At 54.0% G+C, this 55167-nt stretch carries 60 protein-coding genes and 1 pseudogene (1 of these 61 cut by a window edge); 30 read left to right on the top strand and 31 right to left on the bottom strand.

Annotated elements, in window-relative coordinates; genetic code table 11:
- The 7 genes from M0644_RS09090 to M0644_RS09060 form a co-directional block, all read right to left on the bottom strand.
- Window positions 1-541, bottom strand: the 5' portion of a protein-coding gene (locus M0644_RS09090) for a cation diffusion facilitator family transporter (protein ID WP_286625428.1). It extends 350 nt beyond the left edge of the window; only the first 541 of its 891 coding nucleotides appear in the window; it begins with the start codon at window positions 539-541; the stop codon falls past the left edge of the window.
- A 23-nt stretch (window positions 542-564) separates the two neighbouring features.
- A complete protein-coding gene (gene ctpC, locus M0644_RS09085; protein WP_286625427.1) occupies window positions 565-1866 on the bottom strand; it encodes a carboxyl-terminal processing protease CtpC in 1302 nt (433 codons plus the stop codon).
- A 117-nt stretch (window positions 1867-1983) separates the two neighbouring features.
- Window positions 1984-2322, bottom strand: a complete 339-nt coding sequence (locus tag M0644_RS09080; RefSeq protein WP_190278045.1) for a hypothetical protein — start codon at window positions 2320-2322, stop codon at window positions 1984-1986.
- A gap of 68 nt (window positions 2323-2390) precedes the next feature.
- Window positions 2391-3278, bottom strand: a complete 888-nt coding sequence (gene argB, locus M0644_RS09075; RefSeq protein WP_149820119.1) for an acetylglutamate kinase — start codon at window positions 3276-3278, stop codon at window positions 2391-2393.
- Between the two features lie 19 nt (window positions 3279-3297).
- Window positions 3298-3768, bottom strand: a complete 471-nt coding sequence (locus tag M0644_RS09070) for an SRPBCC family protein (protein ID WP_190278334.1) — start codon at window positions 3766-3768, stop codon at window positions 3298-3300.
- A gap of 179 nt (window positions 3769-3947) precedes the next feature.
- The gene (locus M0644_RS09065) at window positions 3948-4193 is read right to left on the bottom strand and encodes a chlororespiratory reduction protein 7 (RefSeq protein WP_149820114.1); all 246 of its coding nucleotides are present in this window, start codon (window positions 4191-4193) and stop codon (window positions 3948-3950) included.
- 63 nt (window positions 4194-4256) lie between these two features.
- Complete coding sequence (locus M0644_RS09060; RefSeq protein ID WP_286625425.1) at window positions 4257-4856, bottom strand: CAP domain-containing protein; 600 nt, start codon at window positions 4854-4856, stop codon at window positions 4257-4259.
- A 184-nt stretch (window positions 4857-5040) separates the two neighbouring features.
- Between M0644_RS09060 and groL (M0644_RS09055) the strand changes: the two genes are divergently transcribed.
- Window positions 5041-6672 carry a chaperonin GroEL gene (gene groL, locus M0644_RS09055; RefSeq protein ID WP_286625424.1) on the top strand — a complete coding sequence of 544 codons (1632 nt, stop codon included), beginning with the start codon at window positions 5041-5043 and terminating at the stop codon, window positions 6670-6672.
- A 67-nt stretch (window positions 6673-6739) separates the two neighbouring features.
- Here groL (M0644_RS09055) and bchD read toward each other — a convergent pair whose 3' ends face one another.
- On the bottom strand, window positions 6740-8752 hold the full coding sequence (gene bchD / locus M0644_RS09050; protein ID WP_286625423.1) for a magnesium chelatase ATPase subunit D: 2013 nt from the start codon (window positions 8750-8752) through the stop codon (window positions 6740-6742).
- A gap of 114 nt (window positions 8753-8866) precedes the next feature.
- On the opposite strand from bchD, the gene M0644_RS09045 reads away from it, so the two are divergent.
- Both M0644_RS09045 and petM read left to right on the top strand, forming a co-directional pair.
- Window positions 8867-9229 carry a hypothetical protein gene (locus M0644_RS09045; protein ID WP_149820106.1) on the top strand — a complete coding sequence of 121 codons (363 nt, stop codon included), beginning with the start codon at window positions 8867-8869 and terminating at the stop codon, window positions 9227-9229.
- Between the two features lie 51 nt (window positions 9230-9280).
- Window positions 9281-9382 (top strand): cytochrome b6-f complex subunit PetM, encoded by a 102-nt coding sequence (gene petM, locus M0644_RS13140; RefSeq protein ID WP_011057256.1) that lies wholly within the window; start codon window positions 9281-9283, stop codon window positions 9380-9382.
- 14 nt (window positions 9383-9396) lie between these two features.
- On the opposite strand, the gene M0644_RS09040 is transcribed toward petM, so the two are convergent.
- From M0644_RS09040 to M0644_RS09025, 4 genes are read right to left on the bottom strand one after another with little or no spacing between them, the layout of a single operon-like run.
- A complete protein-coding gene (locus M0644_RS09040) occupies window positions 9397-10326 on the bottom strand; it encodes an AEC family transporter (RefSeq protein WP_286625421.1) in 930 nt (309 codons plus the stop codon).
- Window positions 10289-11020 (bottom strand): cobalt transporter CbiM, encoded by a 732-nt coding sequence (cbiM, locus tag M0644_RS09035; RefSeq protein WP_226971935.1) that lies wholly within the window; start codon window positions 11018-11020, stop codon window positions 10289-10291. Before cbiM ends, M0644_RS09040 begins: the two co-directional genes overlap by 38 nt.
- Window positions 10978-11460, bottom strand: coding sequence for a carboxypeptidase-like regulatory domain-containing protein (locus M0644_RS09030; protein WP_286625419.1), 483 nt, complete (start codon window positions 11458-11460; stop codon window positions 10978-10980). The genes cbiM and M0644_RS09030 overlap by 43 nt, the downstream gene beginning before the upstream one ends.
- Window positions 11457-12218 (bottom strand): DUF4382 domain-containing protein, encoded by a 762-nt coding sequence (locus tag M0644_RS09025; RefSeq protein ID WP_286625418.1) that lies wholly within the window; start codon window positions 12216-12218, stop codon window positions 11457-11459. The genes M0644_RS09030 and M0644_RS09025 overlap by 4 nt, the downstream gene beginning before the upstream one ends.
- 168 nt (window positions 12219-12386) lie before the next feature.
- On the opposite strand from M0644_RS09025, the gene M0644_RS09020 reads away from it, so the two are divergent.
- From M0644_RS09020 to M0644_RS08990, 7 genes are all read left to right on the top strand, one after another.
- Complete coding sequence (locus tag M0644_RS09020; RefSeq protein WP_226971934.1) at window positions 12387-12971, top strand: thylakoid membrane photosystem I accumulation factor; 585 nt, start codon at window positions 12387-12389, stop codon at window positions 12969-12971.
- A 26-nt stretch (window positions 12972-12997) separates the two neighbouring features.
- Window positions 12998-13183 (top strand): hypothetical protein, encoded by a 186-nt coding sequence (locus M0644_RS09015; protein WP_149820101.1) that lies wholly within the window; start codon window positions 12998-13000, stop codon window positions 13181-13183.
- Between the two features lie 10 nt (window positions 13184-13193).
- Window positions 13194-13937, top strand: a complete 744-nt coding sequence (locus tag M0644_RS09010; RefSeq protein WP_149820099.1) for a dienelactone hydrolase family protein — start codon at window positions 13194-13196, stop codon at window positions 13935-13937.
- A 172-nt stretch (window positions 13938-14109) separates the two neighbouring features.
- Window positions 14110-14784 carry a hypothetical protein gene (locus M0644_RS09005; RefSeq protein WP_286625417.1) on the top strand — a complete coding sequence of 225 codons (675 nt, stop codon included), beginning with the start codon at window positions 14110-14112 and terminating at the stop codon, window positions 14782-14784.
- 11 nt (window positions 14785-14795) lie between these two features.
- Window positions 14796-15164 (top strand): Npun_F0494 family protein, encoded by a 369-nt coding sequence (locus M0644_RS09000; RefSeq protein WP_286625416.1) that lies wholly within the window; start codon window positions 14796-14798, stop codon window positions 15162-15164.
- 86 nt (window positions 15165-15250) lie between these two features.
- Window positions 15251-16393, top strand: a complete 1143-nt coding sequence (acsF, locus tag M0644_RS08995) for a magnesium-protoporphyrin IX monomethyl ester (oxidative) cyclase (protein WP_286625415.1) — start codon at window positions 15251-15253, stop codon at window positions 16391-16393.
- Window positions 16394-16665: 272 nt separating this feature from the next.
- Window positions 16666-16914, top strand: a complete 249-nt coding sequence (locus M0644_RS08990; RefSeq protein WP_190278043.1) for a hypothetical protein — start codon at window positions 16666-16668, stop codon at window positions 16912-16914.
- On the opposite strand, the gene M0644_RS08985 is transcribed toward M0644_RS08990, so the two are convergent.
- Window positions 16856-17845, bottom strand: a complete 990-nt coding sequence (locus M0644_RS08985; protein WP_286625413.1) for a carbohydrate kinase — start codon at window positions 17843-17845, stop codon at window positions 16856-16858. The genes M0644_RS08990 and M0644_RS08985 overlap by 59 nt on opposite strands.
- A 114-nt stretch (window positions 17846-17959) precedes the next feature.
- Here M0644_RS08985 and ndhC point away from each other — a divergent pair, with 114 nt between their 5' ends.
- The 4 genes from ndhC to M0644_RS08965 are packed head-to-tail and all read left to right on the top strand — an operon-like array spanning window position 17960 to window position 20308.
- The gene (gene ndhC, locus M0644_RS08980; protein WP_149820086.1) at window positions 17960-18322 is read left to right on the top strand and encodes a photosynthetic/respiratory NAD(P)H-quinone oxidoreductase subunit C; all 363 of its coding nucleotides are present in this window, start codon (window positions 17960-17962) and stop codon (window positions 18320-18322) included.
- A 34-nt stretch (window positions 18323-18356) separates the two neighbouring features.
- Entirely contained in the window at window positions 18357-18863 is a 507-nt protein-coding gene (locus tag M0644_RS08975) for an NAD(P)H-quinone oxidoreductase subunit J (RefSeq protein ID WP_286625412.1), read from the top strand.
- Window positions 18864-18869: 6 nt separating this feature from the next.
- Window positions 18870-19994, top strand: coding sequence for a DNA-processing protein DprA (gene dprA, locus M0644_RS08970; RefSeq protein WP_286625411.1), 1125 nt, complete (start codon window positions 18870-18872; stop codon window positions 19992-19994).
- 29 nt (window positions 19995-20023) lie between these two features.
- Window positions 20024-20308, top strand: coding sequence for a DUF3288 family protein (locus M0644_RS08965; protein WP_149820082.1), 285 nt, complete (start codon window positions 20024-20026; stop codon window positions 20306-20308).
- Here the strand turns inward: M0644_RS08965 and M0644_RS08960 are convergent.
- Window positions 20305-20871 (bottom strand): J domain-containing protein, encoded by a 567-nt coding sequence (locus M0644_RS08960; RefSeq protein ID WP_286625410.1) that lies wholly within the window; start codon window positions 20869-20871, stop codon window positions 20305-20307. The two genes, M0644_RS08965 and M0644_RS08960, sit on opposite strands and share 4 nt — an antisense overlap.
- A gap of 108 nt (window positions 20872-20979) precedes the next feature.
- Here M0644_RS08960 and M0644_RS08955 point away from each other — a divergent pair, with 108 nt between their 5' ends.
- Window positions 20980-21753 carry a WecB/TagA/CpsF family glycosyltransferase gene (locus M0644_RS08955; RefSeq protein ID WP_286625409.1) on the top strand — a complete coding sequence of 258 codons (774 nt, stop codon included), beginning with the start codon at window positions 20980-20982 and terminating at the stop codon, window positions 21751-21753.
- Here the strand turns inward: M0644_RS08955 and M0644_RS08950 are convergent.
- On the bottom strand, window positions 21721-22968 hold the full coding sequence (locus tag M0644_RS08950; protein ID WP_286625408.1) for a YcjF family protein: 1248 nt from the start codon (window positions 22966-22968) through the stop codon (window positions 21721-21723). The two genes, M0644_RS08955 and M0644_RS08950, sit on opposite strands and share 33 nt — an antisense overlap.
- Window positions 22969-23327: 359 nt before the next feature.
- On the opposite strand from M0644_RS08950, the gene hisA reads away from it, so the two are divergent.
- Window positions 23328-24101 carry a 1-(5-phosphoribosyl)-5-[(5-phosphoribosylamino)methylideneamino]imidazole-4-carboxamide isomerase gene (gene hisA / locus M0644_RS08945; RefSeq protein WP_286625407.1) on the top strand — a complete coding sequence of 258 codons (774 nt, stop codon included), beginning with the start codon at window positions 23328-23330 and terminating at the stop codon, window positions 24099-24101.
- A 38-nt stretch (window positions 24102-24139) separates the two neighbouring features.
- A complete protein-coding gene (locus tag M0644_RS08940; RefSeq protein ID WP_286625406.1) occupies window positions 24140-25951 on the top strand; it encodes an ABC transporter ATP-binding protein in 1812 nt (603 codons plus the stop codon).
- Here the strand turns inward: M0644_RS08940 and ppk1 are convergent.
- A complete protein-coding gene (gene ppk1 / locus M0644_RS08935; RefSeq protein ID WP_286627179.1) occupies window positions 25948-28146 on the bottom strand; it encodes a polyphosphate kinase 1 in 2199 nt (732 codons plus the stop codon). The two genes, M0644_RS08940 and ppk1, sit on opposite strands and share 4 nt — an antisense overlap.
- 132 nt (window positions 28147-28278) lie before the next feature.
- On the opposite strand from ppk1, the gene lysS reads away from it, so the two are divergent.
- From lysS to M0644_RS08920, 3 genes are all read left to right on the top strand, one after another.
- Entirely contained in the window at window positions 28279-29799 is a 1521-nt protein-coding gene (gene lysS / locus M0644_RS08930) for a lysine--tRNA ligase (protein ID WP_286625405.1), read from the top strand.
- Window positions 29800-29875: 76 nt separating this feature from the next.
- Complete coding sequence (clpS, locus tag M0644_RS08925) at window positions 29876-30157, top strand: ATP-dependent Clp protease adapter ClpS (RefSeq protein WP_149820068.1); 282 nt, start codon at window positions 29876-29878, stop codon at window positions 30155-30157.
- A 28-nt stretch (window positions 30158-30185) separates the two neighbouring features.
- Window positions 30186-30992 (top strand): CPBP family intramembrane glutamic endopeptidase, encoded by an 807-nt coding sequence (locus M0644_RS08920; protein WP_149820066.1) that lies wholly within the window; start codon window positions 30186-30188, stop codon window positions 30990-30992.
- On the opposite strand, the gene M0644_RS08915 is transcribed toward M0644_RS08920, so the two are convergent.
- The 5 genes from M0644_RS08915 to M0644_RS08895 all read right to left on the bottom strand — a co-directional run bounded on the left by M0644_RS08915 (window position 30964) and on the right by M0644_RS08895 (window position 34790).
- The gene (locus M0644_RS08915; protein ID WP_286625404.1) at window positions 30964-32292 is read right to left on the bottom strand and encodes a 16S rRNA (cytosine(967)-C(5))-methyltransferase; all 1329 of its coding nucleotides are present in this window, start codon (window positions 32290-32292) and stop codon (window positions 30964-30966) included. The genes M0644_RS08920 and M0644_RS08915 overlap by 29 nt on opposite strands.
- A complete protein-coding gene (locus tag M0644_RS08910; RefSeq protein ID WP_286625402.1) occupies window positions 32283-32741 on the bottom strand; it encodes a DUF3531 family protein in 459 nt (152 codons plus the stop codon). Before M0644_RS08910 ends, M0644_RS08915 begins: the two co-directional genes overlap by 10 nt.
- The gene (locus M0644_RS08905) at window positions 32738-33298 is read right to left on the bottom strand and encodes a glutathione S-transferase family protein (RefSeq protein WP_286625400.1); all 561 of its coding nucleotides are present in this window, start codon (window positions 33296-33298) and stop codon (window positions 32738-32740) included. Before M0644_RS08905 ends, M0644_RS08910 begins: the two co-directional genes overlap by 4 nt.
- A 93-nt stretch (window positions 33299-33391) precedes the next feature.
- Complete coding sequence (bioD, locus tag M0644_RS08900; RefSeq protein ID WP_286625399.1) at window positions 33392-34027, bottom strand: dethiobiotin synthase; 636 nt, start codon at window positions 34025-34027, stop codon at window positions 33392-33394.
- A gap of 100 nt (window positions 34028-34127) precedes the next feature.
- Entirely contained in the window at window positions 34128-34790 is a 663-nt protein-coding gene (locus M0644_RS08895) for an L-threonylcarbamoyladenylate synthase (protein WP_286625398.1), read from the bottom strand.
- A 162-nt stretch (window positions 34791-34952) separates the two neighbouring features.
- Here M0644_RS08895 and M0644_RS08890 point away from each other — a divergent pair, with 162 nt between their 5' ends.
- From M0644_RS08890 to M0644_RS08865, 6 genes are read left to right on the top strand one after another with little or no spacing between them, the layout of a single operon-like run.
- Window positions 34953-35936 (top strand): alpha-ketoacid dehydrogenase subunit beta, encoded by a 984-nt coding sequence (locus M0644_RS08890; RefSeq protein WP_149821777.1) that lies wholly within the window; start codon window positions 34953-34955, stop codon window positions 35934-35936.
- Between the two features lie 2 nt (window positions 35937-35938).
- Window positions 35939-37369 carry a protein translocase subunit SecD gene (gene secD / locus M0644_RS08885; protein WP_149820054.1) on the top strand — a complete coding sequence of 477 codons (1431 nt, stop codon included), beginning with the start codon at window positions 35939-35941 and terminating at the stop codon, window positions 37367-37369.
- Window positions 37366-38319, top strand: a complete 954-nt coding sequence (gene secF / locus M0644_RS08880; RefSeq protein ID WP_149820052.1) for a protein translocase subunit SecF — start codon at window positions 37366-37368, stop codon at window positions 38317-38319. Before secD ends, secF begins: the two co-directional genes overlap by 4 nt.
- 6 nt (window positions 38320-38325) lie before the next feature.
- Entirely contained in the window at window positions 38326-39012 is a 687-nt protein-coding gene (locus M0644_RS08875) for a phosphate ABC transporter permease (RefSeq protein WP_286625396.1), read from the top strand.
- A 45-nt stretch (window positions 39013-39057) separates the two neighbouring features.
- Window positions 39058-39780 carry a DUF3120 domain-containing protein gene (locus M0644_RS08870; RefSeq protein WP_286625395.1) on the top strand — a complete coding sequence of 241 codons (723 nt, stop codon included), beginning with the start codon at window positions 39058-39060 and terminating at the stop codon, window positions 39778-39780.
- A gap of 44 nt (window positions 39781-39824) precedes the next feature.
- Entirely contained in the window at window positions 39825-40592 is a 768-nt protein-coding gene (locus M0644_RS08865; RefSeq protein WP_149820048.1) for an E3 ubiquitin ligase family protein, read from the top strand.
- A 7-nt stretch (window positions 40593-40599) separates the two neighbouring features.
- Here M0644_RS08865 and M0644_RS08860 read toward each other — a convergent pair whose 3' ends face one another.
- The 10 genes and pseudogenes from M0644_RS08860 to M0644_RS08815 form a co-directional block, all read right to left on the bottom strand.
- Window positions 40600-40926 carry a hypothetical protein gene (locus M0644_RS08860; RefSeq protein ID WP_149820046.1) on the bottom strand — a complete coding sequence of 109 codons (327 nt, stop codon included), beginning with the start codon at window positions 40924-40926 and terminating at the stop codon, window positions 40600-40602.
- A 144-nt stretch (window positions 40927-41070) separates the two neighbouring features.
- Window positions 41071-41166 (bottom strand): photosystem I reaction center subunit XII, encoded by a 96-nt coding sequence (gene psaM, locus M0644_RS08855; RefSeq protein ID WP_011056052.1) that lies wholly within the window; start codon window positions 41164-41166, stop codon window positions 41071-41073.
- Window positions 41167-41271: 105 nt separating this feature from the next.
- Window positions 41272-41862 carry a PepSY domain-containing protein gene (locus M0644_RS08850; protein WP_149820044.1) on the bottom strand — a complete coding sequence of 197 codons (591 nt, stop codon included), beginning with the start codon at window positions 41860-41862 and terminating at the stop codon, window positions 41272-41274.
- A complete protein-coding gene (locus M0644_RS08845; protein WP_149820042.1) occupies window positions 41859-43016 on the bottom strand; it encodes a HAMP domain-containing sensor histidine kinase in 1158 nt (385 codons plus the stop codon). Before M0644_RS08845 ends, M0644_RS08850 begins: the two co-directional genes overlap by 4 nt.
- Window positions 43017-43466 (bottom strand): hypothetical protein, encoded by a 450-nt coding sequence (locus tag M0644_RS08840; protein WP_149820040.1) that lies wholly within the window; start codon window positions 43464-43466, stop codon window positions 43017-43019.
- Window positions 43467-43583: 117 nt separating this feature from the next.
- Window positions 43584-45941 (bottom strand): GH116 family glycosyl hydrolase, encoded by a 2358-nt coding sequence (locus M0644_RS08835; protein WP_286625391.1) that lies wholly within the window; start codon window positions 45939-45941, stop codon window positions 43584-43586.
- Between the two features lie 38 nt (window positions 45942-45979).
- Complete coding sequence (locus M0644_RS08830) at window positions 45980-46372, bottom strand: Fur family transcriptional regulator (protein WP_149820036.1); 393 nt, start codon at window positions 46370-46372, stop codon at window positions 45980-45982.
- Between the two features lie 43 nt (window positions 46373-46415).
- Window positions 46416-46646: pseudogene (locus M0644_RS08825) on the bottom strand (SAM-dependent methyltransferase); the annotation flags it as partial.
- 124 nt (window positions 46647-46770) lie between these two features.
- Entirely contained in the window at window positions 46771-48081 is a 1311-nt protein-coding gene (locus M0644_RS08820) for a folylpolyglutamate synthase/dihydrofolate synthase family protein (RefSeq protein WP_149820034.1), read from the bottom strand.
- Window positions 48051-48683: an MORN repeat-containing protein gene (locus tag M0644_RS08815; RefSeq protein WP_206201218.1), complete on the bottom strand. Its 633-nt coding sequence runs from the start codon at window positions 48681-48683 to the stop codon at window positions 48051-48053. The genes M0644_RS08820 and M0644_RS08815 overlap by 31 nt, the downstream gene beginning before the upstream one ends.
- Before the next feature lie 418 nt (window positions 48684-49101).
- Here M0644_RS08815 and M0644_RS08810 point away from each other — a divergent pair, with 418 nt between their 5' ends.
- From M0644_RS08810 to uvrA, 4 genes are all read left to right on the top strand, one after another.
- Window positions 49102-49926 (top strand): carbohydrate ABC transporter permease, encoded by an 825-nt coding sequence (locus M0644_RS08810; RefSeq protein ID WP_226972052.1) that lies wholly within the window; start codon window positions 49102-49104, stop codon window positions 49924-49926.
- A gap of 187 nt (window positions 49927-50113) precedes the next feature.
- Entirely contained in the window at window positions 50114-50425 is a 312-nt protein-coding gene (gene groES, locus M0644_RS08805; RefSeq protein ID WP_149820030.1) for a co-chaperone GroES, read from the top strand.
- Between the two features lie 68 nt (window positions 50426-50493).
- On the top strand, window positions 50494-52131 hold the full coding sequence (gene groL, locus M0644_RS08800) for a chaperonin GroEL (protein WP_206201221.1): 1638 nt from the start codon (window positions 50494-50496) through the stop codon (window positions 52129-52131).
- A gap of 173 nt (window positions 52132-52304) precedes the next feature.
- Entirely contained in the window at window positions 52305-55166 is a 2862-nt protein-coding gene (gene uvrA / locus M0644_RS08795) for an excinuclease ABC subunit UvrA (RefSeq protein ID WP_286625387.1), read from the top strand.
- Window position 55167 lies beyond the last annotated feature (1 nt).

The following is a 55167-nucleotide window of genomic DNA, read 5'->3' as shown; positions in this document are numbered from 1 at the left end:
CATCCAACCAGGCCCAGTTGAAGGTCCACACCCCAATCAGCCCCAAAAGAACAATAATCGTTGTCCAGACATCGCTCAGGGTATGCTTGGCATCAGCAATGAGCACGGAATTATTCAGCTTGCGCCCCATGTGGTGTTCATAGAGAGTAAGGCCGATATTCATGCCAAGGACAAGGATCACAATCCACAGTTCTGCCCCTGTGATCGTCACGGCACTGCTTTTATGCAGCAGGCGCTCAACCGCACTTTGTAAAATCTCAAAGCACACCATGCCCAGAAAGGCGGCAATCCCCAATGCACCGAGGGCTTCAAACTTTTGGTGACCGTAGGGATGGTCGCGATCGGGATGGGGGTTAGCCCACTGCATGGCCACTAAGCCCAAGATGCTACTCCCGGCATCGGTCAAACTATGCAGGGCATCGGCCTGTAAACTCAATGAGTGACTGAGAACACCAACAATGGCTTTAATGGCCGTCAGGGCAACATTGATCCCTAGCGCCAAGAACAATACCCGCTGGGCTTGTCGGCGGTGGTCGGCCACGGTGCTCACCTAACTGAGTGAACTTAAGGATTGGCTGTCTGGGGAGGACGCGCTGATTGGGTGTTGCGTCGCTCCACTAGGATGCGTTCATTGAGAACCGCTAGCGCCCGTGTAAATTGAGGATCACGATCGGTGGCAATGTCATCGCGCGTCAGTTGTTCCCGCTGCTGCTCCGTGAGGGTGACTTCAATATCGGGTTCAATGCCCTTCTTGTTAATATCGCGACCACTGGGGGTAAAGTATTTGGCGATCGTTACCGCAATCCCTGCCCCTTCCCCCACGGGCTGGACGGACTGCACCAAGCCTTTCCCAAAGGTGCGTGTTCCCACCAACACGGCACGGCCATTATCCTGTAGGGCACCTGCGAGGATTTCGCTGGCGCTGGCCGAGCCGCCATCAATGAGAACCACAAGGGGCTTATTGGTCAAGAAGCCGCGACCGGCGCGTAAGCGTTCTGCTTCCCCTTGGCGATTGACCGTAGAGACAATATCGCCCTGCGGTAGAAACATGCGGGCAATTTCAGCACTGGCAAAGAGTAGGCCACCCGGATTGGAGCGTAAATCCAAAACATAGCCTTCAACGCCTTGCTTCTCTAACTCCCGAATGGCGGCGCGCATTTCTGCTGCTGCATTGGAGCTAAAGGTGACAAGGCGAATATAGCCGACAGGGCCTTGGGGAGTTTGGCGTAGGCTGAAGCGAACAGGATGAATTTCAATGCGGGCACGGGTGATCTCATAATTCAAGATTTGATCGCCCCGCTGGATCGTCAGGCGCACTTTTGTATTCACAGGGCCACGGATCATGCTGACAGCTTGGTTGAGATCCATGCCCTTGGTGGATTTGCCATCAATTTTCAGGATCACATCCTTGGCCATTAAACCCATCTCAGCGGCGGGACTCCCTTCAATGGGGGAAACCACGGTGATTTCTTTGGTCTTTTCGTCCTGGGTAATGGTGATACCTACCCCTGTGAGTTCACCAGAGGTTTCAATTTGCATAGAGCGAAACTGCTCCGGATCCATAAAGCGGGTGTAGGGATCATTGAGCTTCTCGAGCATTTCCCGTGCTGCCTTGTAAGCATCCTCGGGTTTGGTGTAGTTTCGAGAGAGAAATTCCCGCCGCACGGCACGCCAGTCATTGCCATTGAAGGTGGCATCAACGTATTCGCGGTCAATGACCTGCCACACTTCATCCACCAGTTCCTTAGGACTTTGGCGAAAACCTGCTAGGCTACGGGACCAGTGCAGACCCGCACCCGTGACAGCAACTAATGCCGTCATAACCACTGTCGTACTGACAACGAGCGTGCGGTGTGTGATGCCCATATGATTCGTCCTAAATTGTCGATCCTTTAGCCTACGCCCAATCTAGCACAAAGACTTGCCTTGGCCGTTGGCGATCGCAGGCTAAATTTTCCGACGCTCAGCAGGCTCCAAAAGTGCCTAGACCCCCAGTTGCTGGCGAATGCAGTAGTTCACACTTTCATCGAGAACCCGCTGTGCCCGCTGTTGGCGAGGAGATTGCGGTTGACCGCCGTTGGGATCAAGGGTTTGAAAATCAGTGTAGCTCAATCGCTGTTGAATGTAGTTGATGGAGCACTGACAAATATTACCCATCATTGAACGGGGCACAAGGGGAGCCGATCGGCGGCCACGCTCGATGCAGGTATCCATAAAACTATTCACCGCCACTGGGGGGTAGGGTTGGGAAATGGCCCCTGCTGGCAGCGTCAGGCTAGTGGCTAAGCTGCTACTAATTAGGATTAAAGAGAATAATTTCATAAGTAATAGGCGCTTACACTAAAACATCCTCGTCATACCCTAGGACGCCCTTTTTCATGCAAAAAGTTTCAATCAATAAAGGCGCGATCGTAGGCTGCATTGGAACCCACGAGCATTGAGCCAATCCCCGAATCGGTAAAAATTTCCAGTAATAGGGCGTGGGGCACCCGGCCATCAATAATGTGCGCTGCTTTCACCCCTTGAGCGAGCGATCGCACGCAACAGGTGACTTTCGGAATCATCCCCCCAGAGACAACCCCCTCTTTAATGAGTTGCCGCGCTTCGGCAATATCAAGGCGATAAATGAGAGTACTAGGGTCGCGATAATCCCGTAAAATACCTGCGGTATCCGTCAGTAAAATCAGCTTCTCAGCCCCCAAAGCCGCCGCAATCTCGCCAGCAACAGTATCAGCATTGATGTTGTAGGCTTGCCCAGTATCATCGGCAGCCACACTGGAGATGACGGGAATATACCCCTTCTCCACTAGTGCCGTAATCACGCGGGTATCCACCCCCTGTACTTCACCGACAAAGCCGATGCTATCTTCCCCTTGGGCGCGGGCACGAATCAGGTTGCCATCTTTGCCGCACAGCCCCACTGCTTTACCACCCGCCTGATTGATCAGGGTGACAATTTCCTTGTTGACCCGACCCACCAAGACCATCTCCACCACATCCATCGTTGCGGCATCGGTGACGCGCAGCCCATTTTTGAATTGGGGTTCAATGTTGAGTTTGCCAAGCCAAGTATTGATTTCTGGGCCACCGCCATGAACCACCACAGGGCGAATCCCCACATAGGAGAGAAAGACAATATCGCGAATCACGGAATCCTTGAGCTGTTCTTCCTTCATGGCGGCACCGCCGTATTTGACCACAAAGGTGCGCCCGGCAAAGGCTTGGAGATAGGGCAGGGCTTCACTGAGAACACGAACGCGATCGCTATCGCTGAGCATAGAGTTTTCTTTTGTCCGTCTAAAAACCTAAGCAGGGATCAATGGGGGGCTGAGCAGAGGGGGGATCTTTCTCAGCAGCAACTGCTAAGCGGGCAGCCAACCCTGCCGCAGAATCGCGAATCAGCGACCAAATCAATGGCGCCAGCCACCCCCGCAACATCACTGAGCAAGAAATCTGACTCCCACAGACCGTTGATTCTAAACGATAGGTTACCCGTTCCTCTACCCCCGGCAAGACCAAAATGCGAATACTCAACAGTTTTCCCGGTGATACCCGTTCGACAAAAATCTGAATCGGCCACGGAATCCAACGGGTCATGGCTTGGAAAATAAACCCCGGCTTGGGTACGAGTCCGTAGGGCACATTCGTGCGCAAAATCAAGGGATGCCACGACACATCGGCCAAATTCACCACTTTGCGCCAGATCAAATCCACCGATGCAGAGCTAAGGGCTTGATAGGTGCCTGCCAACGGCCAGCTGTAGGTCATTTGCTGTTTTTTCTTTTGTTGACGACGGCGATCGGCCACAGTCTCGTTACCCTGCTATTCCTGACGATTTGGACACCACGAAAGAATAAATAATCGTCTGAACCCTTGATTGATCCAAGAGCCTTATCTATATTAGAACGGAATTTTCCGAGCAGGAGTTTCGTAACTCTGTGTAACGATTATTTTTCTAAACGCACGGCATACCACTGAAGGTAGCCACCATTGGGTAATTGCAGTTCACAACCCGTTGTCAGGAGGTAGTGGGCACGACTTTCCACATCGGGCAAAGCAAGCAGATCCGGCGTTAGGGCAACCTCGGTTCCTGTTAGATACTCCACCAGCTTGGCCTGTAGCTCCATCGGCGTGAGAAAGACTTCATTGCTGGCACTGGATTCGAGGACAACGTACATTTCTTCAGTGAACATAGCGAATGCGGTTAAGTTGACATTGATTACATTGGAAATTATCCGCGCAGCAACGCTCGGCCTTTACTGGGCTGGCAGTGCAAACATCTGTACAGCATAGACTTCTCCGCGTGCTGTATTCAAAGCAATGCCAAAGCCAAAGCGGGTAAATTCAGGCCGCAGGATATTTTGGCGGTGCCCCTCACTATACATCCAGCCTTTTTGGAAGCGCTCAATCAGCTTATAGTTGAGCACCAAGCCGGGGGTGCCCTTCTGCTCCATGATATTTTCACCGACGCCACCGCGTCCCCCCAAGGCGATAAAGCGATCCATTGGGGATTGCCCATCGGGATTGGTATGGCTAAAGTATTGGCGTTTGAGCATATCTTCGGCGTGGCGTTGTGCTGCCTCTGTGAGTAATTCATCGGCAACAAGGGGCGGCAGTCCATTGAGCTGGCGATCGCGATTCACCAATTGCAGGGCAAAGGCTCGTATTTCCGCAAGGGAGCGTTTTGGCTGAGCAGCAATGACATCCACCTGTGGAGCACCAATTTGCCAATCTTGCCCCCCTTGGCCATTGTTCAAGTAAAAATACTCCTTGGCCGCTGCAAGGGCAATGCCGAGCATTAAGGTGACGTACAAGAAGACCTGTAGGCGTTGTTGATTGAGGTGGCGGCCAGCCATGGCTGCGAAGCTTGTTAATCTATTGTCAGTCTATTGCCAGTGTACGCGAGCAAGTGCGGAATCCCCTACATTTTCTGCCATTGCCCTCAGCTGGTTTTCCACAGTACTGTAAACAATGGCTTGAAGCCTGCTAAGTTTGCAGTCCCTCAATCATGACCTCCAAGTTACTAAAGGATAGCCACCCATGGCAAAATTAGTCGCATTTCATGAAGAGTCCCGGCGATCGCTCGAACGCGGAATTAATGCCCTTGCCGATGCCGTGAAAATTACCCTTGGCCCCAAAGGGCGCAACGTGGTGCTTGAGAAAAAGTATGGCGCACCGCAAATTGTTAACGATGGCGTGACGATCGCCAAGGAAATCGAACTGGAAGATGCCTACGAAAATACTGGTGCCCAACTGATTCGGGAAGTGGCCGCCAAAACCAATGATGTCGTCGGCGATGGCACAACAACAGCGACCCTCCTTGCCCAAGCCCTGATCCGTGAAGGCCTGAAAAACGTGGCTGCCGGTGCTAACCCCATTGCCCTCAAGCGCGGTATGGAAAAAGCGATCAAAACCATTGTCGAGGGCATTGCCGAAGTGGCCAAACCTGTTGAAGGGGACATGATTGCCCAAGTGGCCACCGTCTCTGCCGGTAATGACCCCGAAGTGGGAGCCATGATTGGTGAAGCCATGGCCAAAGTCGGCAAAGATGGCGTGATCACCATTGAAGAATCGAAATCCCTGAATACAGAAATGGAAATTGTTGAGGGGATGCAGTTTGATCGCGGCTACATTTCGCCCTACTTTGTCACCGATCCAGAGCGGATGATTGTTCAACTCAACAATGCCTATCTGCTGTTGACGGACAAAAAAATTACCAGCATCCAAGACCTGATTCCCACCCTAGAAAGAGTGGCTCGCAGTGGTCGTCCCCTCGTGATCATTGCTGAAGATGTAGAAGGCGAAGCCCTCGCCACATTGGTGGTGAATAAACTGCGGGGCGTCCTCAATGTGGTTGCCGTGAAAGCCCCAGCCTTTGGCGAACGGCGCAAAGCGATGCTCCAAGACATTGCCATTCTCACGGGCGGTCAAGTCATTTCTGAGGAAGTGGGACTGACCCTAGATGATGTGGAAATCACCATGCTGGGAGAAGCCGCCTCCGTCACTGTGACCAAAGACACGACCACCCTGGTGTCGGAGAAGGGCAATAAAGCCGATATTGAAAAGCGGGTCGAGCAGCTCAAGAAGCAGTTGGCCGAAACCGACTCCGAATACGACAAAGAAAAGCTGCAAGAGCGCATTGCCAAGCTCGTGGGCGGCGTAGCGGTGATCAAAGTAGGAGCTGCCACCGAAACGGAATTGAAGGATCGCAAACTCCGCCTCGAAGATGCCCTCAATGCCACCAAAGCGGCAGTGGCTGAAGGGATTGTGCCCGGCGGTGGTGTGACCTTGCTTCACTTGGCCAGTCGCATTGATGCCCTGCTGCCTAGCCTCAGTCCCGAGGAACAAACAGGGGCACGCATTGTTGCCAGTGCCTTGGCAGCGCCAGTGGCTCAAATTGCTGACAATGCTGGTGTCGAAGGAGCCGTAGTCGTCGAGAATGTCCGTGCCGGTGACTTTAACTATGGCTTTAATGCTGCAACGGGCACCTATGAAGATCTCGTGAGTGCGGGCATTATTGACCCTGCCAAAGTCGTACGCTCTGCCCTGCAAAATGCTGGTTCGATCGCCGGCATGGTACTGACGACAGAAGCCCTTGTGGTCGAAAAACCGGAACCGAAACCGGCAGCTCCTGCGGATGGCGGTATGGGGGGCATGGGCGGCATGATGTAGGCTTACTGCCCCAATAGTTTGCTAGGTTCTCTCCTCTCTAACTGGGGGGAGAGTTTTTTATTGGTGGCTAAAATTGCAGGGCATTCTGTGTCACTTGGGCGATCGCCTGATCGGTGGCCTTGGGCAAATGGTAGTACTTACCCCCCGCTTGCCGTGCCAATTCTTTGCCCATACCCGTGGAAACAAACTTATTCTCGGTGTCAATCACCAAGAGCTTCAGACCCAAGGCTTGAATTTTAGCGGCAATTTCCAGTACTTCCGCTTTGACATCGGGCTTGGTCTCCGGCGGAATGGTTTCGCCAAGGGAACGGCTCAGGGGGATATTGCCTCGACCATCGGTAATGGCCACAATCATCACTTGACCAATTTCACCGCTTTGTTTGGCATTCAAACCCACTCGCACCGCTTGGGTCAGACCGTGGGCAAGGGGAGAGCCACCCCCACAGGGCAGGGTTTCAAGGCGTCGCCGTGCCGCTTCAATGGATCGGGTGGGGGGTAGGAGCACCTCTGCTTGCTCGCCACGAAAGGGAATCAGCGCCACCATATCGCGGTTTTGATAGGCTTGGGTCAATAGGCGTAAAACAGCGCCCTTGGCAGAATTCATGCGGTTCAGTGCCATTGAGCCAGAGGCATCCACGACAAAAATAATCAAGGCACCCGCTTTGCGTACCAAACGTTTAATTCGCAGATCACTGTTTTCAACAATGACGCGGCGTTGGGGTTGGCGTAGGCGACGGGATTTTTGGTAGGGAGCGGCGCTGCGCAGGGTGGCATCCACCGCAATTCGACCCCCTCGGCCACGGGGCAAAATGGGGCGGATATAGCGACCGCGATCTTGGGAATAAATCAGGCTACGGCTCCCCGATTTCCCTTGGCGCTGGGTCAGTTGGGCAAAGTAGAGCACCGACTCATCCAAGACCGTGCCATCGGGCTCAAAGACAAATTCCTCAGGAATGGGTGGCGTTTCCTGCTGCTCTTCGGGTGGCGTCTCTGGCTCATCGGGTTCTTCTTCGGGGTCAGACTGCTGATTCTCCGGCGGGGGCGGTGGTGGAGGTGGGGGCGGTGGTTGCTCCGGCGGCGGTTCCAGTTGCGTGGCTCGCGACACAATCACTAGTTCAACAGCGCGGCGTAGATCTTCGGCATTCACTTCACTACGGCCATTCAGGGCAGCATGGGCTTTGGCCACCCGCACCGCAAAGAGTTCTGCTCGATGGCCTTGAACACCGCCCCGTAGGGCTTCGGTGACCAGATAGGCAATTTGCTGCCGTTGAATTTTCACTTCCTTGAGCCATTCCCGCGCCAGAATAATTTGGGTGCGCAGATCCTCTAGCTCAGCATCGTACTGCTGCAAAAAGGCTTGGGGCGAATCAGCAAATTGGGTGGCATGATCCACCGCTGCAACCCGCTCATCTAAGCCCAGAACCGTATCCGCCGATAGGGCGATCGCAAACCGATCCAGCAGATGGGGTGGTACTTCTCCCTCATCGGGATTAAAGGTGGCAATCAACAGGGGACGACAGGGGTGATCCAGACTAATCCCCTCCCGTTCAATTTGGTTGCGCCCAGCACTCAGCACGGCCATCAGGACATTGGCTAGCTGCTCATCCAAGAGATTGATTTCATCCACATAGAGCACGCCGCGGTGGGCTGCCGCCAATAGGCCAGGCTGAAAGACCGCTTCGCCCCGCTGCACCGATTGACTCACATCCACGGCTCCCAAGAGGCGATCTTCGGTGACCCCTAGGGGAATTTGCACAAAGGGGGCTGGAATCACTTTGGTGGTCAAAGCGACATCGGGATGACTTTGGCGCCAAGCCTGCAAGCGGCTATCCCAGTCTTGAGGACGTTCGGGATCGGGGTTGGCAATGATCGGTACTGGGATCTCCCCTTGATCAATGACTTCAATGGGGGGCAATAGGGCATGAATACCCCGCGCAAGGACGGATTTGGCAGTCCCCCGCCGCCCCGCAATGATCACCCCCCCCAAACCGGGATCAACGGCGGCCAACAGCAGCGCCAATTTAATAGCCTCTTGACCAATGATGGCGGTGATGGGAAAGGGGGCGATCGCGAGCGTCATTGCATCCCTGTTGAAGGTAAACAGCAGTCGTCATCATCTATCTTACCGAGGGTGGAAACCCTTTCCCGCCTCCTTGGCTAGACTGGAGTTAGAAACCCATGGAGAACTCTCTTAATGAAATACTTTGGGCAGACAGTTGCTGCTGTAACCTTGTTAATCCTGACACCTCTGTCGGCACTGGCACGCCCCCTCTCCTGTCGCTCCTATGAAAGTACCTTTGTGGCCACGGAGACCCGTAGCTATTGGGTGAATATCTGTGGGGGCGATCGCCCCGCCTACTATATGGCACGACACAAGCAGGATCCGCGCCTATCAATTCGGCTGCCCCTGCGGGATTGGAGTCCTCAAGGGTACTATTTTGAAGCCGTCAATGGTGAGTACACGTATCTATTGACCAAAACACCCCGCGGGATGTTCTTGACCGTGAATCGTGGTACCCATGAGCTGCTGCGGGAACCTGTTTTGGAGCCGTGGTAAGCAAAGGAGCCAAATTGGTTAAAATGAGTTCTTGTTAGCTGAGGCCGCCCTATGGCAGAAGAGATTTTCAATACTGCGGTAATTACGTTTACGCTGGTTCTAGTTGGGTTAGGCGCAGGGTACCTGCTGTTGCGTTTGACCCCAGACGATTAAGCAACCCAATGCCCCTAGCCGGCAAAGAGCACCAGCCACAGGGGCAAGAAAAGAATTAAGGCAAAAAGACTAGTCAAAATTAAGCTGGCGGCAAAGGCGCGGTCTAAGTGATAAACATCCGCCAAGATCAGCGTCATAAAAGCGGGGGGCATGCCTGCTTGCAGCACCATTCCGAGGCGCGGCAGCCCGGTGACCCCAATCAGAGTTAACCCTACCCCCAGCAGCAGCGGCACCAGTAGCATCTTAATCGCCAGACAGGGAATGATGCGTTCCCAGCGGAGTTTGAGGGGAGCCTCACCGAGGCAAATACCCATGTAGATCAATCCAACAATCACCATTAACCATGCCAAGGTTAAGAGTCCCTGTTGAGCGATCGTCGGTAGAGGGTACTGTCGCAACAGCAGCCCCAAGCCCACACACCAGAGGGTTGGATTGCGGCCAATGTGCCACAGCAGTTTTGCGATGGAAATGGCGCGATCGCCAAAACTCGCCGCCACGCCAATGCCAGCACTATAGGAAATGAGGAGCGTCCCCATCAGATCAAAAAACAACGCCCAACTGAAGTGCTCTTGCCCCAGCAGTCGCCAAGTAATGGGAAAGCCAATAAAACCCGTGTTGCCCACCATGGTCGCCAAGAGAAAGCTGCCCTGCTCCTGCCGCGTGTGAGCGGGATATTGCTGCAACCACAGCCACGCCAAGCTGACGCCGATCCCCATTCCTAGCCACGCCAATAGCGGAGCCAACGTACTGTGACCCGTAATCGGGGTGGTGACAATAAAACTAAATGCCGTTAGGGGCGTCCCCACCCAGAACAACCCTTGCGCCAGCCAAGCCCCCGTCGTTGGTGGCAAAAAACGGCTACTGCCATAGCCAATGCCCATGCACAGAAAGATTAATCCGTAGAGTTCAGCGAGGGTCGGCAGTAGGGTAAGGAGAATTTTCACGGGAAAAGCATACGCCTTGGGACAGGAATTCTGGCTTGACTTTGGCCAAAAAGACCAGCAGTGAAGCCGTGACCACTCCCTCCAACATAGCAAGGGGCAAATGGGCAATCCCAATCGCAGCGATCGCTAGCCATTCCCGCTGTTGATCCAAGGGTGCTGGCAGGCTCAGGAGAATCACTGCGCCAAATAAGAGAACAGCCAACAGCACAGCCCCCGCCCCAAGGATAAACCCGAGGAGCGATCGCCCCTTTGACGGACAGCGATGCCACAGCCCCCGAAAAACAGCAGCGGCAAGGAGCGCTGGAATTCCCATGATCAGCGCATTGAGACCCAAGGTCGTCAGCCCGCCATGACCAAACATCACCGCCTGTAGAAATAATCCCACCACCACGGCTATCATTGCCCCTTCCCCCAAAAGAATCCCCAGACTGCCAAGGAACATGAGATGGACACTGGCGGGGGGCAGCGGGATATAAACCGCAGAGGCGGTAAAAAAGGCAGCGGATAATAGAGCCAAACGAGGGACGATCGCTAGCGGATCTACCGTTGCCCGCTGCAAACGGCGGCAAGACCACCACAGGAGACCACCGCTACCGGCATAACCCAGTCCACACCACAGGGGCGGCACTAAACCATCGGGGATGTGCATGACTACGACTCCACTGGCAGCCGCCGCCGCGACCAAGCAAAACAAGCCGTGCCAATGGCACCCCAGAGCACTGCCAAGATCATGACCGTGATTTGTGCGGGAGTGTATTGACTCAGGGAAACCGTTCTTGGCGGTTCGGGAACGGCGGTAAGAGCAACTTCAGCCGTTGCTTGGGCATGGGTCGCTACCGGAATCGTGAGTAGGCCGCCATGTCCCCCTTGGCGTACCTGCACCTGCCACTGACCGCGGCGATCGGGGACAAACTGAAATTCCCCTTGGGCATTGGTGGTACCACTGATGACGGCCTGTTGGGGGCGATCGGGGGCAAAGACTTGTACTGTGGCCCCAGCCATTGGTTGACCACTCTCGTATTGCGCCGTAACACGAATGACCTGCTGTGGCTGGTAGCGCAACTCAACCCCATGGGCAAGGGCTTGGGGAACTATCAGTCCTAAGGTAGCCACACTCGCTAAAACAGTTTTCATGAGGAAACCTCCCGACAGTGACCTTCGCCGACATGACCCAAACTCCGCAAAGCTGTCAGCAGTGTTTGAAATTCTTGGGGGCTGAGTTTTTGCTGTAATCCTGTCCAGTCAACCGTGACTCTCTCAGGGGTAGCGATCGCGGCAAAGGGGTCAAAGCCCAACGCGTCTCGATTGATCTCGGCGGTTGCCGGTTCAGCCCCATCACCGAAAAGATGATCAAAGTGGAGCGTAATCTCTAGCTCAGCGGAACTGTTCGCTGTGACTATTCCCTTGCGTTCATCGCCAATGTAGTCACCACAAACAAAGGCCAAGGGCTGATCCAACGTAATGTCAAAGGGCACCTTGAGATCGCGCCGCTGCGCCGTGCCCACCAGTTGTAAACTGGGTGCGAGGGTCTGCCACTGCAGGGCATTGAAGTGACCCACCGCCGCCGCAGCACTGCCTACAAGGGGACGCTGATCACTCACCAAATCCACCGTCATAGGATCGCTAAACACAACCGTCACTTCACTTGCGGGGCGATCGCCCGCCTCAGGATCGAAGGGAGGATGGGTTTGGTAGGCAGTCACCGTGCCCAACGTCAAATAGACATGGTCAAACTCGAGCTTCCAGCCATCTTTGCTTGTCCATCCCGTTTGCAAGCGCTCTTCACCATTGGCATAGAGTAGGAGAGTGCCCTTTTGCGAGGCGGGCGCACAACTCGCCAGTAGCGCTGTACTTAAAATCGTGACTATCCCTAAACGTTGGTACAGATTCATTCCTTTGATCACGTCGAAAAAAGCCCCAGAAAGAGCACCCCTGTAGCCAGTGGCAAAAGCAACAAAGAGACTTTTCCTACCTTAGAAGGTGTAGCATCGGTTCTACAATCCACAGGAGGGGGATGGCCTAGCGGTATAGTGTCTTTACAGAGCGTGATGGAGCGAAAAATGAAACGGGTTTGGGGCTGGTTAGGACTTGTCCTCCTGCTGTGGGGACTGTGGACAGTGCCGAGTTGGGCGGGGTTACAAGACGATCGCTACGATGGGAATATCTTTGCCCTCTACGCCGGCAATGGCTCTTTGGTACCGCCGAAAGTCACCCTAGAGAAATCGCGTCAGAGCGATCGCGCCACATTGCTGCTGTTTTATGTGAACGATAGCCGCGACTGCAAGCAGTTTGCCTCAACCATCTCCCAATTGCAGGGGTACTATGGTCGCGTCACCGATTTCATCGCCATTGATGTCGATGCCCTACCCTTTGGGGCGCAGTTCTCCGCCAATGAAGCGGGCTACTACTACAAAGGCCGGGTGCCGCAAACCCTGATTTTCGATCGCCAAGGCCAATTGCGGCAGGAATTTATCGGTGTGGTGCCCTTTGAAATCCTCGATGACACGTTTCGGGAAGTGTTTGATTTGCTGCCGCGATCGCAATCTCTGGAACTGCGGCCGCGCCCTGTGAATGAAATCAATGTGGAACTGGTGCCCCCGACACCTGTCAAAGGGAAGAAGCTGGCCAACGAAACGGTAGAGTAATAGTGAGCTTTGCAACGAGGTACAAGATGGAGTTACCCACCCTACAGGAACGTCTAGCAGTTGTTTTGGCGAAACGGGAGAGCCTTAAAAAGCTCTTGGAACTCCCCGGTCATGGCACCCTTACCATTGACATTGAATCCGCCCTCGCCGAACTCGATGAATTGATTAGCGACTTCAAGCGCACGTTTCCAGACCTCGACATTCCTGCCTAGGAGGTTCACGATGGTGGAGATTACCAGTCGTTGGGTCAAGGTGGTCAATGGCGATCTGCTGATTGATGCCTACTTAGCCGAGCCTGTTGCCCCCGGCCGCTATCCGGCAGTGATTGTCTTTCAGGAAATTTTTGGCGTCAATGCCCATATCCGCGATGTGACCGAACGTATTGCCCGCGAAGGCTATGTGGCGATCGCCCCCGCCATTTACCAACGCTTTGCCCCCGGCTTTGAAACGGGCTACACCGCCGCTGATATTGATTTGGGGCGGCAGTACAAAAACCAAACCAAAGCCGCGGAACTCCTTAGTGACACCCAAGCCACCATTGCCTATCTGCGCGGCCTTGAAAATGTGGATGGGGATGCCATTGGTACGATTGGCTTTTGCTTTGGCGGTCATGTGGCCTATCTGGTGGCTCAGTTACCGGACATTAAAGCCACGGCCTCATTCTATGGCGCCGGGATGACAACCATGACCCCCGGCGGTGGCCTACCCACCATTGAAATCACACCGAAAATTCGCGGCACGCTCTATGCCTTCTTTGGCGATCGCGACCAAAGTATTCCCATGGAACAGGTGAAGCAAATTGAAACGGCGCTGCGCCACCACGGCATTCGCCACCACATCTTCATCTATCCAGCGGATCATGGCTTCTTCTGCGATCAACGGGATAGCTACGATGCAGCAGCAGCACGGGATGCGTGGGAACAAGTCAAAGAACTCTTCAACACCGTCCTACGGCAGCAACAGTAATCCTATCTTTACAGAACCTTTACTTTGACGCAGCTGCAGCGGAATGGGTTCAATACAAAGGGCTATAGTAAAAGTAGATTGCGTGTTCCCCATCGCCTAAACAATGCCAAAGGCAGTTGCCAAGCTTTAATATTCTTTTAAGTCATCTTCTTTATCCCCGCTGTTGCTGTCTATGACTACTCCTACCCACAAAGTCCTGCTGAAGCAGGGATCCCTTGTTCTCAAGCAGTGCAAAAAAGCCCTTCTTGAACGAGATATGGCTGTCCTTCAGCAGCAGGCACGCATTTTACAAGTTGCAGCAGTGGCATCCCGGCAAACGCTGATTGAGGCAGAAGCGCGGCTCTTGGAGCAGGCAGCCCAGCAAAATCAACCCCGGCGAGCAGCGGAAATTCTGATGAAAATCAAAGAATGCTTGGTTGCCCTAGCGGGGGATCAGCGTGACTTTGACAGCCTGCCAGGCGTGGCAGCAGAGACTGAGGCACCCGCGAAAAAGCCCCCCTTTATCCAGCGTCCCCATGATGACAGCTACACGAAACGCTTGGGGAACTATCTGGTTGAAGCAGAATTGGTGACACCCGCACAAATTGAGGTTGCCTTAGCCGATCAGCGAGCCACAGGGGCAAGACTCGGCGATATTTTGGTAGCACGGGGATGGCTGCGCAAGGGCACGATTGAGTTCATTATGGAGCGCGTGGTCTTACCCGATCGCCGTCGTCAGGAGGCAGAAACTCCCTCTTCGCCATCAACCTCTGCCGCAGCTCAATCGCCCCGCACACCCCCCGCCCTTGGTACGTCAGTGAATGACCGGGCAACCTTCATTGATACCAGCCACTTAAATTCTCTGTAGGTTTGGTGGCAGTGGCGATCGCGTATTCTCCGAAGGTTTTGGAACGGGGCGATCGCGCCCTGCGCTGTAGTCCCTTTTTGCCCCTCTTGTTTCAGACAATGCAGCAGCGGAGTGTGGCACTCCTAGAAATTGTGGGCGAAGCGGGTCTTCAATCGGGATTCACGCGATCGCCCTTGCCTGTGCTCCTAGCAGAAGCAGAGTTGGACTGGTTGATCCGCGTCGGTTTACTGCGCCGCGAAGTGGATGGCCAAGGCCTTACCGATCGCTATCGCCTCACTCCCTTGGGGCAACAGTTGATTCAACGTTATAGCCAACCCACATGGGGGGCCTCGTGGGGCGATCGCTGGCGCAATCAACTCAGCCGCTGGTGGGGAATGTAACGGTTCTGTAACGACCTGTAACGCATCGGTGATTTTCGCTACCATGCTTTATGAGTGCCGTTAGCAAGAGCGAGACGCAGCTTTTTATGGTTAATACCGTCGCCAAACCAGAGTTTGAAGAACTGCGGCCGGGCATTAAAGCCCCCGCCAAGGAAACCATCCTCACGCCCCGCTTCTACACCACTGACTTTGAAGCGATGGCCAATATGGACATTACTGAAAACAAAGCAGAACTTCAGGCCATCCTTGAGGAATTCCGCTGCGACTACAACCGCCACCACTTTGTGCGGGATGCAGAATTTGAACAGTCTTGGGATCACATTGATGGCGAAACCCGCCAGTTATTTATTGAATTTTTGGAGCGCTCCTGCACAGCGGAATTTTCTGGCTTTCTCCTCTACAAAGAACTCAGCCGCAAGCTCAAGGATCGCAACCCCCTATTGGCGGAATGCTTTGCCCTCATGTCTCGCGATGAAGCCCGCCACGCTGGCTTCTTGAATAAAGCGATGGCCGACTTTAACCTATCGTTGGATCTCGGCTTTTTGACGCAGCACCGCAGCTACACCTACTTTGAACCAGAATTCATCTTCTACGCCACCTACCTCTCCGAGAAAATTGGTTACTGGCGCTACATTACGATCTATCGCCATCTGGAGAAGCACCCCGAACATCGCATCTACCCCATCTTTCGCTTCTTTGAGAACTGGTGCCAAGACGAAAACCGCCACGGTGACTTCTTTGACGCTGTCATGCGTGCCCAGCCGCAAATGCTGGATCGGCCGCGCACCTTCTGGCAAAAGATTAAGGAAATTCCCCTGTCCTTCTCTGGTAAGAAATGGGCACGCTACTTCATGGTCTGCTGGTTACCACCGAAACTGTGGTGCCGCTTCTTCCTGCTCTCGGTCTTTGCCACAATGTACCTCAACGATTTGCAACGGGCGAAGTTCTATGCTGCGATTGGCTTGGATGCCCGCGAGTATGATCGTGAGGTGATTGCCAAAACCAATGAAACCGCAGGCCGTGTTTTTCCGGTGATTCTCGATGTCGATCATCCAGAATTTTATCAGCGGTTAGAGCGGTGTGTCGAAAACAATGCCAAGCTGACAGAAATTAGCAAGCAAAATGGCGGTTTTCTGAAGAAACTTCCCCTCTATCTCTCGAATGTGTGGCAAATGATCAAGTTGTTCTTGATCCCGGCCAAGGCACCCACGACGGCGGCGGTGCGTTAATTTCCTCTGCGGCTTAAAAATATACTGATCTCCATGGGTTGCGTCTGCGGACGTAACCTTTTTTTCACTTTTCCTACAATTGATGTCCGTATTATTACGGAGTGTTGCGGGAGTATGAAAAGAATCTAAAAGCACTTTTGACCACTGGGGATCGCTAAAACCTGCTTCCTAAGCCTCTTTGACCCTGTGATCGCTGCAAAAGTCGCTGAGGGCAATTTCATAGGATGGAAGGTAGAGAGCCTAAAGATTTTACTTCGGAGTTGATCCCCGCGATGGACAGCCCAATTCTCACTCCCACAACTTGCCGCTTTTGCCGCTTCTATTATTCCGAAGGGCGGCGTGGTGGTACCTGTGAAAAACTGAATGTGCCGGTGCGGGGGTTTTGGCGGGCCTGTCCCTTGGCGGCAGCCATCCCTAGCCGTGAACATCAGCCAGCGATCGCGACAAGCCCATCAACCACTGCTAGGGCGGTGAGTGCGTCCGTATTTTTCTTTGAGGATGATCCCGAAGCCATTGAGTGACCTCAGCAAGGGTGGGTTGACCAGCGATCGCCCCCCGTTTTGTCGTCACGAGCGCCCCCACCACCGTGGCAAATTCTAAACAAGCAGCCTGCCATTGGGGGTCACGGTAGGTTTCCGGGCTGCCCTGTAATAATTGGGCAATCCAACCCGCAACAAAGCCATCGCCGGCACCAGTAGTATCCACCACAGGCATGGTAGGGGGGTGTAATTCCCCTTGATTTTCGTGCCACCAGTAGTGAATAGTTTGATCCCCGTCAGTAATGACCACGGCATGGTCAGGCGCCGTCCCCCAAAGGGCACGATAGACAACTTGGGGATCACTATCAGAGAAAAATAATTCCGCCTCCTCCTTGGCCAGTTTCAGGAAATGCGCCTGTGCTAAAAAAGGACGAAGGCGTTCAGGAGCAGCACTCGCATCCCGCCAGAAGATTGGTCGCCAGTTGGCATCAATGAGAATAAAGGCACCGTTGTACCGCAGTTGCTGGACTAGATGTTCAAGGGTGGTGGCGGTGGGTTCACTGGCGAGTCCGAGGGTGCCGGTGACGAAAAATCGTGCCCCAGCTAGGAACGATGGCGAGACTTGCTGGCCAGAGAACTGCATATCGGCAAAGACAGAAGTTCCCCCTGGCGCAAATCCCACAAACTGGCGATCGCCCCCCACCAGTTGAACGCGCACTTGCCGCGTCGGCACCTCAGTGACCCGCTCGACCGCTTCGATATTGACGCCCAAAGCGGCTAATTCGGCACAGGCTTGCTCCCCTAAGGCATCGTCCCCCACAGCCCCCAAAAAGGCCGCACTCACCCCCAACTTCACCAAACCACAGGCCACATTGGCCGGGGCACCCCCCAGAAAACACTGCGGGGGATCAGGGGGCACTTCTAAACAGTCAAAGAGGACTTCGCCAGCACAGAGGACAGTGGGTTGGGACATCGCTAATGATTCGCTATAGGGCAATTTAGTTTTTTCTATTGATCCCTAGCCTAGCGATCGCTAGGGGAGTGTGTCAAAATGGTAGCAATTCCAAGATCGAGGGACACTGCAACCGTGTTTGTTCTCAGTGGTTACGAGTATTTTCTTGGCTTTTTGATTATCTGTGGTCTGGTACCCGTACTGGCTTTAGCTGCCTCTGCGCTATTGCGTCCCAAATCCGGGCGGATGATCCGCTTGACGACCTACGAATCGGGGATGGAACCCATTGGTGGCGCGTGGATTCAGTTCAATGTGCGCTACTACATGTTTGCCCTCGTCTTTGTCATTTTTGATGTGGAAACGGTCTTTTTATATCCTTGGGCGGTGGCCTTCCATCAGTTGGGCTTACTGGCCTTTATTGAAGCCTTGATTTTCATTGCCATTCTGGTCGTGGCTCTAGTTTATGCGTGGCGCAAACGTGCCCTCGAATGGTCTTGAGTGAGTTGATTGCCTTTAGGTTGGAGCAGCGAACATGAGTGACACCCCCGAAGCCCCCATTGTTGAAGCTGGCCCTGTATACCGCCTTCTCCAGTCTCAAAACCTGAGTGTGGAATCCCTCGGTACCGATGCCTCTGGCGTAGAAATCATCAAAGTGGATCGCGATCGCCTGCTGGCGGTGTGCCAAGCCCTCTATGCCGACGGCTTTAACTATTTGCAGTGCCAAGCCGCCTATGATTCGGGTCCCGGCCAAGACTTGGTGAGCACATACCACCTGATCAAGCTCAGTGATAATGCCGATCGCCCCCCAGAGGTGCGGATTAAAGTGTTTGTCCCCCGTGAGGATCCCCGTGTCCCCTCGGTGTATTGGATTTGGAAAACCGCCGACTGGCAAGAGCGGGAATCCTACGATATGTTTGGCATTGTCTATGAGGGGCACCCAAATTTGAAGCGCATCCTTATGCCCGAGGATTGGGTGGGCTGGCCGCTGCGCAAAGACTACATCACCCCTGACTTCTACGAGTTGCAGGAAGCCTACTAAGCGCCCTTGGTTCCCGCTGATGCTGCCTATTGGTACAGTTGGTCACAGGTACCCGGCCTTGGCTCGGTGTTACTCAAACGCCTCTGGCAGCACTTTGGCGATTTGAAAACTGCTTGGGAAGCCTCCGTAGAAACCTTAGGAAAAGTAGAGGGGATTGGTGCCAAACTCCAAGGGGCGATCGCCCACTATCGTCAGCAGTGCCAACCCCTAGCTCTCTACGAGCACCACTGCCAGCAAAATCCCCACCATTGGGTGCTGAGTGACCCTCGCTATCCACCACTGCTGCGCGAAATTCCCGATCCGCCGCCCTTGCTCTACTATGGCGGGACTCGCATTTTAGAAATTCTCAGTCAACCCACACCAACTGTTGCCATTGTCGGCACCCGTGATCCTTCAGAATATGCCCAGCGTTGGGCGCACAAGCTGGGGTATGCCCTTGCCCAAGCTGGGTTTATTGTTGTTTCCGGCATGGCCGCAGGCATTGATGGCGCGGCGCATCGCGGCTCTTTAGAAGCCAGAGGTGCCACACTGGCCGTCTTAGCCACGGGTGTGGATATGATCTACCCACCGGAAAATCGTTCGCTTTATTACCAGATTCGTGAACGGGGGGGATTCTTGAGCGAGTATCCTAGGGGCGTGGGTGCCGATCGCCCCCAATTTCCGCGTCGCAACCGCATCATTGCTGGTCTGTGCCGTGCGGTGATTATTGCAGAGGCTCCCTACAAATCCGGTGCCCTGATCACTGCTCGCTATGCTGCCGAGTATGGTCGTGATGTCTATGTGCTGCCGGGGCATCTCGATAACCACCGTGCCAAGGGTGCCCTGAGTCTGGTGAATCAAGGGGCACAGATTATCTTGGGAGAAGAAGCTCTCCTCGAACAATTGGGGCATACACCCCCCCTCGATCCAACCCCCTTCTCAGCCCCACCCCCAACGCTATCGCCCCCCCAGCAACAAATTCTCGAGGCGATTCAACAACTGAGCCAAGGCAGCAATAGTGTTGCCTTTGATGACATTGTGCAGCGCGTACCCTTGGAAACAGGGGTGGTGATGGCAGAACTGATGCACTTGGAGCTAACGGGTTGGGTCGAGCAGCAGCCGGGGAATCGCTATCGCAAAACTAGCCGTTAAAGTTTCATCAATAAATCTTGGAGGGTAAAATGCCAAACTCCCAGAACCTACAACATCCCCGCGAAGCCCAAGATCGGTTAGTCCTCGAGCGCCTGCGACAAGAGGGCATCAGTGATTACAACTTGGCGGAATTGGGGCGATTGCTGATTCGCTATGATGGCTTCCCCGGTGCCGAAACCAATAAGAAGTTAATGGCAGAGCTGCTAGAAAAATGGCAACTCACGGAGGAAGAACTGTTTGAGCGTACCCGTGCCATTCACGCTCGCGGCGGTGTTTACAAGCTGGGCAGCAATAAACGGGAGGATTGGACTTAGATGTCTTTGCCGTAGAGGCGATCAAGGGTACGAAAGTCTTTTTCTGCTTCTTGCCAAAGGAGTCGGTTATCCGGATCGGCTTTCAGCGCGCGATGCAGGTATTCCCGTGCCGCTTGGGGCTGGCGATCGCGAATGAGTTGCCTCGCCCAGCACTGATAGGTGACGGCTTGCCACTGGCGTACTTCGGCATCTTGAGGCAGCCGACTGGCCAACCCTTCCACAAGGGATATGGCACGTTGATAGCAGCGATATTTGAGAAATTCCTGAAGTTGGCGATAGCTAGCGTGCTTCAGTTCAATCTCAAAGGCAGAGAGAGGCGGCGGTGGCTGCGGTGGGCGAGATTGGGGTTCTGATTTAACAGGGGTAGGCCGAAAGGTGGGCAGTCCTCGTACTAATTTTTCATAGGCCTGTTGGAGGAGAATAAACTTCTCATGGGCAGTGCGATCGCCAGGGTTGACATCGGGATGATAGCGTCGTGCTAGCCGTCGGTAGGCGGATTTCACTTGAGCTAAGGACGCCCCTTGTGGCAACTCCAGAATGCGATAGCACTCTTCTAAATTCATTCTGCAGGGCACAACATGACGTCTGCTTTGCATTGTCGGATGTTCACTTCGGTTCTGCAACCAATGTCCTACGCTGGAATCAAGTGAAACATGCGGAGTAGCCCCAGCGTGGAGTCGGCGCACATTTTAGGGACACGGATTGATGTCACCACCTACAGCCAAGCCTGTGATCTTATAGCTGAATGGATTAATCAAGGTAAGGGGGGCTATGTGGTGGCGACCAATGTCCATGTGGTCATGACAGGGGTGTGGCGATCGCCCTTTCAACGGGTGGTGAATGGTGCCCAACTGGTGACCTCTGACGGCATGCCCTTGGTGTGGGGCTTACAGCTGTTGGGCTTTCCGCAAGCAGAGCGGGTCTATGGTCCTGATTTGATGCTGGCGTTGTGCGATCGCGCCCAAGAGGAAGGCTGGCGTATTTTCCTCTATGGCAGTGAACCCCTCGTGTTAGAGCGGCTGCAACGAAATCTGCGAGAGCGCTTTCCCAAGATGCAGTTAGTGGGTGCCTACGCGCCTCCCTTTCGTCCCTTGACCCCTGAGGAGGAGGCCAGCGATCGCCAGCGCATTCTTGATAGCGGTGCTGATCTGGTTTTTGTCAGCCTTGGCTGTCCCAAGCAAGAGGAGTGGATGGCTCGCCAAAGCCCTTTTCTGCCCATTGTCTTGGTGGGTGTGGGAGCAGCCTTTAATTTTCACAGTGGCGTTGTAGCGCAAGCGCCTCGCTGGATGATGGCGATCGGTCTGGAGTGGCTCTTTCGACTCCTGCAAGAACCCCGCCGCCTCTGGCAACGCTATCTGATAAACAACCCCGCATTTGTTGTGCTTTTTGCCGCTCAACTCCTGCGTCACTGGCTAGGCCGACGGCAAGCCAAGAGACTGTCCTAGGGTTTGCAGGGGAGAGCGTCCCACCTGTTGCTGTGCCCACCGCAGGCTTTGCTGCAATCGAGTCACCAAGGGCAGAGATTTTGCTTGGGGAGCGGTCTCAAAGTAATGGATCAAACTCAAGCCGCTCAAGCGCAACACATAGGCTGCCGTTGCCCCCTGTAAACAGCTCCCTGCCAAATAGGTGAGGGAATTGCCCTTGAGCCACTGTCCTAGGGATTGCGTACCCAGTTCCACAGCCCCCAACTGCACCATTAGCCGCAATAGCTCCTTGGCAAGGGGTTCAGCATCCGCCAAGCGAAAGGAGCGTTGGTAGATTTGACCGAGATCCCACGTGAGGCGCACCAATAGCCCCCCGGCCATGACGAGATCCAGAAGCGGAAGAGGATTCACTGCCGTTGCCGCTGCTGCCAGCCATTGGTAGCGTTCAATGATCGGGGTGGCTCGTTCTTGGCGATACTGGTTGAGGGCGGATTGCGCCTGTTGATGGAGTTGTTGGGCACGGCGATAGGTGCCGGCTAAGACCAGATTCGCTCGCTCTTGGGTGAGACAGTGCAGCACTGCGGAGGTGAGTTCTTGGGGATTGTGGGGTGTAAAGGGAATGAGTTGATCTTGTCCAATCTGGAGTTGTTGCAGTTGCTGCTGTAAATGCACTGCCACGCGATTGCAAAGCGCGCCCTTCGGGCGATCGCGCTCCTGCACCATTTCTGGATACCAGACCACAAGAACGTGATAATGGCTTGCTTGCAATACCCGCAGCATCTCAAACTCACTGGCGGTAAGGGCACCCGTTACGGTCAAAAGCACTAAGTCTGCTTGGGGCACCGTTGCCAATGTTTGCTGCTGAAACGTACAGCTATCGAGGGGTAGGGTAGCGACGGCATCGTACACCCGATTGAGAGCATAGGCCGATTGCCCGAGAACACAGACCTCAACCGTTGGGCTATCTAACCGCTGTTGGAGTTGGCTGTGGGCTGATTGTAGGGAGGCTTGGCGCTCTATCGGAAGTTCCTGCAAAAGGCTCCGCGTGTCTGCCAGTTGCTTTTCCAGTAATTGAGGATGCAGGGAAGGTTGAGGGGGAGCCACGTTTGGCGCAGCGGGCGATCGCCGCCAGTACCAATAGCCCAACCCTAGACCAAGAATCAGCAGCCATCCCCACGGATGGTCATTCACCCAGCCACTCAACAACAAAAGAATAATGGCGGCAGCAACAGCCATGTCCTTGTACCCCAAGCAAATCCTTTGTTTGTTAGCTTACCTTGACTGGTGAGCAGCACTCAAATTCCCAAGGCTCGAGGAAATGCAGCCTGAATTTTCTGTCCGCCTATGAAAGTTTCCCCACCTGCTGCGCGAGGATATGGGGGACATGTTCAAACGGAATCCTATTAAATCTGTTGCATAATCACGCGATCGCCACAGGAATTTAGACAGGGCGCGGCCTTCGATGGGTGGCTCTTGTCAATTCAGGAACGGAGGGGACTATGTTAGCAATCCTCCGATGCGCTTCACCCCTTGTGACTGCTAGGATGGGAGTTACGCTCAAATTTTCAATTTTTCAATAAGGATTTCTGACGCCAATGGATGTTATCCCCGCCATTGATTTACTTGACGGCAAATGTGTGCGCCTAGTGCAAGGGGACTATGGTAAGGTCAAGGTTTTTCATGATGATCCTCTAAAAGTTGCCCTCTACTGGCAGCGGTTGGGTGCTCCCCGCTTGCATGTCGTTGACCTAGATGCAGCCAAAACGGGCGAACCGCGAAATTATGATCTGATTGCCAAGATCGTCGCCTCCCTTGAAATTCCTGTGCAGGTGGGGGGTGGCTTGCGATCGCGCCAAGCAGTGGCTGATCTCTTTCTCCAAGGCGTCAATCGTGCCATTTTGGGTACCGTGGCTCTTGAGGATCCAGAGCTAGTGGCCAGTTTGGCCACAGAATACCCCGGACGCATTTGGGTAGGGCTGGATGCTCGCGATGGCTATGTGGCAACGCGGGGCTGGCTAGACACCTCAACGATCTTGGCCACCGATCTTGCCCAAAAAATGGCAGCAATGGGGGTAGCAGGGTTTGTTTATACCGACATTCAGCGGGATGGCACCCTCCAAGGGCCGAATATTCCAGCCCTGCGGCAGTTATTGGCGGCAACTGATCGCCCGGTCATTGCATCGGGTGGCGTGGGTTCCCTCACGGATATTCTCAGTCTCTTTGCCCTCAGTCCCCAAGGGTTATCGGGGGCGATCGTCGGTAAGGCACTTTATACCAAAGCAGTGGATTTGCGGGAAGCGGTTCGGGCGGTCGGTCAAGGTCGCTGGCAAGATATTCCGCCAGATTTGGGAAGCACGACTTGGGCATAAGTAGCCTAAGATCAAGGCGTTGTTACCTCTAAAACGGAATGTTAAAGCACCCTGCACTGCGCTCCCTTGGCAAAATTTGGCGACTACTGGATCGGGGCGATCGCTGGCAACTGATAGGCCTTGGCCTATTGATGCTAATTAGCAGCCTTTGGGAAGCCTTGGGGGTGGGTTTGGTGCTGCCCTTTATTGCTGTCGTCGAAAAACCGGAACGCTTAAATGCCCTCCTATTTTGGCGAGCGGTTCCTCTAACCACTGCAGAGCAATCCCAGTGGCTATTGATCCTCAGTGCTGCCCTAGGGCTTTTATATGTGGGCAAGAACCTGTTTATTGCCTTGAGCACCTATCTTCAGTTGGAGTTTCTGAACAGTAAGTACCGCAAGTTCTCAAGTTTATTATTGCAATCCTATCTCTACAAACCCTACACATTTCACCTGCAAAACAATACTGCTAAACTAATCCAGAATGTAAATACTGAAATAAATAATGTTTTTAATTTGTATCTCCTGCCTTTATTGGTTATTTTTTCTGAATCTCTAATTGTTTTTGCCATATTTTCAGTCATTATTTGGAGTAACCCTCTCATCTCAATCTTGGTTATTGCTCTAATCTCAACCCTATCCTTGCTTTTCTTTCAAGCCTTTCGCCATAAGCTCAAGGAAGTGGGTCAACGTCGCATTGATTATGCTCAAAAATCGATCCAAAGTATTAGTGAGAGTTTGGGCGGCATCAAAGAAGCGAAAGTCCTAGGTCGCGAGCAGCAATTCCTGAAGACCTATGCTGAAAACATGATTGAAGACCGCAAAGCAAACTTAATTTTGCAGTTTGTTCAGCAGTTGCCCCGTGCTTATTTTGAAACATTAGCCGTTCTCACAATTATTCTTATTGTTATCCTCAACTTGCTTCAGCGGGGCAACGTGGCACAAGTTCTGCCGCTAATTTCTCTATTTGCAGCTGCAGCGTTTCGTCTGTTGCCATCGGCAACTCGCTTAACCAACAACCTTAACTACGTTATTTACTATTCTGCTTCTGTCGATTTGTTGTATGACGATCTTTTAGAAGCCAGAATGTTGCAGGCTCCCTCTACCTCTGCTGCAGCAGCAGCACCAATTTTTCAGGATCGCTTAGAACTGATTGATCTGCACTACACCTATCCCAATGCCCCTCAGCCAGCCCTCTGTGGGGTTTCTCTCACAATTAAACAGGGGGAAATGGTTGGCTTTGTCGGAGCTTCAGGGGCAGGGAAAACCACAATTGTCGATTTGATTTTGGGACTCCTAGAACCTTCCCAAGGGGATATTCGGGTGGATGGTGAGAGCATTTACCGCAACCTTGCCCAATGGCAACGGCAGATTGGCTATATTCCCCAAACCATTTATCTTTCCGATGACACGCTGCGCCACAACATTGCCTTTGGCTTACCGGCAGAGGCCATTGATGAAACCGCCCTGTGGGCTGCGGTAGAGGCAGCTCAGTTAGCCACCTTTGTCCATACCCTGCCAAAAGGCCTAGACACTGTTGTCGGTGAACGGGGGGTGCGCCTTTCGGGAGGACAGCGCCAGCGAATTGGCATTGCCCGCGCCCTTTACCACAACCCCTCAGTGCTCATTATGGATGAAGCAACAGCGGCTCTTGACAATCAAACGGAAGCGGGAGTGATGGATGCGATTCAAGCCCTCAGTGGTGCAAAAACCATTATTATGATTGCCCACCGCCTCAGCACTGTCATGGCGTGCGATCGCCTGTACCTAATGGCCAATGGCCAAGTGGCGGCTGTCGGGAGCTACCAAGAACTCCTGCAAAACAGTCCAGACTTTCGAGCCATGGCGCAAGGGTATGCAGGCGCTAGCTAGCGGCTCGCTTCTACTTCCTTGAGGGTACGTGCCATTAAAACACTGTGGGTACCGCGTTCGGGTTCGCCGGAGGCTGGCTGTCGTTGCTGGTAGGTGCCATCGGGTTGCAGCTCCCACGCTTGGCGATTGTCTGCCAACATAATTTCAAGCAGCTCTTTGAGTTCCAGTTGAATGGTTGGATCTTGAATGGGGGTAATGGCTTCTACGCGGCGGTCTAAGTTGCGCGATCGCCAGTCGGCACTGCCAATGTAGTACTCTGGCTCGCCATTGTTGCCAAAGTAAAAAATCCGTGAGTGCTCCAAAAAGCGGCCAATGATACTAATCACCCGAATGCGATCGCTCACCCCCGGTACCCCCGGCCGCAGACAGCACATGCCACGAATGATCAGATCAATTTCTACCCCTGCTTGGGACGCCTCATAGAGGGCACGAATCACCTGCGTATCTGTGATCGCATTCATCTTGGCAATAATCCGCCCCGGTTGACCATTGCGGGCGTGTTCAATCTCACGGTAAATCAATTGCAGCGTGCGATCGCGCATTGTGACCGGGGCAACGAGAAGCTGGCGATAATCCCGTTGGCGGGAATAGCCCGTGAGCACATTAAAGAGTTCCGAGAGATCCGCTCCTAACTCGTCACGGCAGGAAAACAGCCCCAAGTCCTCATAGAGGCCAGCAGTTTTGGGATTGTAATTGCCTGTGCCAATGTGGACATAGCGACGAATTTGCCCCGCCTCTTGGCGCACAACCAAAACCGTTTTTGTGTGGGTCTTTAGACCCGGTACGCCATAGACCACGTGGACGCCCACTTTTTCCAGCTTCCGTGCCCAGAGGATATTGTTCTCCTCGTCAAAGCGCGCCTTCAGTTCCACCAAAACCGCCACCTGTTTGCCATTCTCTGCCGCCTTAATTAGCGCACTGACAATCGGCGAGTCACCCGATGTGCGATAGAGGGTCATCTTAATCGCCAGTACCTGTGGATCATGGGCCGCCAAGGTAATAAAGCGCTGTACTGTTGCTGCAAAGGAATGGTAGGGATGGTGAACGATAATGTCCCCCTCGCGAATGAGACTGAAGAGTTCATTGGCCACGGCTTCCCAATAGTCAGTGCCGAGGGTGGTAATTTCGCTGCTGGTGTCAAACATCGATTCCCGTTCCTCTACCCGCTGGAAACTGGAGGGAACTTGGGGTTGCCACTCCGGATCCTTGAACTGGGGCAAGGGCAATCCCATAAAGGCAAACAAATCATTCAAGCACAACAGACCATCGAGTTCATAGACATCAATCTCCTCGAGATCCATCTCTTCCATCAGGGTTTGCCTCAGCAGGGGCGGAATACCGCGCTGCACCTCTAGGCGCACCACCGAGCCAAAGCGACGCTTGCGAATTTCCTGTTCAATGGCAATCAGTAAATCATCCGCCTTGTCCGTTTCTAGTTCGAGGTCAGCACTACGGGTAATGCGAAAGGCAAAGTAGGCCTGAATCTCCATCCCCGGAAAGAGGGCACTGAGGTTGTGGGCAATAATTTCTTCGAGGGGAACGCCTAGCCAATGGGCACCTTGGGGCGAGTGCAAATGTTGGGGCAGGGCAACAAAGCGCGGAAACCGATTCGGTACCTTTACCCGTGCCAGTCGCTCTTGGCCAGATTCGGGATCACGGATCAGAACCGCAAGGTTGAGGCTGAGGCTAGAAATGTAGGGAAAGGGGTGCGCCGGATCGACTGCTAAGGGGGTGAGCACCGGAAAAACTTGCGCTTGGAAGTAGTCGTTGAGGTAGGCCTGCTGCTCAGGGGTCAACTCATTAAAGCGGGTGAGAAAAATCGCTTCCTTGGCCAAGAGAGCACGCAATTCTTGGTCGAAATAGCGGTGTTGCTCCGTAACGATTGGTAGCAGATATTGCCGCACTGCTTGTAATTGCTCCGCTGGGGGCATGCCATCGGCTCCCCCTTGAACAATGCCACTTTCCACTTGCTGCTTCAAGCCCGCCACCCGCACCATGAAAAATTCATCTAAGTTGGAACTGAAAATGGCCATAAATTTCAGCCGCTCTAGGAGCGGTGTGCGGGGGTCATAGGCCTCGTGGAGTACCCGCTTATTAAATTCCAGCCAACTGAGGGAGCGGTTGAAGTAGTACTGCGGATCATGCAGATCAATGGGTTCGGGAGTTTTACGGCGAGGGGACTTCGCGGGGGGCATGGCCGTTTGTTCTTGTTCATTGGTCACACTAACTTCCACTGTACTCGATTCCCCTTTAGCAGCGTTGGTACCGATTCCAGAGCGTACAATGAGAAGGTTAAGGTTTGCTAATCGTGGAGAGTTTCTACCAATATGGCCGACGTGGGGGCAACGGGAGCCGAAATTCGGGCAACACGGATTGAGAAAGCCAAAACACTGCAAGCACAGGGCATGAACCCCTATGCCTATCGTTGGGAGCGCACCCATACTGCAGCAGTTCTGCAAGAAAAATATGCTCACTTGGCCGCTGGCGAAGCGGTGGGCGATCGCGTCAGTGTCGCCGGTCGGATTATGGCGCGGCGCGTCTTTGGCAAGCTGGCCTTTTTTACACTTCAGGACGACAGCGGCACAATTCAGCTTTACCTCGATAAGCAAACCATTAGCCAAGGCATGGGGGAAGCCGCCTTTGCCGATTTGAAACACCTGACGGATGTCGGCGATATCCTTGGCGCTGTGGGCACCCTCAAGCGCACAGAAAAGGGTGAACTCTCGGTTGTGGTGGAATCCTACACCATGCTCACGAAGTCATTGCTGCCTCTGCCGGACAAGTGGCACGGCCTCACCGATGTCGAAAAACGCTATCGCCAGCGCTATGTGGATCTCATTGTCAACCCCCACGTCCGCGATACCTTCCGCAAGCGGGCGCTGATTACTGCCGCCATTCGTCGCTACCTCAATGAGCAGGGCTTTATTGAAATTGAAACGCCGGTGCTACAGACGGAAGCCGGGGGAGCCGAGGCGCGTCCTTTCATTACCTATCACAACACGCTGGAGATGCAGCTTTATTTGCGCATTGCCACAGAACTGCACCTGAAGCGCCTGATTGTCGGTGGCTTTGAGAAGGTCTATGAACTGGGGCGCATCTTTCGCAATGAGGGCATCTCAACCAAGCACAACCCTGAATTTACGTCCATTGAGGTCTATCAGGCCTACGCCGACTACAACGATATGATGACGCTGACGGAGGCAATCATCACCACAGCAGCGATGGAGGTGTTGGGTACGCTCAAGATGACTTATCAAGGGGAAACGATTGATCTGACGCCCCCATGGCGACGGGTGACCATGCACGATGCAGTGTTGCAAGCCACTGGGATTGATTTTCGCCAATTGTGCGATCTAGCAGCGGCGAAGAAAGCAGCCCAAAAAGCAGGGGTAAAAGACTTAGACGCCTGTGACACGATTGGCCGAGTGCTTAACGAAGTGTTTGAGCAGACTGTTGAACCGACATTGATTCAACCCACCTTTGTTCTTGACTATCCTGTGGAGATTTCCCCCTTGGCCAAGCCCCACCGCAGCCAACCGGAACTGGTGGAGCGATTTGAATTATTTATCGTTGGTCGCGAACACGCCAATAGTTTTTCGGAGTTAACGGATCCATTGGATCAACGGCAACGCTTGGAGGAACAGGCACGGCGCAAAGCGGCTGGGGATTTGGAAGCCCACAGTGTTGATGAAGATTTCCTCACAGCTCTAGAGCATGGAATGCCACCCACAGGAGGCCTAGGGATTGGTATTGACCGCTTGGTGATGTTGCTGACGGATTCGCCCAGTATTCGTGATGTGATTGCTTTCCCGCTGTTGCGTCCGGAATCGGCAAGTGGTCAAGTTTGATCCGTTTGCTAAAATCTTAAGCATATTTGCTGAATTCCTGATACTGAATGTCCACTGAATGGAGGCATGGCCAACAATGTCAGTGCAAACCATTGAAAAACCAGCAACCGTTCGCAAGTTGGCGCCCCGCTATCGTGTGCTCCTTCACAATGACAATGTCAATTCCATGGAGTATGTGGTGGAGGTATTGCTGAAGACTGTGCCGAGCCTCACCCAACCCCAAGCCGTGGATATCATGATGGAGGCGCACATGACGGGGGTGGCCTTGGTGATCACCTGTGCCCTTGAGCATGCTGAATTTTATTGTGAAGGCCTGAAAATGGCAGGGCTGACGAGTACCATTGAACCGACTGAATAAGCCACTTTTCGCTCAGTTTTGGCGGCAAATGATCCGCCGCCCCTTCTGGATTCGCATCTTTAGTTTTGCCCTAACGCTGGTGCTGCTGTGGCTGCCCATCGGCCTGAGTATCTATTTTCTTTGGGGTAAGGGCGGTGCTGCCAGCTTTGTCAATATGGGGCTGTTGTACCTCATCTTTATTCTCTTGCTGCGAGTCTGGGGACGGCGGGTATACCAACAGCGATCGCCCCTAGTGTTTTATGGCCTTAAGGGGGGGTGGAACTTTGGGCGGGATGCCCTGCTGGGCTGGCTGGCGGGGGTGTTTTTGGTTGCCCTGCTATTTCTCATCGAAGGACTTTTGGGCTGGGTAAGCTGGCAGGGGCTACCGGATCGCTTTGGGCTGCTGCTGTTGGATGGCGTCCTCACCGGTGTTGCTGTGGGCTTTGCTGAGGAATTGTTGTTTCGTGGCTGGCTGTTGCAGGAGCTAGAGCTAGAGTACCAACCATGGTTTGCCTTGGTGCTCAATGGCCTGATCTTTGCCGCGTTGCACTATCTGCATCCCTTGGAGGTCATTTTGGCCACATGGCCGCAGTTTTTCGGCTTGGCACTGTTGGGCTGGATTCTTGGTTTGAGTAAATGGATCTTTAGCGGACGATTGGGCTTTCCCATGGGACTCCACGGTGGCTTGGTCTGGGCTTATTTTGGTGTCAACGTGGGCAAATTGGTGAGCTATACGGGGGTAGCGCCAGAGTGGCTAACCGGCATCAATGGCAACCCAATCGCTGGCCTGATGGGGGTAGGTATTTTAATTCTGGTGGCTTTGGGGCTTAGCTACCGCGTCGCAACCGCACCATAAAAAAGCCATCCATATCATCCCGTTGCGGCCAGACGGTGATCCAGCCTGCGGGAGCTGCTTTTAGGGGAAAGTCTGCGGGGGGTGGTTCAATGTACCACTGGGGATGGTGAGCCAGAAAGTGCTGAATCTGGGCTTCATTTTCGGCTGGCTCTAGACTACAGGTGGCATAGACAAGCAGACCTTGGGGTTTCACCCAGTGGCAAACATTGGCTAAGAGTTGAGCTTGCAGGGGCACTAGTTCAGCCAAGCGTGTTCTCAGGGGTTGCCAGCGGCTATCGGCATGGCGGTGGAGGGTACCTGTACCGGAGCAGGGCACATCTAAAAGAACGCGATCGCCCATCGCTGCAAAATCCCCTGCCGTCGCACTATCAAGGGTGTGAATTTCAATGCTCTTCAGGCCGAGGCGATCGCGATTTTGCGCCAACTTCCGCAGGCGACTGGGGGTGCGATCGCAGGCAATGACGCGGCCTTGATCGGCCATCAACTCAGCAATATGCGTGGTTTTGCCCCCCGGCGCTGCACAGGCATCAATCACCACTTCACCGGGCTGCGGAGCCAGCAAATGACTGACCCACTGCGCTGCCCGATCCTGAACCGACCAGTGACCTTCAACATAGCCGGGGAGTGCCGGCATAGCTTGGCCGCAGTGAGGGAGAACCAGTCCTTGGGGTAAGTCGGGAATCGGTTTCAGGCTATAACCTGCTGCCTCAAAGTCAGCAATCAGTTGGTTAGTCGTTGTCCGCAATGGATTGAGGCGTAGATCGAGGCGGGGGGGTTGATTAAACCACTGACAGAGGGCAATGCATTCCTCTTGTCCTAAACGCTCCAACCAAGATGCAATCAGCTCATCGGGAAAGCTATAGCGACACCCCAGTTGGGAGACCAAGGGCAGGGGAGCAATGAGAGCCTCAAGGGGATCGGTGGTAGAGCGGCTGTAACGGCGCAAGACCCCATTCACCAGTTTGGCAAAGCCGCCTAAACCCATCTCTTTGACGAGTTCAACACTGGTGTCCACGGCAGCATGGGGGGGAATGCGATCCAGATAGCGCAGTTGGTAGAGGCCAAGGCGCAACACTAACTGTACCTTCAAGGGCGGCAGTTGCTGACAAAACCCCTGAACAAGGGTATCTAGGGTGCGCTGTTGGCGGATAGTCCCATAGACCAGTTCAGTGATCAGGGCGCGATCGCCTTCCTTGAGAGACCGCTGCTGCAACACCTGATGAAGTGCCACATCGGCATAGGCTCCCTTGGCCACCCGTTCTAGGGCATCGAGGGCAAGACGCCGCGCATTTAGTTCCACGCCGATTGTTCAATCATTTCCCGCTGTTCACTGGTGGCGATCGGCCATTCGGGATTATCACCGCCAATCACGAGTGTTTTTAAGGGCACATAGTCCTCACTAAACTGATTGAGGGCATTAATCAGAACATCCAAGGCCAGAGCGTCACTGGTGCCCAAGTCAAACCAGCAGCGTGCCCAGCGATCGTTGTATTCAAACTCGCCCATATTGTGCATCACGGCCATCATCGAACTGTCGGCTTGGGCGCGATCGTACTCTAGGTGACTGAGGTCTAACCCCGTTTCCTGGACTTGCAGATTCTCAGCGTTGAATCCCCCCAGCTTCCCGAGGAAAAACCACGAGTTAAAGACTTCCTCAAGGTACTGCTGCTCAACGGATGAAGGCGGTGCGGCAAATTCCACCCAAATCCATAAATCAAAGGGATCGACCTCACGAAAGATGACATTCATACCCCAGCCCCCAGTAAGCCTTTCTGGAATGCAGGCCGTTGTTGCAAGCGAGCCACGTAGTCCGCCACCGCAGGATAGGGACTCAAATCCACCTGAAAGAGCATCTGTAGATAGGCCAGCACTGACCCGAGGGCAACATCGGCAACGGAAAAGTGATTGCCGAGAATGTAGGACTGCCCCATGAGGGCGGTCTCAATGCCTTTGAGGAGTCGCGGCAGCTGGCGATCGCGCGTTTCAGGCGGAAACATTGCCTGTGTCAAGGTGGAATTGGCAAACAGCACCCACTGATAAACTTGGGCAGCGGCAGCCGCATCCTTGGGTAATTCACCGTGAACTTGGGCAAGATAAAGCAAAATCGCCCCCGATTCCCAGAGCACGATATCGCCATCAACAATCACGGGCACTTTACCCATGGGGTTGAGTTTGAGAAAGTCGGGCTGATGTTGCTCCCCGGCTTGTAGATCCATCAGCACAAATTCATAGGGAATTCCCAATTCTTCTAAATACCAGCGAACAATACTGGCGCGGGATTTGGCACCGCCATAGAGCTTTAGCATAGGTCAGTTCAGCGATCTGTTGTGTCAATTAATCTAAGTCACTTTTATTATGCGCTTTGATCGGCCGCAAAATGATTTCTTGCCTCACAGTCCTCAACGCCAAAGCAGATGCAGCGGCCATTCGGCGACCATTTCCGCCAACTCCTCATTGGAGTGTTGACCACAGGGCAGCACCCCCAGCACGGGCACTTGGGTAAAACGGCTGAGAAATTCTGGTGGTGTCCACTGCACAATATCCGTGTCGCTACAGGGGGTGACACAGTTGAGAATCAGACCGCGAATGTCCAGCTTGTACTGCCGTGCAAGGGCAATATTGGCCACAATTTGGGCGATCGCCCCCAAGCGCACCGTTGCCACCAAGACAATGGGTAACTTCCAAGCGGCTGCCAAGTCCGCCACCGTCCACTCCCAAGTCATGGGCGACCCTAGACCCCCAATCCCTTCCACTAAAAGGTAATCAAACTGCTCCTGAAGCTGCTGGTAGGTTTGCCACACAGGGGCTAAATCAATCGTGCGCTGTTCCAACTCGGCGGCAATGGGAGGCGCAAGGGGCGCTGCAAAACTGAGGGGACACACTTCACTGGCGGTTTGTTGTAGGGGCAGGGTTTGGCAGTAGTAGTCACCGTCTCCAATTTCGACCGCAGTACCGCTCTGCATTGGTTTGAGAATGCCCCAACGTTCTTGGGGACGATAGCGATGGGCGTAAGACCACAGTGCCCGCGTGATCATCGTTTTGCCCACACCAGTATCCACACCCGTAATCAGTAGGGACTGGCAATGCTGAGAAATCGTGACTCCCCCCTAACGCGAAAATGCTCAATCATTATATCTATTTCATTAAATGTGACGGCAAAATAATGTTGGGCAATATTGGTCGCAAGTCATCCACAGACACAGGGCCAAAGTTCATAATGGTTGGGTATTTAAGGGTGAAGTCCACGAGGGTTCCCCGCCGTCCATAGGCACAGCGCCCCCCATCCACAATCAGCGGCACTTGCTCGCCATAGTATTTTTGGGCGTCCTCAAAGCTGACAATGAGTTCCGTCCCCACTTTCACCGTTGCTGCCACCAAAAAGAAGGGCAAGGCACCCACGAGATCGTAGATAAAGCGATCGGGACAAGCGAGATAGACACAATCAAAACCCTGCATAATTTGTGGGTCTAGGTGGGGCTTGCCCTTGACAATCATAGTGACGGGGTAGGGAAAGTGAGCCAGCATGGTTTTTGCCTCTTGGGAGAGGTCTGCCACTTCAGCCGCGCGATCGCCCCGGGTGAGAATGGCTAAGGGCTGTTCCGTACTAAAGTGCTTGAGACGACGCAGCTTTGCGATCGCCCTTGGACTCGTGCCGTTGACGACAAAGCTATAGACCGTGGCCATGGGCAGAATAATGACATGATCCTGCTGCAAGTGGGTTTGAATGGTTTGAAAGCTGCGAGTATCAGCGGGGAGCGATCGCGCCAAGGTGGTCATGTTTGGTACTCCGAAAATCATTAGGCGGTAAATGTGCCCTTGATCTCTAGTCTATGCTCAATAGGTTTTAGGGGGAGTTGAGAATAGATTGCGTTTAATGATGAGTCTGATAAGCATGATCGCAAGCGGTGCAGTTTCAACTACCCTAGGAAATAGTCCTTAATGAGTGTATGCCGCGCAACCATGGCCGAGACCTTCATGTTTAATGCCCTTCGTGCTGCCATTGATGAAGAAATGGAGCGTGACCCCACAGTGTTTGTGCTGGGGGAAGATGTGGGACATTATGGCGGCTCCTACAAAGTCACCAAAGACCTCTACAAAAAGTATGGTGAACTGCGTCTATTGGATACCCCCATTGCTGAAAATAGCTTTACCGGCATGGCGATCGGGGCAGCAATGACCGGCTTGCGTCCCATTGTCGAGGGCATGAACATGGGCTTTTTGCTCTTGGCCTTCAATCAAATCGCCAACAATGCTGGCATGCTGCGCTACACCTCTGGCGGCAACTTCAAAATCCCGATTGTGATTCGCGGTCCCGGCGGTGTTGGCCGGCAATTGGGGGCAGAGCACTCGCAACGTCTTGAAGCCTACTTTCAAGCAGTCCCCGGATTAAAAATTGTTGCCTGCTCAACCCCCTACAACGCCAAGGGCTTGCTCAAATCGGCGATTCGCGATCCCAACCCAGTGCTGTTCTTTGAGCATGTGCTCCTGTACAACCTCAAGGAAGACCTCCCCGAAGAGGAATACCTGCTGCCCCTCAATAAAGCTGAGATAGTCCGCAGTGGCGAAGATGTTACCATTTTGACCTACTCGCGGATGCGCCACCATGTGCTGCAAGCGGTGAAAACCCTTGAAAAAGAGGGCTACGACCCCGAAGTGATTGACCTGATTTCCCTAAAGCCTTTGGACTTTGAGACAATTGGTGCCTCGATTCGCAAAACCCATCGCGTGGTGATTGTCGAAGAGTGTATGAAGACGGGGGGCATTGGTGCTGAACTCTCAGCCTCGATCATGGAACGCTACTTTGACGAGCTGGATGCCCCTGTGATCCGCCTTTCCTCCCAAGATATTCCCACCCCCTACAACGGTACCCTAGAGAATCTCACAATTGTGCAACCGCCCCAAATTATAGCGGCCGTGCAGAAGCTGGTGCAGGGACAGGTTTAACCATGGGAAAATATCGCGGCTGGCTGATTGCCATTTTGGTGTTGCTGATGGCCGCCACGTGGGTCATTGTGCGCACACCGGCTCGACTGGGCTTAGATCTGCGGGGGGGTGCCCAACTGACGTTGCAGGTGCAAACAACGGATAAGGTGCCCCAAATTACGCCCCAAGTGCTGGCGGCAGTGCAAGGGGTGGTGCAACGGCGGATTGATGGCTTGGGTGTTGCCGAAGCTGTGGTGCAAACTGCTGGGGATGACAAGCTCTTGGTGCAATTGCCGGGGGTCACCGATCCTCAGCAGGCGGAACGGATTCTCAAGGGGACGGCACAACTGCTCTTTGCCGCCCAGAAGCCGGGCACAGAGGCTCAATTGCAAATTGAGCGGCAACTTCAGTCGCAACTGCTCTTGGAACAGGCGCAACTCTTAGCGGAGCAGGCTCAAAATGCCAATCATCCTGATGCCCTGAAGGAGATTGAGGCAAAGCTGGCCAAAAACCGTGAATCCCTTGAAAAAAGCCAGCAGGCGATCGCCCGCCTCTTCACGCCCTCGGATTTGACAGGCGCAATGCTCAGGGAAGCCTTTGCCAGTCCCGTCGCTCCGGGATCCCCGAACTGGAGTGTGATTGTCCGTTTTGACAGCCAAGGGGCTGAACTTTTTGCCCAACTGACCAAGGAGATTGCTGGCACGGGGCGCAGTCTGGGGATTTTTCTTGACGATCGCCTGATTAGTGCGCCAACGGTGGCGGTGGAATATGCAGAAACAGGGATTGTTGGCGGCAGTGCAGAGATTTCCGGTGGCTTCACTGCCCAAACTGCCAATGATTTAGCCATTCAGTTACAAGGGGGGGCGCTGCCCGTTCCCCTCGAGGTGGTGGAAAACCGCACGGTGGGGGCTTCGCTGGGTCAAGATAGCATTCGCGATAGCCTCTATGCCGGTTTGGCGGGCTTGGTGCTGGTGCTGATCTTTATGGTGGCCTACTACCGCCTGCCGGGATTGATTGCCGACATTGCCCTGATTCTCTACGCCATCTTTACCTATGCAGCGTTTCTGCTGTTTGGGGTGACGCTGACACTGCCGGGGATTGCGGGCTTTATTCTCAGTATTGGTATGGCGGTGGATGCCAATGTGCTGATTTTTGAGCGCACCCGCGAGGAGTTACGGGCAGGCAAAACCCTCTACCGTTCCGTTGAATCGGGGTTCGATCGCGCCTTTGCCAGTATTCTCGATAGCAATGTCACCACCTTGATTGCCTGTGCTGCCCTCTTTGCCTTGGGGACAGGGTTTGTGCGCGGTTTTGCTGTGACCCTTGCCATCGGCATTGGCATTAGTATGTTTACGGCTCTCACCTGTAGTCGCACGTTCTTGTTTTACGCCATTAGCATTCCCAGTCTACGTAAGCCCAATTGGTTCTGTCCAAAACTGGAGAGCTTTCGATGAGCTTTAGTGTCAATCGCCAGCGATCGCTCTGGTGGGGTTTATCCCTAGTAGTCATTCTCAGTGGCCTTGTGGCAATGGCCATCTCTTGGGTGTCCCTAGGAAGTCCCCTGCGCTTGGGCTTGGATTTTATCGGTGGCACACGGCTGCAATTTGAACTGGCCTGTAGCGCTATGCAGACCTGTTCTCAGCCGATTGATATTGATGTGGTGCGTCAAGTGCTTAATCAGCAAGGCCTAGGCAACAGCAGTCTGCAAATTATTGATCAGTACGGGGTGAGTATTCGGACGGTACCCCTCGATGTGGATCAGCGCACTCGCCTCAGTGCTGCCCTCACGCAGAAAATTGGTGACTTTGACCCCCAGAAAACGCAGATTGAGACCGTTGGCCCTACCCTTGGCGAAGAAATCCTGCGATCGGGGTTGCTGGCGCTTTTAGTGTCGTTTATTGGCATTACGATCTATCTCACGCTGCGTTTTCAGTTTGACTATGCCTGTTTTGCCCTTGTCGCCCTTGTCCACGATGTGTTGGTGACCACGGGGGTGTTTGCCATTTTGGGACTCGTGGCAGGGGTGGAAATTGACAGTCTCTTCATTGTGGCGCTGCTCACCATCATTGGCTTTTCTGTGAACGATACGGTGGTGATCTACGATCGCGTGCGAGAAACCCTGAAGCTCTACCCTGATCTCGGCATTAAAGAGGTGGTGGATCAGGCAGTGGTGCAAACCCTTGGCCGCTCGATTAATACCACCCTAACGACCCTGCTGCCATTGATTACCATCTTCATCTTTGGCGGCGACACGCTGCGCTACTTTGCCCTAGCGCTGATCATTGGTTTCACGACGGGAGCCTACTCCAGTATTTTTATTGCCAGTACCCTCCTTGCTTGGTGGCGCGATCGCCAGCCGCCTCGTCCCGCCACGAATACACTGGAGACAACGCCTACGCCCTAACTGGTTGTGCTCATTCCCCTCACCCAAGAAAAAGTCCGTCAATTGGTGCCACTGGTGGCCACGGGTTCCCAGTATCGCTATGTTTGGGGCAAACTTCAGGACTTTCTACGACGCTTAACCTTCTCTGTGGTAGCGGTGGCCATTGTTGCTTTTGGGTTGAATTTTTTAGGGGATAGCACCCAACTGGTTTTGGGTCTGATTGCAGGTCTCTATTGGCTCTGGGCACCGGCAGTGTTGGCCTCATTTCGCAATCGTCGCCATCGGCGGTTTCCCTATGGGGGTTTTTGGCGCGGGCGCGTCTTGGATGTCTATGTCACCGAAGAGCTAATCGGTAAAGAGGAAACCGTTGACGACAAGGGGCAATTGGTGATTATCGAGAACCGTGAACGCTGCTTGAATCTGGAGATTGGTGATAAAACCGGCTTTGAAACCAGAGTGCAGGCCAAGTTACTGCGTCAACATCGAGGGATTCGCCCCGGCGATGCAGCGGAAATGCTGGTTCTCTCCCGTCGTCCTGATCTGGCAGAGATTGAACTGATTTCTGAAGTTTTCCTGCCCCGCCATCGCCTCTGGATTGGCACCTACCCCATTTTGCAGCGGGATGCCTTTATTGATCTATCAGAAACACTGCGGCGCAAAGCGCGTTCAAAAGCCCCTCGGCGATCGCCCCGACCACGACGTTCCAGCCTGTGATACCTTAAAGGAAAGAAATAAAAGTTAACAATTCCTGATATTCCCTTGACTGCTCTTACGTCCCCCTCGGTTTTTCCTGCGCTGCGCCTTGGCTCACGTCTGGCTTGGTTCCTTTTTGGCTTTGCTGCCTTCTTGGTGTCGGTTCCCGTGTTTATTGAAGCGCCCCTCGTGCGGACACAGCCTTGGCTGAGTTTGGCTCTGACGCCGCTGCTTCTAGGCCTCAGTTTCTATCTCCAGCGTCAATCCCACTGCCGCTATTGGGGGGAGATGCTCTATGGATTTAGCTGGTGCTGGGGGGCAGGGTCGCTCTACTGGGGGTGGTTGCGCTGGGAACCCCTGTGGCATTTGCCCATTGAGGCGCTCCCCATTCCGCTCATGCTCTGGCACCTACGGCAGCGGCAGCAACTGGTGGGGGTGTTCTTTTTTTTGGGGTCTTTTCTGGGCACGGCCATCACCGATGCCTACTTTTACCTCATTGATGTGATTCCCCATTGGCGTGCGATTATGTACCTCGAAGGAGATTTGATCTCCGTTCAGGAGATGCTGGGGCAGGCGATCGCCCAAGCCCAAACCTTTAGTGGCCAGGTGTGGGGGGTTCTCTTGAGCCTGAGTTTACTCCTCATTGGTCTATTGCCCCTCTTTGAATCTCAGATTCGCCGTGGCTATCCCGCTGTCTTGCCCGTGTGGGGATTTATGGGCGCTGTCTTAAGTACACTCGTTGTTGATGGTCTCTTTGGCCTCACCATTGGTTTATTATCCTTGAGTTAAGACAGTTCTCTCTAAAACCATCAGAGAGGAATTGAGCGCCAGTCATGGGGGTTATTGCTCACCTTTGCTTAACGGGGTCGGCCTTTCTCTTTGCCCTTGAGGGCTATTATCGGCTGAAGTTAAAGGCAATGAAGGTGGCCAACCCTAGCTCTATTCGTGAGTTACAGCAATGCCAGCAACAGGTGGCTCAGGAAATCGGTAGCGGCAGTTGGCGCGAGTACGTGCAGGTGGTTGGCCAAGTCACCACGTCTCAACCCTTGCTCTCGGAAGTGAAGCGTATTCCCTGTGTTTATTACAAAACAATCATCAGCCGTGAGTATGAAAAAGAGGGGAGCGATCGCCACAATCGTCGAGAACGCCAGTCGGAAATTATTGGCCGCCATGAGCAGTCAACCCTATTTTTTCTGCGAGATCATCAGGGGGAAATTGAGGTAAACCCCCTCGGCGCTGAGATTGAAGCACTGCAGGTCTTAGACGAACTGCGGCCTGCGGATAAACCCCATTCCTTTGCCTTCTCCTTGGGGTTCTTGTCATTGAATTGGCGGTTTGGTAGCACGACGACGCTGGGTTATCGCTATCAGGAGTGGGTGCTGCCCTTGGGGCAACCTGTTTCAGTGGTGGGCATGGCCTCGGATCAGGGGGGGATACTCCGCCTGCAAAAGCCACAAAAGCGGGGACAAAAATTCATCATTTCCTTGAGTGTTGAGGATCAACTTAGCCAGCAGTACAAGCGGCAAAAACGGAAAATGACCTATGCGTCCCTCAGTGCTGCCCTCTGTGGTGTCTGTGGTTTAGTCTTGGCCTTGTTTTAGGCTGGGCTTAGTCCGGTTCTTGCTTGGGGTTTTTAGGTTGTACCCAGATGATCCGCCGCTGATTGGCAGCAATTAAATTGGCCTCCTCTTGGGCAATGCGCTGCCGTGCTTGGGGTTGGCGATCGCGCTCCTGTTCCAGTTGCAATTCCTTAACTCGTGCCTCCAGCTGCGCCACTTCTGCTTCGAGGGCATGGAGCTTTTGCAGTTGACTGAGTTGATAGGGCACCAGCTTGGCGATCGCCCCTAGGGCAAAGGCGAGCAGGATCAGATTCACTGCAATTTTGGCACCCGCTTCCCAAGCGATCGCAGGAATTTTTCGAGGAGAGTGAACCATGACTAAACCATGAACGGCGAATTGTCTATCAGTATAAAAAGAAAAAAGCAGCCCCCCTGTCTTAGCAACAACATCGGGAACCGCCTGATAAATTTTAGTTTGGAGAAATGACGTTATGCAGCCAGTTAGCGATAACAGGTGCAACTACTTGTACAACTCAGTGGACAGCCGAAATGCCAACACCGCAGGCAGCAGCGCAATCACAAGGGCAACGTAAACTTGGGTATCGGTCAGCGCCATGAACAACTCCTTTGTGGAATAACAGTCGCGATCAAGTGCTGTATTTATTACTCCATAGGCGCTTACCTTTGGCAACGCCTGCTCATAGTTTGTAACATTTCGCAGCTAGGTCTCCGGGGTCACCCTAGGACGCCAGTGGGGCAGCCGTCGCAGGAGAGTCAGCATCGAGAGTCCCGTGGCCAGAAGTGTCAGCAAACTCAGACCCACCAAAAGAACATAGAAGGGACGCCCCACCTCGCCCCAATAGGTTCCCTGATGCAGGCTCAGGAAAATCGCCGCCTGTTCTTTGGAGAGGCCAAACCAGTTGCGGCCAAGGCGATAGGCCATTCCCGTCGTGGCACTCACGAGCAAGGGCAATGCTGCAATGGCAGCCAAAAGATGATGCAGCCGCCGTGCTGACCACTGCGCCGGCAGCGATCGCCCCCACAGGAGACCCAAACCCGTGGCAATGATTCCCAGCAAGCCTAAACCAATGACCAATACATAGAGCGGCACGCCCCATTCCCCCAGATAGCGGCCTTCATGAAGGGTCATCATCGCCCGCCCAAAGTCTTTAGATAGCCCAAACCAACTGCGTCCAAGACGATGGGCGATTCCCGTTGTGGCGGAGATCAATAGGGGTAGGGCAAAGATCGCCACAAGGAATTGATGCCCCTGACTGCTGATTTTGGCGAGGCGCTGTTTCAGAGCACTCATCGTTCCACCTTCATTGGCAAGGGAATTGTCAACGTAAAGGCCGTACCGCGATCGCCCTCGTAGGGACTGGTGACCCGCAGACTGAGACCATAGGGACGCAGCAGATCTTGAGCAATTGCTAAGCCAAGGCCACTGCCCTCAATCCCACTATCGGCTTGAATCCCGCGGTAGCCCCGTTCAAAGAGGCGCGGCTGCACCTCCAGAGGAATTCCACAGCCGGTATCCCAAACCGTTAACTCTAAACCTGCAGCTGTGGGGGTCAAGTGCAGACCAATCGTGCCGCCTTTGGGGGTGTACTTAAAGGCATTGTCTAGCAGATTCCCCACCACCTCCGGCAGCACCCGTTCCTCTAGCCAGATCGGGGGGAGTTGGGGTGGCATTTCGACCACAAAGGTTTTGCCTTCCATTTCCGCACGGGCTTGGGCGGCGGTGATCAGCGGCGAGAGGGTTTCAACTAGATCGAGGGGTTTACCAGCAAGGGGTAGGGGCTGGCTGCCCGTGAGGACGGGAATATCGTTGCCCTGTTGGCGATAGTCCTCCAACAATGCCATGAGCCGCTCTGTTTCCTTGGCAATGCCTTCGGCGAGGGGGCGCCCCTGGTGATCGGGTTCCAACCGTTTGAGCAGGAGCTTGACAAAGGTGCGAATGGCGGCCACGGGATTGCGCAGTTGATGGAGCAGGTCATCAAAGCGCTGTTGCTGCTGATCCAGTGTGCTAGCAGGGGAGTGGCTGAGCCATTGTTGCCGTTGATCCAAGACGCAGGCGATCGCCAGTGTTTGCGCCACCTGTTGCAATTGTGCCTGCTCTGCCGCCAGCCAAGGACGGTGTTGCCGCTGCGCCACCAGTACCCCCAAGACCCAATTTTGGTACATCAGGGGCAGGATCAGTTGATTGGCCAAGGACGAGACGACCTGTTGAGGGCGATGGCTTAACGGGGTCTCTGCTGCTTGCGTTGGCGGTGGTAGGGTTGGGGGAAACGGTAAGCTCAGGGGGGGTGCCGCCTCTGGATAGACAGCAACGGGAGACCATGAGGGGGAGTCGTTAAGGGTTTCACTCAGATAGACCGCCAGTGAAGAGGCACCCAAGCTGTTAACAACGAGTTCTAATTGGGTACGACAGAGGGCAGCAAATTCTTCACTGGCTGGCCAGAGCATCTAGGCAGTAACCCCGGAGTGACTCGACGATTGTGGAAGCAGCGCTTGAAAATCACCACTCCCCTTTGTATATTCTTCCAGCAATTGCTTTTCAATGGGAAGCAGGTTGGGATCCGGGTCAGCCTCCTGTTCTTTGAGGGTTTCTTCAATGAGTCCCATCTGCTCCTCTGCTTCAGCAAGGGCACTGAGCAGTTCTTCATTGATGGGGGCATTGCCGTTTTGACTCACCAGCAACTGGTAGCGATCGCGCAGGTCGTTGAGTTCCCGCTGCAGGGCTTCTTTTTCAGCAACGAGTTGCTCACTCATCTGCTTGTAATATTTGAAGGCCATCAAAAAGGGGACGAGCTTTTCCCGCAGCGTCATGTGGTCAATATCGAGTTTGGTATAGCGTTCTGCCAGTTGGCTATAGGCTTGGCACAGACGTAGGTAACGTTGGCTGAGGTTATCCATAGGTTATCTAAAGAAGTGGCTGTTGACGCGCTACCCACTATCATAGACGGGCAGCCCATTGGTCACCATTGTCGCGGCTTCACAAATTGAAACAATGTAAAATAGATTACAAAATTTTTAGGTGGATCGTGATCCCTGACTCACAAGCGCCAGTGCCCAGATAGCCATGGGGCGTAGATACATACAGGCACGGAAGGTACCATTGGCCGTAATCGCCTCCGGTGTACGAAATTGCAGACCATTATCGTAGACTTGGCGGACAACTACTTCGGCTAAATGCCATGCTTCGCGGGTCATACCCCGCAGCCACAAAAAGGCGGCCAAGCCAAAGTTAATCCCTGTCCAGACTTCAAGGGGATGGGTAGCGTGGGGGTTTTCGGGTTGACCATTGGGCAAAAGACCATTGGCGGCACCCAACTGGCCATTGTGAAATTCGAGAAAACAGGTGTCGTAAATTTTCCGCAGGGCGCGATCGCAACAGTCTGGGGGCACAATATCCGCCAAACCCAAGAGTTGGGCATAGAACTGGCCACACAGTTGATCCGCCATGATCACATCGGAACCACTGCCGGTATCAAGACGGTAGTACTCGCCATTCCACAGCAGTTGATGGTAGCGGGGGCGAGCTTGCTTGAGCCACTGGCGGTAGGTCTCCACCTGCGGTTGTTGGAGAATCGTGCCGAGGGCGATCGCTGCCTCGAGGGCTGCCAACCACAAGCCACCACAGTAGGCACTGACCCCCTGTAGCTTCCAGTCATCGTAGGTTTGATCCGGGGCACCGCCATTTTCTGGCAGGCCATCGCCATCGTGGTCAAATTGTTTCAAATAGGCCAAGGCGGCCACCACAGCCGGCCAGCACTCACGGGCAAAGTCGAGATCCGTCTGCCCAGTAAACAAAAAGTCGCGATAGACCAAAAGGACAAAGTCAGAAGCTAAATCCTTCCAAAGATTGCAGTCCTGATAAGCAGTGTAGTTCGTCCTTTCCCAAGGATGCTCATTGGGCGCACCGAGATCGTGGGGCACGGCATTGGCCAGTTTACGAGGCGCTTTGTAGGCGGTTTCGGGGTCGCCGCGATAGAAGTAGCCAATGATTCTCCGGGTGGGATCAGCGGTGGGAATCGCCCGCGCAAAGGCACGCATTACGGATTTTTCCAGTTCTGGCCACAGTTGCAGCAGGGCAAAGGAGCCATAGAGCCGCACATCCAGACTTTCATACCAGCGGTAGTCAAGGCATTCTAGAACGGCGAACTGCCCCACGGGGTCGCGATCGCTGGCGGCACTCCAAAGCGTTCCACCACTACTGAGGACGTATAGCTCATTACACAGTGCCATCTTGAACCAGTCGGGCCAATCGGGGTGGGTGAGAATTGGCGCTTGCCAAGTGCGAATCTGCTGTTGCCATTCCTTGTAATGCTCTAGGCCACGGGCGGCAAGGGTGATAGCATTGGTGCCACTGCGATCGCAAAAATCCGTGTAGCGACGGTAATAGATCACGCCCTTGCCAAACTCAGTCACAGGAAAGTCCCACGCCAAGACCACGGGAATTTGTTTTGTTTCCCTAGGTGCCAAGGCAAAGCGCACCGCAAAGGCGGCGGCCACCTGTTCTCCCGCTGCCGCTGGGGTTGGATCATTGACAATTGGTAGGGAACCATCCCCCGAAAATGATTGCCACAGTTGTGCCCCATCCCCCTCTGGCTGCCAGCGACTACAGCCAAAAAACTCACCAAGGCCTGTGGGAACCAATGCTGCCCATTCACCATCGCCTTCTTGGGGTGGGTTCGGGTGGGGCGTACGGCGCAGTCGCCAACCTTGGTAGGACTCTGTTTGAATCAGTTCATTAAAATTGCCGTCACTTTGACCCCAAGGGGGCGTGTAGGTATAGACGGGGCTGCCATCATCGCGGATTTCAATAGCAGAGGAAGGGGTGGTATTGCGAAACCAACCGACGGTATTTTGCCACGAGAACATCAAGCTGAGGGTGAGGGGCTGATCCGTGGGATTGCTAAACGTCCACAGAAACACCGCCACGGGGTAACTGGTTTCTTGGTAGTTGTGGGGCAGAATCGGTGAAAACTGTTCGCAGGTGATCTGGGCGCTAAAGACCCCCTCATAGACAAACCAACTGCGGGGATAGCGGGCAGCGTAGATACCTTTGCCAGCCGGATACCATTGCCAAGTGCTGAGGCGGCCATCGTTAGGGGGAGTCCCTAGGGCGTAGGCTTGGGTTTGCTCTCCCCGCTCAAAAAGACTAAATTGACAGGCGGGCAGGGTGCCAAAGAGGTGCTCACCGCCATCAAGGTGCCAAAGGTTAAAGTCCCCGGCCGAGGAACGACCAATACAGCCCGCGCCAAAGCCACCAAGGGGCATGCCATGCCAAGGGCCATCGTCTAAATTGCTGGCATAGCGAACGCGATAGGGATTTTCCCAGCCTTGGGCGATCGCCCGTGTCCAGGTACAGTTGGCAAATTCAATCACACCACTTTCCGAAGACGCGCCTGATCCAGAATACCGCTTCAGCGCTGCGCCATCACTTGGCACTTGGCACAAAGACCGAAAAACTCAAGGGTATGGTAGAAAATCTCAAAATGGTAGGACTGTTGTAGCTCAGCTTCTAAGTGCTGGACTGGGCAGCAGTTAATCTGAATCGATGCCCCACAGTGCAAACAGGTGAGGTAGTGTTGATCCTGCTGCACGAGGCTATAGACCAATTCGCCACTGGGCAACGCCCGTGCTTGCACCTCACCATTGATGCGCAGACTATCGAGGGTGCGATAGACCGTTGCTAGTCCTAGGGGAGTTTGCCGCTGCCGTAGTTCCAAAAATAGTTCCTGTGCCGAGAGCGCTCGGCCACTGGCTCTAAGGGCATCGAGAATAATGACTTGGCTACGGGTGCGTCGCGGCGGCATAGCAATAGGACAACGTTACCTTGATTTTACCGTTCCGCTCCGGTGGCAGATGGCAAAAAATAACAATAATCCCATCCCACGCATTTTCACCAAGGTCAACATCCCGCAGATCGCAGTGATAGGTAGTAATGGAAACTCCCCGTTCTTGAGCAAGATAGACGGCATTACGCCCTTCCCCTTCGGCGAGGGAGAGAATTTGCCCTTGGGGCACAAAGTCATGGGCATGGGCTTTGAGGAAATCGTTTGGCTCTGTGCCGTAGAAATAAGTGTCTTCTTATCAATCCGTTGGCATGAGTGCCCCTAGAGAGGTTCTGGCGGGGATGACTTTCGGGTCATCTAGTCAAGACTCTGTGAACGGGGAATCTCCTGCTATACGCCTAGCGTTAGCGGGATGAGCGTCAAAGTCTAGTTGCTTGAGAACCTTTGCTTGCGATCGCCCCCAAAACGCCAGCAATTAAGTAAAGGGAGCCACAGACCACACAGCGATCGCCTGCCCTATCGAGTGCCTCAGTCACCTCCTTAAAAAGACGGCATTCCCCTAACTCAGGGCAACAGGTGTAGGCAAGTGCCTTCAAGTCCTCTAAGTCAGCGCTAGCGTGATCCGGTACGGGTACCAACCACAGGCGATCGCCCCCTCGCAGGAGATGTTTGAGAATCCCCTCATGATCCTTATTGGCGAGCATCCCCACCACCCATGTCACCTCTGTCCAGCCCAGTTGATCCACGTATTGCCGTAGGTAGGCGGCGGCAGGAGCATTGTGGGCACCATCAATGAGCAGTTTGCGCCCTTGCCACTGTAACCATTGCAGTCGTCCCGGCCAGCGGGTTTGCGCCATTCCCTGTTGAATCGCTTCTCGGGAAATCTGCCAGCCTTGAGATTGTAACTGTTGTAGCGTGGCGATCGCGATCGCTGAATTGACCAACTGCATTTCTCCAGCCAAGGGCAAGGGGTACTCCATCCCCCTCCAAATCGCCCATCCCGGCCGCTTTGCACACCACTGGGCTGGTTCTGGCCAGATCGCTGGGCACCCCAAAGCTTCCAAACGCTGCGCAATCACCGCCTCTGCCTCGGGGGGAACAGGGCCAATGACGGCTGGCACGCCCGGCTTGAGAATACCTGCTTTTTCGCCAGCGATCGCCCCCAAGGTATTGCCCAACCGCTGCCAATGATCCCAACCGATGGAGGTAATCACACTCACCAAAGGGGGCTGACATACATTGGTGGCATCCAAGCGCCCCCCCAAGCCCACCTCTATCACCGCCACATCCACCCGCTGCTGGGCAAAATACAACCATGCCGCCGCCGTGATCACTTCAAACTGACTGGGGGGATAAGCCACCTGTGGCAGTACCGCTTTAATGTGTTGAATCAAGGTCAAAAAGACCTCAGGGGCAATGGGTTCACCATCGACACAAATGCGCTCACACCAACTCAACAGATGGGGTGAAGTATAACGTCCCGTGCGATAGCCCGCCGCCCGCAAAACACTATCCAAATAGGCACACACCGACCCTTTGCCATTTGTCCCCGCAACGTGGATCAAGGGCACCTGTAACTGGGGAGACCCCAAAGCACTCAGCAGCGCTTGGATGGGTTCAAGGCCAAGGCGCACCCCAAAGCGGGCGTAGGGACTTAGCGCCGCCGTCAGCGGATCACTCACAGCCTGATTGAAGCAGATTAGCGGGGTTCGCGGCGACCATTGCGCCATGTGGCCACAATGCGGGAGCCATCCGGTAGCGTAAAGACCCCCTGTCCTTCAAATAAGCCATTGCGAAACTGTCCGGCATAGCTTGTGCCATCTCCGAAGGAGAGCGTTCCAGTTCCATGATACTTGCCCGCTAGAAACTGCCCCTCATAGCGGGTACCGTCGGGAAAGGTGAGCACCCCCTCCCCATGGTATTGACCATTGAGAAACGTGCCCTCGTAGCGTTGACCATTGGCCAGTTGGAGAGTGCCCTTGCCATTGAAGATGCCATCCACAAAACCCCCTTCGTAGCGTCCCCCATCGGCATAGGTGAGCACCCCCTGACCGTGGTAGCGTCCATTGCGAAATTCCCCTTCATAGCGGTTGCCATTGGCCATTGTGAGGATACCTTGGCCATTAAAACGACCATTGAGCAATTCCCCTTTGTAGGTGCTGCCGTCGGGAAGTGTCATGGTAACATCCCCGGTGACACGCCGCCCTTCATAGACGGCAATTTGGGCAGTTACAGGAGCTAAGTGCAGGGTTGCACATCCTAAACCAACAAGGCAAGAACTCATCACCCAGCGGTAAATAACAGCAGGATTTGGGTTGTACAGATGAGTCATTACTGGACACTCCACAAGGGTGGACAATTGCAACTTCTCTAACTGGCACAGCTTGTCTCCTATGCAAACTTGGGGAGGAAACTCAAAGCTTTGTCTTGGAATCGGTCTCTGTGCCTGCAGCACTTTGAATAAGCAAGTCCTCAGGAGGGTGGTCAAACACTCTCTTGCGAGACGCAAAGGGTGGTATAGTGCTCCCTTGATAGCGTCTTGAGCAAAATCTTGATTGCAAGGATGTCCTCAAGCGCCCTCCCAACCCCCTGAGTGGGGCAGATAAATCTCTATGAAAGGGGGAAGGAGAATGTACCTCACTGGCAGTTAAAGCAGGGATGAGGGAGAATTGGACATGCAGCCCTCGCCAAGAGGCTGGCTTTCCGAAGGGCGCAGGGTTTTGTTTGGGGAGCGGAAGGTTGTGGATGGGCTGAAACGGCTCTTGGGCAGGGGTCACTCCTTGGGGTTGACCCTAGTATTGACACTGGGGGCGTTGCTGGTTCTCAGCCCCCTACTGGTGGTGCTCTGTACGTCGGGCTGGCCACCGGGAACCCTACCTACCCAATTGTTGCCACCCCAAGGCTGGACATGGCAGAGCTATCAGGCAGCATGGCAGCAGGGACACTTTATCTTGGCCTTTGCCAACTCAACGTTTGTGGCTTTGGCGGTAACGGCGCTCCAGTTGGTGACCTCAGCCCTAGCGGGTTACGCCCTTGCGCGACTTTCGTTTCCGGGGCAACAGACGATGTTGCTGCTGATGCTGGCAACCCTAGTGATCCCATTTCAACTTTTGGTAATCCCAATTTTCCTCATCCTCAAGGCGGGTCATCTGATCAATACCTATGGCGCCTTGATCTTGCCGACGGCGGCCAATGGCTTTGGCGTCTTTTTGATGCGGCAGTTTTTTCTCACATTGCCCGTTGCCCTTGAGGAGGCCGCCCTCTTGGATGGAGCCAATCGCTGGCAAGTGCTCTGGCATATTCTCTTGCCCCTGAGCCGACCGGCCTTGGTCACACTCTTTATCTTCACCTTCATTGGGGAGTGGAATGATCTCTTTAAGCCCTTGGTCTTTACCACCAAGCCAGAGCTGATCACGGTGCAGCTTTCCTTGGCCAATTTTCAGGAGCAGTTCACCAATGATTGGCCGTTGATGATGGCGGCGGCGGTGATTGCCACTGTGCCGGTGATGATTTTGTTTATCTTGGGTCAGCGGCAACTGATTCGCGGCATTGCCACAACGGGACTAAAGAGCTAAAGTTCCGTTCGGAAAACCGTACTGCAACAGGAGTTGCGATCGCCAACCCTCTCTCGCTACATTAGCACTCGAAGGGTGAGAGTGCTAAACAATTGCAAGTGATGCTCTTGCCCCCCAGAAACTGCGCGATGAGCCGTGCAGTGAGTGCTATCAATCCATACTCTTACAATTGGGAGAACAGTACGCTATGGCAGCCGTATCTCTAAGCGTTTCAACTGTGAAGCCTTTGGGCGATCGCATTTTTGTCAAAGTCAGCGAAAGTGAAGAACGTACCGCAGGGGGCATCCTCCTGCCCGACAACGCCCGTGAAAAACCCCAAGTGGGCGAAGTGACCGCCGTCGGTCCTGGCAAACTCACTGAAGACGGCAAGCGTCAGCCCATGGATGTGAAAGTGGGGGACAAAGTGCTGTACTCCAAATATGCCGGTACTGAAGTGAAACTGGCGGGCGAAGACTACGTTCTCCTCTCGGAAAAAGACATCTTGGCCATTGTTGGCTAAGTCGCTGACACTCCTTCATTTCTGTGCGATTTTTCATCACTGTTGAACGATTGAGGTAGGAAACACCTATGGCGAAGCGCATTATCTACAACGAAAATGCTCGTCGTGCCCTCGAAAAAGGGATGGACATCTTGGCTGAATCCGTGGCCGTGACCCTTGGTCCCAAAGGGCGGAACGTGGTTCTGGAGAAAAAATTTGGCGCTCCCCAAATTGTCAACGACGGGGTGACGATCGCCAAGGAAATTGAACTGGAAGATCACATTGAAAACACCGGTGTGGCGCTGATCCGCCAAGCCGCCTCGAAAACCAATGATGCTGCCGGTGACGGTACAACTACGGCAACGGTTCTTGCCCATGCCATGGTGAAAGAGGGGCTGCGCAACGTGGCTGCCGGTGCTAACCCCATTGCCCTGAAACGCGGGATTGACAAAGCCACCCACTTCCTTGTCGAAAAAATTGCTGAACATGCCCGTCCGGTGGAAGATTCCAAAGCCATTGCCCAAGTGGCAGCGATCTCTGCCGGTAACGATGAAGAAGTGGGTCGGATGATTGCCGATGCCATGGACAAAGTGGGCAAAGAAGGCGTGATCTCCCTCGAAGAAGGCAAATCCATGACCACCGAACTCGAGGTCACTGAGGGGATGCGCTTTGACAAGGGCTACATCTCCCCCTACTTTGCCACCGACACCGAGCGCATGGAAGCGGTGCTTGATGAACCCTTCGTGCTGATCACCGACAAGAAAATTACCTTAGTGCAAGATCTGGTGCCGATCCTCGAACAAGTGGCTCGCGCCGGTAAGCCGCTGGTGATCATTGCTGAAGACATCGAGAAAGAAGCCTTGGCGACCCTCGTGGTCAACCGTCTGCGCGGTGTCTTGAATGTGGCTGCGGTGAAAGCTCCCGGCTTTGGCGATCGCCGTAAAGCAATGCTCGAAGATATTGCCGTCCTCACAGCGGGTCAAGTGATCACCGAAGATGCCGGTCTGAAGCTGGAAAATACGAAGCTGGATATGCTCGGTAAAGCTCGCCGCATCACCATCACCAAAGATCACACCACGATTGTGGCCGAAGGCAATGAAAAAGCCGTCAAAGCTCGCTGCGAGCAAATCCGTCGCCAAATCGAAGAAACCGACTCCAGCTACGACAAAGAAAAACTGCAGGAGCGGTTGGCTAAACTGGCCGGTGGTGTGGCAGTGATTAAAGTCGGTGCTGCCACTGAAACCGAAATGAAAGATCGCAAACTCCGTCTGGAAGATGCGATTAACGCCACCAAAGCCGCTGTTGAAGAGGGGATCGTTCCCGGTGGCGGTACCACCTTGGTGCACTTGGCGCCTGAGTTGAGCAACTGGGCGGCTGAGCACCTGACGGGTGAAGAACTGATTGGTGCCAACATTGTTGAGCGTGCCCTTAGCGCTCCCCTGCGTCGCATCGCTGAAAACGCGGGTCAAAACGGTGCCATCATTGTCGAACGGGTCAAAGAAAAACCCTTCGATGTGGGTTATGATGCCGCCAAAGATGAATATGTCAACATGTTCGATGCTGGTATCGTTGACCCTGCCAAAGTCACCCGCTCGGCTCTGCAAAATGCGGCCTCTATTGCCGGTATGGTGCTGACCACCGAGTGCATCATCGTTGACAAACCCGAACCCAAGGACAACAATCCTGCGGGTGCCAGTGCCGGCATGGGCGGTGACTTCGACTACTAAGCCCAATCCAGCGGTGAATCCCTCAGACTCACTGGGTTCACCGCAAGTAACCTAAGTCACACTCACAGCGGGGAAACCACACCCCGCTTTTTTATTGGATGGTGCCAAACGGGTCTGGCAGCGTTGCTATAATAACCCTCAAGTAACGTTTTTTAACATTCGCAGTTTGCAGCATGGGCGATCCAGTGCCTACGGGTGAAATTCGGGTTCGGGGTGCACGGCAGCATAATCTGAAAAACATTGACCTCGATCTGCCCCGCGATCGCCTGATTGTGATGACAGGGGTTTCTGGTTCCGGTAAGTCCTCTCTGGCCTTTGACACGATTTTTGCTGAAGGGCAACGCCGCTATGTGGAGTCCCTCAGTGCCTATGCGCGGCAATTCCTCGGCCAGTTGGATAAGCCGGATGTGGATGCCATTGAGGGGCTGAGTCCAGCGATTTCCATTGATCAAAAGTCCACTTCCCACAATCCTCGCTCGACGGTGGGCACAGTCACGGAAATCTATGACTACCTGCGGCTGCTCTATGGCCGTGCGGGTGAACCCCATTGCCCCCATTGCGATCGCTCGATTCGCCCCCAAACCATTGATGAAATGGTGGATCAGGTGATGCAGTTGCCCCCTCAGACGCGCTTTCAAGTTCTAGCTCCTATTGTCAAGGGGAAAAAGGGCACGCATAAAAAACTGCTGTCGAGTCTTGCTAGTGAAGGTTTTGTGCGGGTTCGCATTAATGGCGAGGTGCGCGACCTCAGTGATGCCATTGAACTGGATAAAAACCATGCCCACACGATTGAAATTGTTGTCGATCGCCTTGTGCTGAAGCCGGGGATTGAGGAACGCTTAGCGGACTCGCTGCGAACGGCGTTGCACCATGCCAATGGTACGGCAATGGTCAGTGTGGTACCCCGCGAGGGTGAGGCTGAGGGTCAAACGCTCCTATTTTCCGAAAATTTTGCCTGTCCGGAGCATGGGGCAGTGATGGATGAGCTATCGCCGCGGCTCTTTTCCTTTAACTCCCCCTACGGTGCCTGTCCAGAGTGCCATGGCTTGGGCTATTTGCGCAAATTTAGCCCGGAGTTGATTGTCCCCAATCCTGAACTACCGGTCTATCTGGCGATCGCCCCCTGGGCCGAGAAAGAACACGACTACTACCTTGCTCTCCTCTGGGGCATTGCTGAAGCCTTTGGCTTTGACATCCATACACCGTGGTACCGCCTCACGGAGTTGCAACGGGAAATTATCCTCTACGGCACCGATACCCCAATTCTCATCCCCGCCGATTCCCGCTATCGCAAACGGGACTACTACCGCCAATTTCAAGGGGTGATCCCAATTTTGGAGCGGCATTACCGCGAAGCCACCTCTGAGGCCTACCGCCAAAAGCTGGAAGAGTACCAAGTCAATCAAACCTGCCCCGCCTGTGGTGGTCAACGCCTAAAACCCGCCGCCCTAGCAGTGCGCTTGGGGCAATATCGCCTCACGGATCTCACCAGTGTCTCGATTCGCGAGTGTTTGGCACGGCTGCGATCGCTCCAACTGAGCGCCCGCCAACAGCAGATTGCGGAGCTGGCCCTGCGGGAAGTGACCGCGCGATTACAGTTTCTCGTGGATGTGGGACTAGATTACCTGACGCTGGATCGCAGTGCGGCCACCCTCTCTGGTGGTGAAGCCCAACGCATTCGCTTGGCCACTCAAATTGGCTCTGGCCTGACGGGGGTGCTCTATGTCCTTGATGAACCCAGCATTGGCTTGCATCAGCGGGATAACGATCGCCTGCTGCAAACGCTGTTTCGCCTGCGGGATTTGGGGAATACACTCATTGTTGTCGAACACGATGAGGACACGATCCGCGCTGCCGATCACATTGTTGATATTGGTCCAGGGGCGGGGATCCACGGCGGCCAGATTGTGGCTCAAGGCAGCCTAGAGGCGATTCTCAATCATCCCGACTCCCTGACGGGGGCTTATCTGTCGGGGCGCAAGCGCATTGAAACCCCCAGCGATCGCCGGCCGGGGAATGGTCAATCCCTAATTCTCAAACAGGTATCTCGCAATAATCTCAAGAACATCACCGTAGAAATTCCCCTCGGTAAGCTGGTGTGTCTGACGGGGGTATCGGGGTCGGGGAAATCCACCCTCATGCATGAAGTCCTCTATCCTGCCCTGCAGCACCATCTTGGTCACAATGTGCCCCTGCCCAAGGGACTTGGCGAGATTGAAGGCTTAAATGCCATTGATAAAGTCATTGTCATTGACCAATCCCCCATTGGGCGAACCCCCCGCTCGAACCCTGCCACCTACATTGGGGTGTTTGATGTTATCCGTGAAGTCTTTAGTCAAACCGTAGAGGCCAAGGCACGGGGCTATAAACCAGGGCAATTTTCCTTCAATATCAAGGGTGGCCGCTGTGAAGCCTGCGCTGGCCAAGGGGTGAATGTAATTCAAATGAACTTTTTGCCCGATGTCTATGTGCAGTGTGAGGTGTGCAAGGGGGCACGCTACAATCGCGATACCCTGCAAGTGAAGTACAAGGGCTGCTCGATTGCTGATGTCTTGGATATGACCGCCGAGACAGCACTGGCCTTTTTTGAAAATATCCCCAAGGTCGTGAGCAAGCTGCAAACCCTCGTGGATGTGGGCTTGGGCTATCTCAAACTAGGGCAAACGGCACCGACCCTCTCTGGGGGCGAAGCCCAACGCTTGAAATTGGCGGCTGAACTGTCGCGCCGTGCCACGGGCAAAACGCTCTACTTGATTGATGAACCCACCACGGGGCTATCTTTTTACGATGTGCATAAACTCCTCGAGGTGTTGCAGCGTCTCGTGGACAAAGGCAACTCGATTTTGGTAATTGAGCACAATCTGGATGTGATTCGCTGTGCCGATTGGATTATTGACCTTGGACCAGAGGGGGGCGATCGCGGCGGAGAAGTGGTTGCCGTCGGCACCCCTGAAGCGGTGGCACTGATGCCTCAATCCTATACAGGGCATTATCTGGCCAAGGTGTTAAATCGCGCCGCTGCCAATTCGCAGTAGT

Origin of the sequence: Thermosynechococcus sp. B1 (assembly GCF_030322985.1) — a bacterium.
In the GTDB taxonomy this organism is placed as follows: domain Bacteria; phylum Cyanobacteriota; class Cyanobacteriia; order Thermosynechococcales; family Thermosynechococcaceae; genus Thermosynechococcus.
The sequence above is the reverse complement of the archived record's forward strand: the minus strand, read 5'-3'. Positions and strand labels throughout refer to the sequence as shown.

What these genes read in the sequence shown, in the direction of transcription:
- M0644_RS08920 (WP_149820066.1), top strand. Translation starts at nt 30,186, where the DNA reads ATGATCCGCCGCCCCTTCTGGATTCGCATCTTTAGTTTTGCCCTAACG.
- M0644_RS08830 (WP_149820036.1), bottom strand. Translation starts at nt 46,372, where the DNA reads ATGCCGCCGCGACGCACCCGTAGCCAAGTCATTATTCTCGATGCCCTT.
- M0644_RS09045 (WP_149820106.1), top strand. Translation starts at nt 8,867, where the DNA reads ATGAAATACTTTGGGCAGACAGTTGCTGCTGTAACCTTGTTAATCCTG.
- secF (WP_149820052.1), top strand. Translation starts at nt 37,366, where the DNA reads ATGAGCTTTAGTGTCAATCGCCAGCGATCGCTCTGGTGGGGTTTATCC.
- groL (WP_206201221.1), top strand. Translation starts at nt 50,494, where the DNA reads ATGGCGAAGCGCATTATCTACAACGAAAATGCTCGTCGTGCCCTCGAA.
- M0644_RS08815 (WP_206201218.1), bottom strand. Translation starts at nt 48,683, where the DNA reads ATGACTCATCTGTACAACCCAAATCCTGCTGTTATTTACCGCTGGGTG.
- M0644_RS09065 (WP_149820114.1), bottom strand. Translation starts at nt 4,193, where the DNA reads ATGTTCACTGAAGAAATGTACGTTGTCCTCGAATCCAGTGCCAGCAAT.
- M0644_RS08940 (WP_286625406.1), top strand. Translation starts at nt 24,140, where the DNA reads ATGTTAAAGCACCCTGCACTGCGCTCCCTTGGCAAAATTTGGCGACTA.
- M0644_RS09030 (WP_286625419.1), bottom strand. Translation starts at nt 11,460, where the DNA reads ATGAAAACTGTTTTAGCGAGTGTGGCTACCTTAGGACTGATAGTTCCC.
- M0644_RS08910 (WP_286625402.1), bottom strand. Translation starts at nt 32,741, where the DNA reads ATGAATGTCATCTTTCGTGAGGTCGATCCCTTTGATTTATGGATTTGG.
- M0644_RS09060 (WP_286625425.1), bottom strand. Translation starts at nt 4,856, where the DNA reads ATGGCTGGCCGCCACCTCAATCAACAACGCCTACAGGTCTTCTTGTAC.
- M0644_RS08905 (WP_286625400.1), bottom strand. Translation starts at nt 33,298, where the DNA reads ATGCTAAAGCTCTATGGCGGTGCCAAATCCCGCGCCAGTATTGTTCGC.
- M0644_RS08975 (WP_286625412.1), top strand. Translation starts at nt 18,357, where the DNA reads ATGAGTGACACCCCCGAAGCCCCCATTGTTGAAGCTGGCCCTGTATAC.
- M0644_RS09015 (WP_149820101.1), top strand. Translation starts at nt 12,998, where the DNA reads ATGGAGTTACCCACCCTACAGGAACGTCTAGCAGTTGTTTTGGCGAAA.
- bchD (WP_286625423.1), bottom strand. Translation starts at nt 8,752, where the DNA reads ATGACGCTCGCGATCGCCCCCTTTCCCATCACCGCCATCATTGGTCAA.
- M0644_RS08845 (WP_149820042.1), bottom strand. Translation starts at nt 43,016, where the DNA reads ATGCTCTGGCCAGCCAGTGAAGAATTTGCTGCCCTCTGTCGTACCCAA.
- acsF (WP_286625415.1), top strand. Translation starts at nt 15,251, where the DNA reads ATGGTTAATACCGTCGCCAAACCAGAGTTTGAAGAACTGCGGCCGGGC.
- hisA (WP_286625407.1), top strand. Translation starts at nt 23,328, where the DNA reads ATGGATGTTATCCCCGCCATTGATTTACTTGACGGCAAATGTGTGCGC.
- M0644_RS08820 (WP_149820034.1), bottom strand. Translation starts at nt 48,081, where the DNA reads ATGGCGCAATGGTCGCCGCGAACCCCGCTAATCTGCTTCAATCAGGCT.
- M0644_RS08950 (WP_286625408.1), bottom strand. Translation starts at nt 22,968, where the DNA reads ATGGCTGTTGCTGCCGCCATTATTCTTTTGTTGTTGAGTGGCTGGGTG.
- M0644_RS08860 (WP_149820046.1), bottom strand. Translation starts at nt 40,926, where the DNA reads ATGGTTCACTCTCCTCGAAAAATTCCTGCGATCGCTTGGGAAGCGGGT.
- uvrA (WP_286625387.1), top strand. Translation starts at nt 52,305, where the DNA reads ATGGGCGATCCAGTGCCTACGGGTGAAATTCGGGTTCGGGGTGCACGG.
- M0644_RS08850 (WP_149820044.1), bottom strand. Translation starts at nt 41,862, where the DNA reads ATGAGTGCTCTGAAACAGCGCCTCGCCAAAATCAGCAGTCAGGGGCAT.
- psaM (WP_011056052.1), bottom strand. Translation starts at nt 41,166, where the DNA reads ATGGCGCTGACCGATACCCAAGTTTACGTTGCCCTTGTGATTGCGCTG.
- M0644_RS08990 (WP_190278043.1), top strand. Translation starts at nt 16,666, where the DNA reads ATGGACAGCCCAATTCTCACTCCCACAACTTGCCGCTTTTGCCGCTTC.
- bioD (WP_286625399.1), bottom strand. Translation starts at nt 34,027, where the DNA reads ATGATCACGCGGGCACTGTGGTCTTACGCCCATCGCTATCGTCCCCAA.
- M0644_RS08840 (WP_149820040.1), bottom strand. Translation starts at nt 43,466, where the DNA reads ATGGATAACCTCAGCCAACGTTACCTACGTCTGTGCCAAGCCTATAGC.
- secD (WP_149820054.1), top strand. Translation starts at nt 35,939, where the DNA reads ATGGGAAAATATCGCGGCTGGCTGATTGCCATTTTGGTGTTGCTGATG.
- groES (WP_149820030.1), top strand. Translation starts at nt 50,114, where the DNA reads ATGGCAGCCGTATCTCTAAGCGTTTCAACTGTGAAGCCTTTGGGCGAT.
- M0644_RS09025 (WP_286625418.1), bottom strand. Translation starts at nt 12,218, where the DNA reads ATGAATCTGTACCAACGTTTAGGGATAGTCACGATTTTAAGTACAGCG.
- M0644_RS08985 (WP_286625413.1), bottom strand. Translation starts at nt 17,845, where the DNA reads ATGTCCCAACCCACTGTCCTCTGTGCTGGCGAAGTCCTCTTTGACTGT.
- lysS (WP_286625405.1), top strand. Translation starts at nt 28,279, where the DNA reads ATGGCCGACGTGGGGGCAACGGGAGCCGAAATTCGGGCAACACGGATT.
- clpS (WP_149820068.1), top strand. Translation starts at nt 29,876, where the DNA reads ATGTCAGTGCAAACCATTGAAAAACCAGCAACCGTTCGCAAGTTGGCG.
- groL (WP_286625424.1), top strand. Translation starts at nt 5,041, where the DNA reads ATGGCAAAATTAGTCGCATTTCATGAAGAGTCCCGGCGATCGCTCGAA.
- M0644_RS09010 (WP_149820099.1), top strand. Translation starts at nt 13,194, where the DNA reads ATGGTGGAGATTACCAGTCGTTGGGTCAAGGTGGTCAATGGCGATCTG.
- ctpC (WP_286625427.1), bottom strand. Translation starts at nt 1,866, where the DNA reads ATGGGCATCACACACCGCACGCTCGTTGTCAGTACGACAGTGGTTATG.
- ppk1 (WP_286627179.1), bottom strand. Translation starts at nt 28,146, where the DNA reads ATGCCCCCCGCGAAGTCCCCTCGCCGTAAAACTCCCGAACCCATTGAT.
- M0644_RS08960 (WP_286625410.1), bottom strand. Translation starts at nt 20,871, where the DNA reads ATGAATTTAGAAGAGTGCTATCGCATTCTGGAGTTGCCACAAGGGGCG.
- M0644_RS08890 (WP_149821777.1), top strand. Translation starts at nt 34,953, where the DNA reads ATGGCCGAGACCTTCATGTTTAATGCCCTTCGTGCTGCCATTGATGAA.
- M0644_RS09005 (WP_286625417.1), top strand. Translation starts at nt 14,110, where the DNA reads ATGACTACTCCTACCCACAAAGTCCTGCTGAAGCAGGGATCCCTTGTT.
- M0644_RS08895 (WP_286625398.1), bottom strand. Translation starts at nt 34,790, where the DNA reads ATGATTTTCGGAGTACCAAACATGACCACCTTGGCGCGATCGCTCCCC.
- argB (WP_149820119.1), bottom strand. Translation starts at nt 3,278, where the DNA reads ATGCTCAGCGATAGCGATCGCGTTCGTGTTCTCAGTGAAGCCCTGCCC.
- M0644_RS09070 (WP_190278334.1), bottom strand. Translation starts at nt 3,768, where the DNA reads ATGACCTACAGCTGGCCGTTGGCAGGCACCTATCAAGCCCTTAGCTCT.
- M0644_RS09020 (WP_226971934.1), top strand. Translation starts at nt 12,387, where the DNA reads ATGAAACGGGTTTGGGGCTGGTTAGGACTTGTCCTCCTGCTGTGGGGA.
- M0644_RS08865 (WP_149820048.1), top strand. Translation starts at nt 39,825, where the DNA reads ATGGGGGTTATTGCTCACCTTTGCTTAACGGGGTCGGCCTTTCTCTTT.
- M0644_RS09080 (WP_190278045.1), bottom strand. Translation starts at nt 2,322, where the DNA reads ATGAAATTATTCTCTTTAATCCTAATTAGTAGCAGCTTAGCCACTAGC.
- petM (WP_011057256.1), top strand. Translation starts at nt 9,281, where the DNA reads ATGGCAGAAGAGATTTTCAATACTGCGGTAATTACGTTTACGCTGGTT.
- M0644_RS08965 (WP_149820082.1), top strand. Translation starts at nt 20,024, where the DNA reads ATGCCAAACTCCCAGAACCTACAACATCCCCGCGAAGCCCAAGATCGG.